The sequence below is a fragment of the Zestomonas ipomoeae genome, assembly GCF_057128665.1.
The window spans coordinates 55,556-108,851 of sequence record NZ_JBSKHQ010000012.1; the positions used below are offsets into that span (position 1 = coordinate 55,556).

Consider the following 53,296-nt stretch of genomic DNA (forward strand, 5'->3'; position numbering starts at 1 on the left):
CCGTTTGCTGCCCAGGAGCTGTCCAGCGGCTACAACCTGGCGGCAGCGGAGAAGACCCAGGAAGGTTCCTGCGGCGAGGGCAAGTGTGGCGGTGAGGTGAAGGCCGAATCCCACGGCAAGAACGCCGAAGGCAAATGCGGTGGCGAAGCCTCGGCCAAGACCGCCCGTGCCGAAGGCAAGTGCGGCGAGGGCAAGTGCGGCGCCGAGAAAACCGAGTAAGCCGGTTAAGGGAGGGCAGGGCATGCAGCGTGTTTCCGGCAACCTGGGTGTCAGTGGGGCGGGCCTTGGCCTGCGCCGCGGCCTGCTCGCCGCGCTCGACGAGAGCGCCGCAGGAAGGGTGGATTTCCTCGAAGTCGCGCCGGAGAACTGGATCGGCGTCGGCGGTCGGCTGGGCAAGCAATTGCGGCGCCTGACCGAGCGCCTGCCGTTTCTCTGCCATGGCCTGTCCCTCAACCTGGGCGGTTTCGCGCCGCTGGATCTGGAGTTGCTCCAGGCGATCAAGGCGTTCCTCGATCTGCACGGCATTCAAGGCTACAGCGAGCATCTGTCCGCCTGCGCCGACGACGGCCAGCTGTATGACCTGATGCCCCTGCCGTTCAGCGACGAGTCGGTGCGGCGTGTCGCCGAGCGGGTGCGCATCGTACAGGACGTGCTGGAACGGCCGTTGATCATCGAGAATGTATCGGCCTATGCCCGTCTGCCCGGCGAGATCGAGGAGCCGGCGTTCGTCCGCGCCGTTCTGGAGGCCGCCGATTGCCGGTTGCTGCTGGACGTCAACAACGTCTACGTCAACAGCATCAACTTCGAGTTCGACCCCTTCGCCCATATCGACGCGATGCCAGGCGAGCGCATCGCCTACTTGCATGTGGCCGGTCACTACGACGAAACCGCGCAGTTGAAAATCGACACCCATGGTGCGGCGGTGACCGATCCGGTCTGGTCGCTGCTGGAGCATGCCTATGCGGTCCATGGGGTGCGGCCGACCTTGCTGGAGCGGGACTTCAATTTCCCGCCGATCGAGGAGCTGTATGCGGAGGTGGCGCTGATCCGCCAGATGCAAAGCGCTACCGACGCGTTGCAGGGGTACGGGACGTGAGCATGCGCGCCGACCAGCGTGCCTTTGCCGCACGCATTCGTGCTCCCGAGCACCATGAGCGGCTACCCGGTATTCCGGCCGAGCGCATGGCGATCTACGAGCAGCTGTTTTTCAACAACATCGAGGGCTTCCTGTCGGGCGGCTTTCCGGTGTTGCGTCGGCTGTTCGACGACGCTCGCTGGAATCGCCTGGTACGGGCCTTCCTGTCGAACCATCGCTGCGCCACGCCGTATTTCCTGGAGATCGCCCAGGAATTTCTGGCCTGGTTGCAGCACGGTCACCAGGCCGAGGAGGGCGATCCGCCGTTCATGCTCGAACTGGCTCACTACGAATGGGTCGAGCTGGCATTGGATGTGGCCGAGGCGGAATTGCCCAGGCCCGCCGGCAGCTGGTCGCCGCTGGCCTGGCCGCTGGCGTACGCGTGGCCGGTGCAGCGGATCGGCCCCGATTGGCGACCCGCGGTCCAGCCGGACGAACCCACTTGCCTGCTGGTCTGGCGCGACCGCGATGACAAGGTGCGCTTCATGCAGGTTTCGCCGTTCGCCTATCGCCTGGCGCTGCGCCTGCAGGCCGGCGAGTCCTGTGGCGAAGCCGTGCGGCAGCTTGCCACGGAAAGCGGCCTGACTGTCGATGCCGGCTATCTACGCCAGGCCCAGGCGTTGCTGGACGACTGGCAGCGTCGGGCCATCTGGTTCCCTCCGCGCCCTGACATTGTCTTGACCTGAATATTTTCACTGGAGAGTTCCCATGTTGACCCTGCTCAACCGCGTCCAGGACGCCCTGGATGTTTCGCGTCGCCTGGATTTCATCGCGCCGCTGCTGCTGCGCCTTTATCTGGTGCCGATCTTCTGGATGGCCGGCACCCACAAGCTGGCCGACATGGATGCGGTCATCGCCTGGTTCGGCAACCCGGACTGGGGACTCGGCCTGCCGTTTCCCGCGCTGCTGGCCTGGGCCGCGGCGCTGACGGAAACCGCGGGGGCCATGCTGCTGCTGTTCGGCTTCGCGGTGCGCTGGATCAGCATCCCCTTGATGGTCACCATGCTGGTGGCGATCTTCAGCGTGCACTGGGAGTTCGGCTGGCAGGCCATTGCCGACGCCTCCGCACCCTTCGCCAACGAGCGGGTCATGGCCTCGGTGGAAAAGCTCGGGCGAGCCCGTTCGATCCTCAAGGAGCACGGTAACTACGGCTGGCTGACCGGCAGCGGCAAGTTCGTCGTGCTGAACAACGGCATCGAGTTCGCCGCCACCTATTTCGTCATGCTGCTGACGCTGTTTTTCATCGGCGCCGGCCGCTGGCTGAGCCTCGATCATTGGCTGGCCTGGGCATTTCGTCGTTCCCATTGAGTCGCGGGCGAAGCGTCGAGCCCTGGCCCGCCGCTTCGCTCTTTATGCGGTCAAGGAATTAAAAGTTCCTCTGTCATCAAACTTTTATCTAAACACAACTGATCTGAAATAACCCCTCGCCAAGATTCCCCCCAACACAAGCGGGCCTATCCGCGTGTTTTCCAACGCAAACATCAAGGGGAATCCATCGATGATCCGTAAGCACTTCGCCGGTTTCGCCGCCAGCGCCCTGGCCCTGGCCGTTTCCGCCCAGGCTTTCGCTGGCACCGTCACCACCGACGGCGCAGACCTCGTTATCAAAACCAAGGGTGGCTTGGAAGTCGCAACCACCGATAAGTCTTTTGGTTTCAAGTTGGGCGGACGTCTGCAGGCTGATTTCGACTCCTTCGATGGCTTCTATACCAGCAACAACGAAAGCAGCAACGAGGCCTATTTCCGTCGCGCCCAACTGGAAATCGGTGGCAACTATCAGGATTGGCGCTACCAGATGAACATCGACTTCGGTGACAACCGCAGCGGTAGCAACAAGTTCGACGAAGCGACCATCACCTACACCGGCTTCGCTCCAGTCAACGTCCGCATCGGTCGTTTCGACCCGGATTTCAGCCTGGAAAAAGCCACCAGCTCCAAGTGGGTTACCGCCATCGAGCGTTCGGCAGTGCTGGATCTAGCCTCCTGGACCACCGATCATGAGACTGGCATGGGCATCCAGGTGAACGGCACCGCCGCTGGCATGTTCTACGGTTCTGCCAGCCTGCAACAGCAGGACTCCGGTGTTTATCTGGAAGACGAAGATGGCAAGGACGTCAACAGCTACTTCCTGCGCGGCGTGTTCGCACCGATCGTCAGCGAAACGCAGGTGCTGCATTTCGGCCTTGACTACGCTACTCGCAGCTACGGCAATGAGGGCGATGGTACTCGCTTCGGCGGCAGCATCACCTCGCGACTGGGCGTGCGGGGCGTGACCGAAGGCAACACCAACTCCGCCGCTCTGTCCCTGGCACCGAACGATGCCGCCGGGTTCGAAGACGACAAGGTCCTGGGCCTGGAATTCGCCTACATGCAGGGCCCGTTCTCCGTGCAGAGCGAATACCTCAAGCGCGACCTGAGCGGCTATAACGGCAACGGCGATCGCGAAGCCACCGGCTATAACGTGCAACTGGCTTACACGCTGACCGGCGAGTCGCGCATCTACAAGCTGGACGGCGCCAAGTTCGACGCCATCAAGCCGAAGGATAAGGTCAACGGTGCCTGGGAAGTGTTCTATCGCTACGACAACCTGAGCGTCGAGGATGACGATGTCATGGCTACCGTCGGTGGCCTGGCGATCGACGAGAGCGAAGCCAAGGTGCATACCCTCGGTGTGAACTGGTACGTCAACGAGGCGGTCAAGCTGTCCGCCAACTACCTGATGACCAAGTCGGATGACGATACCGTGCGTCTGCAGAACGGCCGCTTCGCTGCCGGCAATGATGACGACGATGGCAAGGCCATCTCCCTGCGCGCTCAGTACGTGTTCTAAGTCGTAACGACGCTGCTGTTTGATTGGAAGCCCCGCTCTGCGGGGCTTTTTTTTGTTTGCCTGACGGGACAGACTGCAGCCATGCCTATCGTCACGTTGCGCCTCGCCGATCTCGCTCCTGCTTCCTGGGATGCCCTGTTGCCTGCGGGGCAACCCTTCCTTGCCCATGGATTCCTTTCCAGTCTGGAGGATAGCGGCAGTATCGGCGGGCAGAGCGGTTGGCGGCCGGCGCATCGGGCGTTGCTCGGAGCAAAGGGGGAGTTGCTGGCTGCGGTGCCGTTGTATGAGAAAGCTCATTCCTACGGCGAGTACGTCTTCGACTGGGGTTGGGCGGAGGCCTGCCAGCGTGCGGGTATTCGATACTATCCCAAGTTGCTGTGCGCGGTTCCTTTCACCCCCGTGAGCGGACCCCGCCTATTGGGGCAGGCCACGGAGTTGCTTGTGTCATTGGAGCAAGGACTGGAGGACAGCCGCTATTCGGGCCTGCACATAAACTTCACCGATCCTGCGTCGGATGCGCTGCTGCGGGGGCGCAGCGGGTGGCAGGAACGACTCGGTTGCCAGTTTCATTGGCAGAATCGCGGCTATCGCGATTTCCAGGACTTTCTCGACGCCCTTAGCTCGCGCAAGCGCAAGCAACTGCGCAAGGAGCGCGAGCAGGTATCAAGGCAAGGTATCGATTTTGACTGGCGTGAAGGTCATCAGCTCAGCGAAGTGGAATGGGACTTCGTTTACAACTGCTATGCCAACACTTACTACATTCGAGGCCAGGCTCCCTACCTGACGCGGTCGTTCTTCAGCCTGCTGGCCGAACGCATGCCTCAAGCCATACGGGTTGTCCTGGCTCGTCAGGCTACGCGCCCGGTCGCCATGGCGTTCAGCTTGCAGGGGGACGATTGTCTGTATGGCCGCTATTGGGGCTGCGTGGCGGAATTTGACCGCTTGCACTTCGAAACCTGTTTTTACCAGGGGCTGGAGTACGCCATCGAGCACCGATTGCGGCGCTTCGACGCCGGCGCCCAAGGCGAGCATAAATTGATCCGTGGCTTCGAGCCCGTGCTCACACGATCCTGGCATTACCTGAAACACCCAGGACTACGTGATGCGGTGGCGGATTTCCTGACCGAGGAACGGGTCGGTGTGACCGCATACGCGGAGCAGGCGCGGGGGCTGTTGCCCTACCGGAGAGATGAAAAGCCTGACGCCGAGGCGTCAGGCAAAGGCGGGGAAGACACTTATTTCTTGTAGTGAGCCTGGAATTTTTCGATCAGCTGGACCGGCTTCTTCTCTTCTTTTGCCAGCGAGTACACCACCCGCTCGCCTGCAGGGCCGGAGCCAAGCTCGATATGGCGGAAAATCGGCTCCCCTAGCTTGTTCGCATCCAGCATTTCACCGTAGCGCTGGAACACATAGATGATGCCGTTCTGGCGAATCTCGCCGTAGAACGGATGGGCTGGCGGCAGGCTGACATTGAGGAACTGGTAGGCGGCGATCTTGTTGAGGTCCTTGCCCTGATCCTCCGCGCGTAGCGCCAGGATGATCGACTGGCCAGCGCTGTCCTTCTGGTTCAGGTCTTTCAGATAAGGTGCCTTGCCGGTACTGAGAAAGTCTCGAAACACCTGATAGTCGTCGAACAGGTAGAGCTCGTTCTCGGTGCGAACCTGGTACCAGTCCTCGTTGTTCAGCGCCGCGGTCTGCGAGGGGGCCGGGGGTTGCGTACTGCATGCGCCCAGTGATGCAACCAGCAAGGCGAGTGCGGCGGGTTTGAGCAGAATATTCAGTGGCACGGTGATACTCCTCCCTAGGATTGGGCTGAGAATCTGCCGGAGTGCCATGACGGGTTGATGACGGATTCGTGTGGAAACGGTGACGGGGCCGGACCCTGCGCCAGCCGGCGTCCTTGCCTGCCCTGGAGAGGGTTGCGAGGGCCCCGGCTGCGGGCTAATCCACCCCGACGAACCCGCCCGTCTGGTGCTGCCACAACCGTGCATAGAGCCCGTCGCGCTCGATCAGTTCGGCATGGCTGCCGGTTTCGACGATGCGGCCCTGGTCCAGCACCACCAGGCGATCCATGCGGGCGATGGTGGAGAGGCGATGGGCGATGGCGATCACCGTCTTGCCGCGCATCAGGGTTTCCAGGTTTTCCTGGATCGCCGCTTCCACTTCCGAGTCCAGTGCCGAGGTGGCTTCGTCGAGGATCAGGATCGGCGCGTCCTTGAGCAGCACGCGGGCTACGGCGATACGCTGGCGCTGGCCGCCGGAGAGTTTCACCCCGCGCTCGCCGACGTGGGCGTCGAGGCCGCGGCGGCCCTGGGCGTCGCACAACTGGTCCATGAACTCGGCGGCGCGCGCCTTGCGCAGCGCCTCCAGCAGCTCTTCATCGCTGGCATCGGGCTTGCCGTAGCGCAGGTTGTCGCGGATCGAGCGGTGCAGCAGGGACGTGTCCTGGGTGACCACGCCGATCTGTTCGCGCAGGCTCTCCTGGGTCACCTGGGCGATGTCCTGGCCGTCGATGAGGATGCGCCCGCCCTCGAGGTCGTAGAGGCGCAGCAGCAGGTTGACCAGGGTCGACTTGCCGGCGCCGGAGGGGCCGACCAGACCGATTTTTTCGCCGGGTCGCACACGCAGGTCGAGCCCGGCGAACACCGCTTCCGGCTTGCCGTAGTGGAAGTGCACGTTGTCGAAGCGCACGTCGCCCTGGTCGACCCGGATCGGCACGGCATCCGCCTGGTCCTGCACCAGGCGCGGCTGGACGATGGTCTGCATGCCGTCCTGCACCGTGCCGACGTTCTCGAAGATGCCGTTGACCACCCACATGATCCACTCGGACATGCCGTTGATGCGGATCACCAGGCCGGTGGCCAGGGCAATGGCGCCGACGCTGATCAGTCCCTCGCTCCACAGCCACAGCGCCAGGCCGCTGGTGCCGGCGATCAGCACGCCGTTCATGCAGGTGATGGCGATGTCCATGGCACTGATGGTGCGGGTGATGGCGCGCACCTTGCCGAGCAGCTCGGTCATCGCCTCGCGGGCATAGCTTTCTTCATGGGCAGTGTGGGCGAACAGCTTCAGGGTCATGACATTGGTGTAGCCGTCGACCACCCGCCCCATCACCTTGGAACGCGCCGCCGAGGCATCCGCCGAGCGCTGCTTGATCCGCGGCACGAAGTAGCAGAGCGCACCTATGTAGGCGACGATCCAGGCCAGCAGCGGCAGGGTCAGGCGCGGGTCGGCCTCGGCGAACAGGTAGATCGCGCTGCCGGCGTAGACCACTACGTGCCACAGCGCATCGACCACCTGCACCGTGGATTCGCGCAGCGACGGGCCGGTCTGCATGATGCGGTTGGCGATGCGCCCGGCGAAATCGTTCTGGAAGAAGCCGAGGCTTTGCTTGAGCACGTAGCGATGGTTTTGCCAGCGCACCAGGTTGGTCAGGTTCGGCGCGATGGCCTGGTGCACCAGCAGGTCATGCAAGCCGAACACCAGCGGCCGCAGCAACAGGGCGACGGCGGCCATCCACAGCAGTTCGCCGCCGTGGCGGTCGAAGAGTTCGGCGGCGGGGGTGGCGTTGACCATGTCGACGATACGGCCGAGGAACTCGAACAGCGCCACTTCGATCAGCGCGGCGAACAGCCCCACCAGCAACAGCACGACGAACATCGGCCAGGCCTGGCGAATGTAGTGGCTGTAGAAGCGCAGGATGCCGGTGGGCGGGGCAGCGTCGGGGGCGGGTTTGAAGGGGTCGATCAAAGATTCGAAAAGACGGAACAACATTACGGCCTACTGCCTATGGAGTGGCGCGGGTCAGTCCCTGCCCGCGCCGGGTGGGGTTACAAGCGCTTGGCCTCGATGATCAGCACCGGTTCGCGTGGCACGTTCTGGTACATGCCGCGGTTGCCGGTGGGCACCTGGGCGATCTGGTCGACCACGTCCATGCCGCGCACTACCTTGCCGAACACGGCATAGCCGAAGTCGCGCTCGCCGTGGTCGAGGAAAGCGTTGTCCTTGTGGTTGATGAAGAACTGGCTGGTGGCCGAATCCTTCGCCTGGGTCCGGGCCATGGCCAGGGTGCCGCGCACGTTGTGCAGGCCGTTGTCGGCTTCGTTCTTGATCGGCGCGCGGGTGTCCTTCTGGTTCATGTCGGCATCGAAGCCGCCGCCCTGGATCATGAAGCCGGGGATCACCCGGTGGAACTGGGTGCCGTTGTAGAAGCCGCTGTCCACGTAGGCGAGGAAGTTCTGGGTGCTGATCGGCGCTTTCTGGTCCGCCAGTTCGATCTCGATCTCGCCGAGGCTGGTGGTCAGCAGCACATGGGGCGGCTGTTGGATGGCGGCCTTTTCGGCGGCGGTCAGGTTGGCGGCAAACAGCAGGGCGCAGGCAGCGGCGGCAAGTTTCTTCAGCATGTCTTGGCAGTCCTTGGTTCGAGTTCGTCGAGGAAGTTGAGCAGGATGGCGTTGAAGTGTTCCGGCTGGTCCATCGGCGTGGCGTGGCGGGAATCCTTCACCACGGCCAGTCGTGCGTTGGGCAGCTCTTTTACGTAGGTTTCCTTGACGGAAACCGGGGTGTAATCGCGGTCGCCGGTGACAACCAGCGTAGGACAGGCGATCTTCGCCAATCGTTCCCTCACGCCCCAGCCGATGATGGCGTCCAGCGAGGCGAGATAGGCGCGCTTGTCGTTCTCCGGCCAGCGTTGCTCGATCTTGCGGCGCAGCTCGGCCTGCTCCGGCCTGGGGAACAATAGGTGGCCGAGGCCCTTGGCGATGGTGTCCAGGCTGAGCAGGCGCGACAGTGTCCAGCGCTTGGCCACCTGCCAGTAGTCGGCGGGCGTCCTGGCCTTTACCTCCGGGCCGCTGTTGACGATGGTCAGGCTCTTGAGCAGCTCCGGACGGTCGACCGCCAGCTGGAAGCCGATCATGCCGCCCATGGATATGCCCACGAGGTGCGCCGGGGCCAGCTGCAGGTGCTCGACCAGCGCCGCCACGTCGCGGGCGAAGCCTTCGATGCTGTAGCGTTCGCGGGGTTTGTCGGAGCGACCGTGGCCGCGCACGTCGAGGGCGACGACCCGGTAGTGCGCGGCGAGCGTGGGGATCTGGTATTCCCAGTCGCGGGTGCTCGAGCCCAGGCCGTGTATCAGCAGCAAGGGTGCGCCGTGGCCGTATTCCTCGTAGTGCAGTTGGCAGCCATGGTGGCTGAAGTAGGACATGCAAGTTCCCTGTACACGTTATGACTGGCCCTGACTGAGGGAGGCCAGGCGCCCGGAGAGTGCCTCCATCGCCTCGCTGACCTGGCTCAGGGCCTGGGCATCGCGGGCATTATCCTCGCTGATGGCGTGAATGCGAACCGCCAGTTCGTTGATTTCCTGGGTGACGTGGCTTTGCTGCTGGGCGGCGACGGCAATCTGCTGGGCGCGCTGGGAGATGTCCTCGAAGCTGTGCACGCTGCTGGAGAGCGCGTCGGCGGCGCCCTCGGCCTCGCCCACCGCATGCTCGGTACGTGCCTCGCCGGCCTGCATGGCGTCGACCGCCTGGCGCGAGGCCTGCTGCAGGTTGCTGATCATGCCGCTGATTTCGTTGGCCGAGGCCTGGGTCTTGCCAGCCAGGGTGCGCACCTCGTCGGCCACCACGGCGAATCCGCGGCCCTGTTCGCCGGCCCGCGCCGCCTCGATGGCGGCGTTGAGAGCGAGCAGGTTGGTCTGTTCGGAGATCGCCTTGATCACATCGAGCACGGCACCGACCTGCTGGCTGTCCTGCTCCAGGCGGTTGATGACCTGCACCGCACCGGCCATTTCCGCCGACAGCGCCTGGATCGACTGGCTGTTGGCGGACACCTTGTGCTGCCCCTCGCGGACCACGCCCAGCGAATTCTGGGCGGTATGCGCGCAATCGTTGGTATTGCTCGCCACTTCCTGTGCGCTGGACGACATTTCGGTGATGGCGGCAGCCAACTGGGTATTTTCCTGGCGCTGCTGTTCGGCGCGGTCGGCCAGGGTGTGGCTGAGCCTGGCCAGTTGGGTCGCTTCGCTCTGCAAGTGCTTGGCCTCGCTGGCGATGCTCTGCAGCATGGCGCGCAACTGTCCGGCGTAGCGGTTGACCGCGCCGCGCAGGGCACCGATCTCGTCCGCGCGCTGGATGTGCAGGGCGTCGCCGTGGCCCGCCCGGCCCTGGCCGAGGGCATCGATCTGCGCGGTGGTTTCTTCCAGTTGGGCGATCAATCGCTGGCCGGCCAGCCAGGCGAAGAACAGCAGCAGGGCCAGCAGTGGCAGGAGGAACAGCAGGATTTCCCAGGTCAGCGCTTGAGCCAGGCCGGTGACACGTTCCAGCGGGGTGACCAGGCCGATGGTCCAGCCGGTGTCCGGCATGCGGAACAGGCTGACGCGGCTGGGTTGCTGCAGCCGGCCGTCCTCGCTCAGGTCGACATTGCGTACCTCGCCGGGCGTCAGGTTCGAGGCCACCGCTTCCGCCACCGGAGCAAGCCACGGCTTGTCCAGGCTCAGTTGGCGGAACGCCAGCATGCTGCCGTCGGCTGCCCGGCTGGCGTCCGGGAAATACAGCACGTTGCCGGCCTGGTCGAGGGCGAAGGCGTAGCCGCCGGTGACGTCGCCTTGCTCGCCGAGGAACTGGCCCAGGTCATCCAGGCGCAAGTCGATGGTCGCCACCCCGGCGAAGCGTCCGCCCGCTTGGTAGGGCACGCTGCAGGTCACCATCGGCACGCCGGTCACCGGGTCCTGATAGGCCTCGGACCACAGGCAGCGGCCGGCCGCGCTGCTTCGCGCACCGGTATACCAGGCATCGTTGTGGTAGCCGGGGCCGTCGGGCTTGTTGTAGTCGTCGGAATATTCCAGGGCGCCGCTGCTGGCGCGGGCCCAGAAGAAGCTGCGCCGGGCCACGCCCTCGGCGAAGGCGTTGGGCTCCGGCCAGATGCCGCCGCCGGCGATGGCCGGGTCGCCCTGGTTGTCGATGACGTTGGGCAGGCTGGCGAGGTACAGCGCCTCATCCTTCGGCAGCACCTCGGCCAGGTGTGCCAGGCTGGCGGTCAGCCCCTCGATGCCTGCCAGTTGCAGGGCCAGTTGGCGAACGATGGCGCTGCCGGTGCGCTCGATCAGTTCGGAACTGGCCTGCACCACGCGCGGCTGGCCGCGCAGCGCCATCACGGCGAACACGGCGAGGGCGGTGAGCAGGAGCAGCAGCAGGCTGCCGAGGCTGAGGCGCTGGGAAAGGCGAACGGGGATCAAAGGCATGGTCGTTGCTCCGGTCGGCTGGCGCTGTTGGTTTCGATGACCGCCGTGCGAGCACGCGTGGCGGCGGGCGCAGTGTCCTACCGCTGTTTACCCCAGTATGGGGAAGGATGCCGGGGGCGCATTCAGCGGCGCGGCATCCGAATCCCTGATCAGCTCGACGAGGATCTGCGTGGCTGGCCCGAGCGGCTTGTCCTTGTTCGAGTACAGATAGAAGCGTGGGTTGCGTGTGCTTCCCTGGTCCAAGGGTAGCGGCTTGAGCTGGCCTTCCTTTAGCTCCCGCTCGATCAAGTGCCGAGGCAGCCAGGCGAAACCCAGGCCGCTGCTGACGAAACGGGCTGCGGTGGCCAGGCTGCCCACGGTCCAGCGCTGCTCCGCGCCGAGCCAGCCGACGTCCCGCTGTTGTTGCCGACCGGAGTCGCGAATGACCACCTGCATCTGGGTTTCCAGGTCCTGGAAGCCCAGTTCGCGACCGAGGCGATGCAGCGCGTGCTCGGGGTGGGCGACGGCAATGAACTCCACCGCGTTCAGTTCGGAGCCCAGGTAGCCTGCAATGCTCAGCCCGCTGATAGCCAGGTCGGCGGTGCCTTCCTTGAGCACTTCCTCGACACCGGAGAGGACCTCCTCGCGCAGGCGCACGCGGCAGCCCCGGCTCTGCGGCATGAATGCGGTGAGTGCACGCACCAGGCGGGCGTTCGGGTAGGCCGCATCGACCACCAGGCGTACCTCGGCTTCCCAGCCTTGTTCCATGTGATGGGCGAGTTCCTCCAGTTGGCCGGCTTGCTTGAGCAACTGTCGGGAGCGGCGCAGCAGCACCGCACCGGCTTCGGTGAGCACCGCCTTGCGGCCTTCGATGCGCAGCAGCGGCACGCCAAGCTGTTCCTGCATGCGCGCCACGGTGTAGCTGACCGACGATTGCGAGCGGTGCAGGGCCTCGGCGGCCTGGGCGAAGCCGCCCTGGTCCACCACTGCCTGCAAGGTGCGCCATTGATCCAGCGTCACACGGGGCGCCTTCATTCCTCTCTCCTGTTGCGATTGACGACAGGGCTTAGCCAAAGCCGGCGTCAGCGCCTAAACTGGCGCCCCCCGGATGGAGAGCACCCGATGAAAAAACTCAGTTGTGTCTTGTTCACCCTGCTGCCGACCACGCTGCTGGCAGCCTACCCGATCGACGTGGAGAAGCAGCTCAACGGCACCGAGGTGTCCTATACCACCCAGGACATCGACCACAACCTGGGGGCGATCAATCTGTACAACCTCGGACAGACCAAGGCGCGTTGCGCCGCCACCTTCCGCAATGGCCCGGAAGCGCCACGCACCCGCAAGGCCGTGATCGAGCCGGGGCAGAGCACCCTGCTGACGGCCAAGTTCACCCGCAGCATCATTCGCCTGCGCATCAAGCTCACCTGCGAAGTCGAGCAGTAGGGCGGCCGCCGGAGCGCTTTGTCCAAGGCTAGTGACCGCGTTCCGATAAATCAATGTATTCGATAGATCTTGAGGGCCCGGTGAAAGTTTCCATCGAGTCCATGCAGTCGAGATCAGCCTCGCCTAGCGTGCGCCGATTCTTGCCTGGCTGCCGTCCGGTGCGCCGGCGGGGCGTCGCGCGATTCCGGAGCGTGTGCAAGATCGTTCAAGACAGCGCCGCGTGCCCCGGATAGCCTGGCTGCACAAGGAGTTTTGCCGATGTCCCGCACTCAAGAATTCTGCCATGGCGCCCGCGACACCCTGCCGCTGATCCTCGGTGCCATTCCTTTCGCCATCATCTTCGGCAGTCTGGCTGCCGGCGCCGGGCTCTCTCCTGTGCAGACCCTCGGCATGTCACTGTTGGTCTTCGCCGGATCGGCGCAGTTCATCGCCATCACCCTGCTCAGCGACGGTGCGGGCGTGGCGGTGGTGTTGCTGACGACCTTGGTGGTCAACCTGCGCCACGTTCTCTACAGCGCCACGCTGCAACCCTTCGTCCGCCACCTGCCGACGCTGTGGCGAGCGCCGCTGGGCTTCTGGCTCAACGACGAAACCTTCGCCGTAGTCCAGCAGCGCTATGCCGAGCAGGACGTTTCCGCGCACAAGCACTGGTATTTCCTCGGTTCCGGGGCGGCGATGTATGGCAATTGGCAGCTGTTCACCGCCCTGGGCGTGGTGTTCGGGCAGGCAGTGCCGAACCTCGGCAGGTGGGGGCTGGACTTCGCCATGCTGGCTACCTTCATCGGTATCGTCGTGCCCATGCTGCGCAACCGCCCGCAGGTGGCTGCGGCAGTGGTGGCGGGGGCGGTGGCACTGCTTTGCCATGGATTGCCCTACAAGCTCGGCCTGCTGGCGGCGGCGCTGGCAGGCATCGTTGTCGGGGTCTGGCTGGAGCGACGCCAAGGTCTCGAGCTGCTGGGGGAGGGCGCCTGATGGAACTCTGGCTGTTGATCCTCGGTATGCTGGCGATCACCTTCGCCACTCGCTACAGCTTGTTCGCCATGCCCGGGCTGCGTTTTCCCGGCTGGCTGACCCAGGCGCTGCACTACGTGCCGGTAGCGGTGCTGACTGCCATCGTCGTGCCCGGCATGGTCATGCCCGATGGAGCGCACCTGGCGCTGCGCCTGGACAATGCCTATCTGCTGGCCGGTCTGGTCACCATCGCCATCGCTGCCCTCAGCCGCAACCTGCTGGCCACCATTGGCGGCGGGCTGCTGGTATTTTTCCTGATGCGCTGGGCGCTGGGGCAGTTGCCGCTCTGATCGGCCGACATTCCACGAAGATGTGGCTTTCTACGTACCTGTTGCAGTCCAATTGCGAACGGGCTAAAACGCCCACGAGCTTTCCGGCCGCGTGCGGCCTTCTGCCAGGTACAAGGGACCATGACCACAGAATCGCAGTTCGCTCTGCTCGGTAAGAAGCGCTTCCTGCCGTTTTTCCTCACCCAGGCGCTCGGCGCCTTCAATGACAATATCTTCAAGCAGTCGCTGATCCTGGCGATTCTCTACAAGCTCGGTTCCAGCGCGGACAAGAGCCTGCTGGTCAATCTCTGCGCCTTGCTGTTCATCCTGCCGTTCTTCCTGTTCTCCGCTCTCGGTGGCCAGTTCGGTGAGAAGTTCGCCAAGGACAGCCTGATCCGCGCGATCAAGCTGGCGGAAATCGTCATCATGCTCGTTGGTGCCGTGGGGGTGCTGCTGGGCAGCTTGCCGCTGATGTTGGCCGTGCTGTTCTGCATGGGCACCCAGTCGGCGCTATTCGGTCCGGTGAAGTATTCGATCCTGCCGCAGCACCTCAAGGAAGAAGAGCTGGTCGGCGGCAATGCGCTGGTGGAAATGGGCACCTTCCTGGCAATTCTCGCCGGTACCATCGGCGCGGGGATGATGATGGCCAGCAGCGGCTATGCCAGCCTGGTGGCCGGTTCGGTGGTCACGGTGGCTGTGCTGGGCTACCTTGCCAGCCGCGCCATTCCCCGCGCTCACGCGGCGCTGCCGGAGCTGAAACTGGACTGGAACGTGTTCCGCCAGTCCTGGCTGATCATGCGCCTGGGCCTGGCGGAGCAACGGCCATCGGTGTCTCGCTCGCTGATCGGCAATTCCTGGTTCTGGTTTCTCGGCGCGGTGTACCTGACCCAGATTCCGGCCTTTTCCAAGGAGCTGCTGTACGGCGACGAGAGTGTGGTGACGCTGATTCTCACTGTGTTCTCGGTGGGTATCGCGGCTGGCTCCATGCTGTGCGAGCGCATGTCCGGTCACAAGGTGGAAATCGGCCTGGTGCCCTTCGGCTCCATGGGCCTGACGCTGTTCGGCATCCTGCTCTGGTGGCATTCCGGCGGTTTCCCGGAGGGTGTCCAGCCGCATGACTGGCTGGTACTGCTGGATTATGGCCAGGCGTGGCTGGTGCTCGGCGACATCTTCGGCATCGGCCTGTTCGGCGGTTTCTACATCGTGCCGCTGTATGCGCTGATCCAGTCGCGCACGGCGGAGAACGAGCGGGCACGGGTGATCGCCGCCAACAACATCCTGAATGCGCTGTTCATGGTCATCTCGGCGATTGCCTCGATCCTCTTCCTCACCGTCGCCAAGCTGTCGATTCCGCAGCTGTTCCTGGTGATCTCGCTGATGAACATCGCGGTGAACAGCTACATCTTCAAGATCGTGCCCGAGTTCAGCATGCGCTTCCTGATCTGGCTGCTGGGGCATTCCATGTACCGGGTCGAGCACAAGGGGCTGGATGCGATTCCCGACGAGGGCGCCGCCGTGCTGGTCTGCAATCACGTTTCCTTCGTCGATGCCTTGCTGATCGGCGGGGCGGTGCGCCGGCCGGTGCGCTTCGTCATGTACTACAAGATCTATAAGCTGCCGGTGCTGAATTTCGTGTTCCGCACCGCCGGCACCGTGCCCATCGCCGGCCGCAGCGAAGACCTGCTGATCTACGACGCGGCCTTCAAGAAGATCGCCGAATACCTGCGCAACGGCGAGCTGGTGTGCATCTTCCCCGAGGGCAAGCTGACCACCGACGGCGAGATCAACGAATTCAAGGCCGGGATCGAGCGCATCCTCGCCGAGAACCCGGTGCCGGTGATCCCGATGGCTCTGCAGGGGCTGTGGGGCAGCTTCTTCAGCCGCGATCCGGGCAAGGGGCTGTTCAGGCGCTTCTGGTCGCGCATCAAGCTGGTGGCCGGCGAACCCCTGGCGCCGGAGGCTGCCGACCGGCATACCTTGCAGGCACAGGTGGTGGCGTTGCGCGGCAGCCTGCGCTGACCCGGTCGCCGTAACGAAAAAGCCCACCGATCGGTGGGCTTTTTCGTTACGGCCGGCGCAATCAGATGCCTTGCGGGATTTCTTCGCCACCGAGGGCTTCGAACAATTGCGGGAGAAATTCCACCAGGGTCAGCATCATCAGCGTGAAGCTGGCGTCCTGCTGGCCGAGGGCATCGTCGCCGCCGTCCTGTTCGGCCTGATCCTGCAGCAGGTCTTCGAAACGCAGGCGCTTGATGGTCAGCTTGTCGTCGAGCACGAACGACAGCTTGTCCTGCCAGGCCAGCGACAGCTGGGTGACCAGCTTGCCGGACGAGAGGTGCAACTGGATTTCCTCGCCGGTGAGGTCCTGGCGCTTGCAACGCACCACGCCGCCGTCTTCATGGGTATCGCGCAGTTCGCACTCGTCGAGCACATAGAAGTCGTCGGCGGCCTTCTGGGTCTTCAGCCAGTCGGTGAGGGTGGCGGTCGGCGCGATCTTCACCGACAACGGCCGTACCGGCAGCGAGCCGATGGCCTCCCGCAGGGTGGAGAGCAGGTCTTCGGCACGCTTCGGGCTGGACGCATCCACCAGGATCAGCCCCTGCTCCGGAGCGATGGCGGCGAAGGTGGCGGACTTGCGGATGAACGCGCGCGGCAGGAAGGTCTGCACGATTTCATCCTTGAGCTGGTCGCGCTCCTTCTTGTAGACCTTGCGCATCTGCTCGGCCTCGATCTCGTCGACCTTTTCCTTCAGGGCATCGCGAACCACGCTGCCGGGCAGGATGCGCTCTTCCTTGCGCGCGGCGATCAGCAGGAAGCCCTGGCTGCTATGCACCAGCGGCGCATCGCCGCCTTTGCCGAAGGGGGCGACGAAACCGTAGGTGGTCAGTTCCTGGCTTGCACAGGGGCGGGCCGGCTTGGCGGCCAGCGCAGTTTCCAGCGCCTCGGCGTCGAAAGGAATGTTCTGGGTGAGGCGATAGACGAGCAGGTTGCGGAACCACATGGCGGGGGCATCTCCAGAAACGCAAAGCGCGCATTATTCCCCTCCCGACCCGATTGGCCAACCTCGCGCTAAGCCTTTGGCGCACCAGAAAATTTTTTTTCATTCAGGGCTTGCCAAGGGGAAGATGGCTCTCTAGAATGCGCCCCACTTCGAGAGTGAAGGGTGATTAGCTCAGCTGGGAGAGCATCTGCCTTACAAGCAGAGGGTCGGCGGTTCGATCCCGTCATCACCCACCAAACTCGCTCTTGGGGTTACGCGCAGCGGTAGTTCAGTCGGTTAGAATACCGGCCTGTCACGCCGGGGGTCGCGGGTTCGAGTCCCGTCCGCTGCGCCACTTTTTCTCCTCCTCGCTTTACCTCTCTCCTGCTTCAAGCAAATCCTCAATTCCAAGTTTTTCCTTTCAGTTCCTGAACTTATCCTCATTTCCTGGTTCGTACCACGTAGCCAGTGATCGCAGCGGCCTGCTAAGCTCGCGCCTTCACTCGATTGCCCTCTGGCGCACGAACAAGGAAAAAGCATGAGACAACATCGATTGGCGGCGGCGATGGCCCTGGTGGGCCTGGTTCTGGCGGGTTGCGATTCGCAGACCAGCAGCGTTGAGCTGAAGACCCCCGCCCAGAAAGCCTCCTACGGCATCGGCCTGAACATGGGCAAGAGCCTCTCCCAGGAAGGCATGGACGACCTGGACTCCAAGGCCGTCGCCCAGGGCATCGAAGACGCCATTGGCAAGAAAGAGCAACGCCTGAAGGACGAAGAGCTGATCGAGGCCTTCGCTTTCCTGCAGAAGCGTGCCGAAGAGCGCATGGCCGCGATCAACGACGAAAATGCCAAGGCCGGCAAGAAATTCCTCGAGGAAAACGCCAAGCGCGAAGGCGTGGTCACCACCGAATCCGGCCTGCAGTACGAAGTACTGAAGAAGGCCGATGGTGCACAGCCCAAGCCCACCGACGTGGTGACCGTGCACTATGAGGGCAAGCTGGTCGATGGCAAGGTCTTCGACAGTTCCATCGAGCGTGGCAGCCCGATCGACCTGCCGGTTGGCGGCGTGATCCCGGGTTGGGTTGAAGGCTTGCAACTGATGCACGTGGGCGAGAAGTACAAGCTGTACGTGCCGAGCGAACTGGCCTACGGTGCCCAGAGCCCGAGCCCGATGATTCCGGCCAACTCGGTGCTGGTTTTCGAACTGGAGCTGCTGGACATCAAGAACCAGGAACAAAGCCAGGAGCAGGCCCCGGAGCAAAACCAGGAGCAGGCTCAGGCCGCACCCAAGCAGTAACACAGGTTTACCGGCTGCGCCCCGCTTCGACGGGGCGTTGTCGTTTCTACGGTTCGGAAGCGAACCAGGGACTGACCGGGCAGTCCCAATGAGGGAGGGGAATCGTCAAGGTGTTACGGTTATGCACATTGACAGATGACGAACCGCAAGGCATGCAAGGCCAGTCGACCGGCATTTACCTGTTCATTTAACCTATTGATTTAATAGGAATTTCTTGGGTGGGCAAAAAATGCCCGATCTGAGTTCAGGCCGCGTAAACCGGGCCTTTGCTACGCTCATCCAGAATCTGTTCACAAGGTTATCCACAGCTTTGGTGGATAACCTCGATGAGCCCACTGATGACGCGGGTTACCGAGGAGACTTCATGAAAGCGCCCTGGAAATTCTCCCGTTACTTGCCTCTGGCACAGCGCATGCTCGTGCAGGGACGACTGCCCGCGTTGCTGCTCGCCGTGGCGCGCAAGGGAGCACGCAAGGGCGGCCAGCTTCGTGGGCTCAAGGACAATCTGCGTCTGTTGCAGGCGCTGTGTGTGGCCTGGTGGCGAGGTGAGTATCGCGCGATCAGCACCCAGGCATTGCTTGCCGCGGTGGCGGGCCTGCTCTATTTCCTTTCGCCAATGGACGCTATACCCGACTGGCTGCTGGCGGTCGGCCTGCTCGATGACCTGGCCGTGCTGGCCTGGATAGTGCGCACCTGGGAGGGTGAGCTGGATGCCTTTCGCCATTGGCGCGCCATGCAATCCCCGGAGCGGCTGCGGGTTATCGAGCGCTTGCCGCCCGCCGATCGAGTGGAGTCGGACGATCAGTTGCTGCGCTGAGCCTTCAAGTTGCCGGGTGCCTGGTCCAGCAGGCTGGCGATGAGGCCCTGGTTGCGCAATTGCAGGAGAATTCCATCCAGGCGCTCGGCGCTCACCGGCAAGTGCTGGCCGTAGGCGCAGTGCATGCTGTAGCGCTGCACGATCCAGGGGCTGAACCGCAGCGGCAATTCCGGATTCCGCGCCAGTTCGTAGTCGAGTGCGCGGCGCATGTCGATCAGCGCATCGAGGCGACGTTTGCTGACCAAACGCATGCGGGTATTGAGATCGTGGGCATCGACCCGCAGTACATCGCCACGGGCGAAGGCCTCCATCAGCGGCAGCGAATAGATGAAACCGAGGCTGGTGCCGAGCGACTTGCCGTGCAGCGCGGCCAGGTCCGATATCGGCGTTGTATCGAGTGACTGGAGCAGCACGTCCTCTTCGTCGAACAGCGCCGGTGACCAATGGTAGCGACGGGGATCCGCGACCCATTCGGGATTCGCATTGCAGATCAGATGAATCTGGCCTTGCTGGAGAAAGGCTTCCAGGCGCTTGTTCGGCGTTTCGATGAATTGCGTGGTGACGCCGAGGCGTTCGCCAACCTGCTCCCCAAGGCGGCGGGTGAAGCCGCCGAGCAACTGGTGGTCGCGCACGTCGACGTAAGGCATGCCATCACTCGGGCCGAAGCCCCAGCGCAAGTCGGCGGCATTGACCAGCGTGGCGGCGAAGCCGAATGCGATTGCCAACAGTCTATGCAAACAAGACTCCCCCGGGCCGACCATGCGGTAACGCCTGGCTAGTATAGACCGCCCCCGGCAAGCGCCTGATAAGATGGCGGTCAGCAAGGAAGTGCCGTTGTGGTCGGCACTAGGCTCCACGGAGATTTGCAATGAACGTGCAAGTGATCATGCGCGATGGCGAAGCGGAATATGCAGTCTTGCCTTGGGCCGAATACCAGGCTCTATTGCAGGCCGCCGGTCGTGATACCTCAGCTCCGGCAACCACTCCCGAGGCGTTGCCGGCGCTTGCCCAACTAGGCTCGCTGCGTGAGGCGCAGGGGCTGACCCTCGAACAATTGGCGCGTGCCGTAGGCATCAGCCCGGTATACCTGGGTTTGATCGAGAATGGCGAGCGCCAGCCGGATGCGGCAATCCTGCGGGCCCTGGCCCATGCCTTGGGGGTCGCCGGGTGGGAGTCCGAGTCTTGAGTGCGCGTATCAGCCGCCAGCATTGGCAAGCCTTGCTCGACGAGTTGGACGATGCCCGCCGCCAGCGCCATCTGCTGACCTATCGGGCGCTGATCGAGCGCCTGCAGTTGCCGCCGCCAGCGATGCAGACCCTGACCGCTGCCCTCGAGTACCTGGCGGCGCTGGATGTGCGCGGCGAGCGCCCCTTGCGCAGCTCGTTGGTGATCAGCCAGGGCGCCAGCCGTCTCCCGCGTACCGGTTTCTTCGACTGCGTGATTCGTCTGGGTCGCTTCGACGGTCCTCCCGACGGCATTGCGGCAGCGTCGTGGCATGCCGCCGAGGTCGCGCGGGTGTTCGAATACGATTATCCCGAGGAGCCCTGACGGTGCGCCGCTGGCGTGCCCGTCTGGGCTATCTGATGGCTCGACGGCTGCTGGCCTGGCGCTGGCTGGTGAGCCAGCCGCGTGCCTGGGATTGGATGCAGGGGCAGTTTGCCCGCATGGCCGCCATCGGCGATGTTCCGGCGCAGAGCTTCTACGGCCATCTGCTGCTGTTCCGCGGCCAGGGTATTGGGGCGCGCGCCGAGGGATTACGCTTGTTGCGCCTGGCCGCCGAGGCAGGCGACGCCAAGGCCGCCTACCAATTGGGCGCGGTCAGTCTGGCCGGCGATGTCAGCCTGCCGCCGGACGGCGAGCAGGCCGCGCACTGGTGGCGCCTGGCGACGCGGAACGGTCACCCGCTGGCGGCCCGGCGATTGGCCGACCTCTACCTTCAAGGCGCTGCAGGCGTGCCGGTTGACGAACAGCAGGCGCGTCATTACCAGGCGGTCGCCGAACAACTGGGCTTATAGCGCGCCGGGCTAGGGCAGCGCTTCCATCACATGCAGGCTGTAGCCAGGCACATGCTTGGCGTGGCGCTTGGCCTCCGATGCCAGGCCCGCCAGTCTGCCGGCATCCAGCTGGCCGCCGTCCTCGGCCTTCAGCGTCACCACGCCGATGGACAGCGACAACAGGGGAAACTCTTCGCGCTGACCCTGGCGGTTGTGCGAGACGAAACAACCGGCTTGCAGGTGTTCTTCCCGATAGAAGCGTCGACATTGCCCCTGGAAATCCTCCAGCAGCAAATGCAGGCGCTTGCGCCAATCGGCGGAGCCGAGCACCAGCATGAAATCGTCCCCGCCGATATGGCCGACGAAGTCCCGTGCGGGGTCTACCCGCTCGTTCAGGCACTGCGCCAGGCACAGTAGCACCTCGTCGCCCTTGGCATAGCCGTACAGGTCGTTGAAGGGCTTGAAGCTGTCGATGTCCACATAGCACACCGCCGCGTCGCGGCCTTGCTGCAGGAGGCGGGTCAGGCACTGCTGGATCGGCACGTTGCCAGGCAGCAGCGTCAGCGGGTTGGCATAGCGGGCCTGCTGGATCTTTTGCTCGGTAATCAGCTTGAGCACGTCGATGACCCGGCCCAGCCCCTGGTAGCGCCCGCCCTGGGTGACGATGAAGTCTTCTTCGATGCGCTGCCGGGCGCGGCTGGTGAGCAGGCGGCTGACCTGTTGCAGCGACTGGCCGATCTCCACGGCGAGGAAGTCCGTGCTCATCAGACGGCTGATTGGCTTGCGGGCGAACAGATCGGTGGCGAAGGGGCGGAGCAACGCCTCCGACAGCGAGTGGCGATGCACGATGCCGACCGGCTGGCCAAGGGTATCCAGTACCGCCAGGGAGTTCAGGTTGGCCTGGGCGCTGAATGCCTCCAGGACGTCGGCGATGGCCGTGTCGTCGGTGACCGACGGCTGGGCAATCAACAGGGCGGTGAGGTCGCTGCCTTCTTCGGACATCGCCGAGCCGCTGGCGCCGAGGCGCGGCAGCACAGCGCGCGCATCCCGAGGCGGTTGTTCTTGCGGGCGGCCGAGCAGGTAGCCTTGGACCAGATCGATGCCCATCTCGGCGAGCACTGCCAGTTCTTCGGGTAGCTCTATGCCCTCGGCGATCACCTGGGCTCGCGAGGCCTTGGCCATCTGCAGAATGGAGCCAACGAACTCGCGCTTGACCGAGTCCTGATGAATGCCATCGATGAAATGCCGGTCGATCTTCACATAGTCCGGGCGCAACTCCGACCACAGACGCAGGCTCGAGTAGCCGGCGCCGAGGTCGTCGAGGGCGATGGAGAAGCCCATAGCGCGGTAGTGGTGCAGGGCGGTATCGAGCAGGGTGAAGTCTTCGGTGGGCGACTGCTCGGTGAGTTCGATCACCACCTGGCTCGGCGGTATGCCGAAGCGTTGCAGCAACTGCAGGGTGCGACCTGGCTGGTGGGCGGGATCGAGCAGGGATTCCGGCGAGACATTGAGGAATAGTTTGCCGTCCAGCTGCAGTTCATGGAAACGGGTGCAGGCGCGTTTGCGACAGGCCATTTCCAGTTCGCTCAGGCGCCCTGCGTGGCGAGCCACGGCGAACAGGGTCAACGGCGAATGCAGGGGGCTGTTGGAGGGGCCGCGGGTCAGCGCCTCGTAGCCGAGGATGCGACGTTCGGATAGCGACACGATGGGTTGGAACAGGCTGTTCAGGTCGCCGTGAGCGAGGATCAGACCCAGTGCGCTCAACTGCTCGGTGACGGTCATGGTGGTCTCGACTGCAGGCCAAAAATGCAAAAGGCCACATCGGTGGCCTTTGCATTTCACGACAAGCGCGTGACGGTTTCATGACGGCGTCATGGAGGCCTCAGTGCTTGGCCACCGCGGAGTTGAGCCCCAGGTAGTCGATCAGGATGCGCCCGCTTTCGGTCAGGAAGGCATCGTCCTCCGGCTTGCCCTTGTCCTCGTCATCGAGGGCTACGGCGTCCTCGTCCGGCGCCTTCAGCTCCTTCAGCTGCTCTTCGCCCTTGGCCTTGCGCCGGTTGTTCTCCAGCGCCAGTTGCTTGGCCTCGATGGCGGCCTGCTGTTCACGGCGCTTGGCTTCGTTGAGGCTCACCGTGGTTTCGCCCATCAGTTGCTGGCTGAGCAGCAGGCGTTCGCGGGTGAAGACGAAGTCCGGATTCTGCAGCGTGCGCGAATCGTGGCGTGCCTTGAGTTCGGCGAGGAACGGCTTGAACGGGTCGAGCTCGGGTTTGATCGCCGGGCGGATGCTGTCCCAGGGCATGGCTTCGGGCAGGGCGCTTTCGCCGATCTCGGCGGTGTCCATCGCTGCCGGGTACTCGATGTCCGGGATCACTCCCTGATGCTGGGTGCTCTGCCCCGACACACGATAGAACTTGGCCAGGGTCAGTTTCAGCTCGCCATGATTCAGCGGCTGGATGGTCTGCACGGTGCCCTTGCCGAAGGTCTGGCCGCCGAGGATCAGCGCGCGGTGATAGTCCTGCATGGCGCCGGCGAAGATTTCCGAGGCCGAGGCGGACAGCCGGTTGACCAGCACGGCCAGCGGACCGCTGTAGTAAACGCCGGTGTTCTCGTCGGCCAGCACGTCGACGCGGCCGTCGCTGTTGCGCACCAGTACGGTCGGCCCTTGGTCGATGAACAGTCCGGTCAGGTCGGTGGCTTCCTGCAGGGAGCCGCCGCCGTTGTTGCGCAGGTCGATGACCACGCCGTCGACCTTTTCCTTTTCCAGCTCGGAGAGCAGGCGCTTCACGTCACGGGTGGTGCTCTTGTAGTTCGGATCGCCGGCGCGGAAGGCCTTGAAGTCCAGATAGAACGCCGGGACCTCGATGACGCCGAGTTTGTAGTCGCGGCCATCGTGGGTCAGCGTGAGCACCGATTTCTTCGCGGCCTGGTCTTCCAGCTTCACCGCTTCGCGGGTGATGGAAACGATCTTGCTGCTCTGGTCGTTCGGCGCGTTGCTGGCGGGAATGACTTCCAGCCGCACGCGCGAGCCTTTCGGGCCGCGGATCAGCTTGACCACTTCGTCCAGTCGCCAGCCGATCACGTCGACCATCTCGTCATCGCCCTGGGCCACGCCGACGATCTTGTCCGCCGGGGCGAGCTGCTTGCTTTTCTCCGCCGGGCCGGCCGGAACCAGGCGCACCACCTTGACGTGCTCGCTGTCGGTTTGCAGGACGGCGCCAATGCCCTCGAGGGACAGGCTCATGTTGATGTCGAAGTTCTCCGCGTTGTCCGGGGACAGGTAGTTGGTGTGCGGATCGTAGGTCTGGGCGAAGGCGTTGATATAGGCCTGGAAGATGTCCTCGCCACGGGTCTGCTTGAGGCGCTTGAGCTGGTTTTTGTAGCGCTTGACCAGCAGCTCCTGGATGGCCTTGGGTTCTTTCTTGGCGAGCTTCAGACGGAGCACTTCATCCTTGACGCGCTTGCGCCAGAGGTCGTCCAGCGCGGCTTTGTCCCTGGCCCAGGGAGCGTTCTCGCGGTCGACCAGCAGGTCCTCGTCGACGGTGAAGTCGAACTGATCCACGCCTTTTTCCAGCAAGGCCAGGGCGTAGTCCAGACGTTCTCCCAGGCGCTGCAGATGGCGCTTGTAGATGGCGAAGCCCGGTTCGAGATTGCCGCTCTTGAGGAAGTCGTCGAACTGGGTACGCCACTTGTCGAATTCCGCGATATCGGCGGCGGTGAAGTAGCTGCGCGAGGGGTCGAGCAGCTTCAGGTAGCCTTCGTAGATTTTCACCGAGCGCTCGTCGTTGAGCGGCGGCTTGTTGTAGTGGTGACGCTTGAGCAATTCCACGACGTTCAGGCTGGCGATCACCTGTTCGCGATCGGGCTGCAGGTCGGCGCCGTTGATCGGGGCAGTGGTCTTCGCGGCCAGCGGCAGGGCGCTGAAAGCGACGAAGAAGGCAAGGGTGGTGCTAGAGAGAAAGCGCTTCATACGGGATTCGACGTGCAGAAGGTGATGACGCATAGTAGGCCGTCAGGAGAAGCGTCGGGCAGACGTGGCAACGCTCTTCGGCGGTTTCGGTTCAAATGCACTATGGAGGCAGCGTGAAGGCATTGCAAGGCATAGACGGACGACTGGAATGGGGCGAGCGCCCAGCGCCGCTTTGCGACATCGGGCAGATTCGCGTGCGGGTGGCGGCCGCCGGACTCAATCGTGCCGATCTGTTGCAGCGGGCCGGTCTCTATCCGCCGCCGGCCGGTGCCAGCGATGTGCTCGGCCTGGAGTGCGCCGGGGTGGTCAGCGAGGTCGGGGCCGGTAGCGCCTGGCGGGTTGGCGACCGCGTCTGCTGCCTGCTCGCCGGCGGCGGCATGGCCGAGGAGGTGGTGATCGATGCCCGCCATGCGCTGCCGGTACCCGACGGGCTGTCGCTGGTCGAGGCTGCGGCCCTGCCGGAGGTGTATGCCACTGCCTGGCTCAATCTCTACCACCTCGCCCGGCTGCGGCCCGGGGAAAAGGTGTTGCTGCACGCGGGCGCCAGCGGCGTGGGCTCGGCGGCGATCCAGCTATGCAAGGCTTTCGGCAACCCGTGCTGGGTCAGCGTCGGTTCGCCGGAGCGGCTTGCCTATTGCGAAGCGCTCGGTGCCCAGGGCGGCGTGATCCGCAAGGTGGATCTGGAAAGCCTGCGGGACTTCGCCCCCTTCGACGTGATTCTCGATCCGGTCGGCGGCTCCTATGCGGCGCTCGATCTCGACTTGGTCGGTTTGGATGGCCGCTGGGTGCTGATCGGCCTGATGGGGGGGCGCGAGGCGACGCTGGACTTGGCCAAGGTGTTGGGCAAGCGGGTGCAGTTGATCGGCTCGACGCTGCGCAATCGGGACGACCTGTTCAAGGCCGAGGTACTCGCCGAGTTGCGCCAACAGGTCTGGCCGCTGTTCGCCGAAGGCCGGCTCAAGCCGCAACTGGAGCAGACATTCGCCGCCAAGGACGTCGAGGCTGCGTTCGCCGCGCTGGAAAGCAACCAGGTGGCCGGCAAACTGGTCCTGGTAGTCGATCCCGATCTGGTCTGAACGGGCCCCGTGTAAGGGCTGCGGCCCCGTGCTAGAGCGTTCGATTGAGTCCGCCAATCGAAACCATGCCCTTAATCAATAAGGTTTTTCAGCGATAGGCCAGTAGGATTCCTCGGGTCAACTTTCAACCCACCCGAGGAATCCCAATGTCCTATATCAACAGCGAAGTCAAACCCTTCAAAGCCACCGCCTACCACAACGGCAGCTTCGTCGAAGTCACCGAGGCCGATCTGAAGGGGAAGTGGTCCGTGGTGTTCTTCTACCCGGCCGACTTCACCTTCGTCTGCCCGACCGAGCTGGGCGACCTGGCCGACAACTACGCCGAGTTCCAGAAGCTGGGCGTGGAGATCTATGGTGTGTCCACCGACACCCACTTCACCCACAAGGCCTGGCATGACACTTCCGAGACCATCGGCAAGATCCAGTACCCGTTGATCGGTGACCCGACCGGCACGATCACCCGCAACTTCGGCGTGATGATCGAAGAAGCCGGCCTGGCCGACCGCGGCACCTTCGTCATCGACCCGCAGGGCAAGATCCAGATCGTCGAGATCAACGCCGGCGGCATCGGCCGCGACGCTTCCGAACTGCTGCGCAAGGTCAAGGCTGCCCAGTATGTCGCTGCCCACCCGGGCGAAGTCTGCCCGGCCAAGTGGAAGGAAGGCGAAGCCACCCTGGCACCGTCGCTGGACCTGGTCGGCAAGATCTAAACCGCTCTACGTCCCAGGGCGCTGACCCGGCGCCCCGAGATGCCCGAACGCCCGGGTGCGATCCATCCGGGCGTTCGTCTCTCCGCACTTCGTACAGGAAACCGCAGTCATGTTGGACGCCACTCTGAAAACCCAGTTGAAGGCCTATCTCGAGAAGGTCACCCAGCCGTTCGAGATCGTCGCGTCCCTCGATGACAGCGACAAATCCCGCGAGCTGCTGGGGCTCTTGCAAGACATCGTCGGCCTGACCGACAAGATCACCCTGACGACCGACGGCCAGGACAGCCGCACGCCGTCGTTCTCTCTCAATCGCCCAGGGGCGGATATCGGCCTGCGTTTCGCCGGTATCCCCATGGGCCATGAATTCACCTCCCTGGTGCTGGCGCTGCTGCAGGTCGGCGGGCATCCGTCCAAGCTGGGCGCGGAGGCGATCGAGCAGATCAAACATATCGAAGGCGACTTCCGCTTCGAGACCTATTTCTCGCTGTCTTGCCAGAACTGCCCGGACGTGGTCCAGGCGCTGAACCTGATGGCGGTGCTCAACCCCAATATCCGCCACGTCGCCATTGACGGCGCGCTGTTCCAGGACGAGGTGAGCGAGCGGCAGATCATGTCGGTGCCGAGCATCTACCTGAACGGCCAGCTGTTCGGCCAGGGGCGCATGGGCGTGGAAGAAATCCTCGCCAAGATCGACACCGGAGCCGCTGCTCGCGAGGCCGAGAAGCTCAGCGCCAAGCCGCCGTTCGACGTGCTGGTGGTGGGCGGTGGGCCGGCCGGCGCTTCCGCGGCCATCTACGCTGCGCGCAAGGGCATCCGCACTGGCGTCGCCGCCGAGCGCTTCGGTGGCCAGGTGTTGGACACCATGGCCATCGAGAACTTCATCTCCGTCCAGGAAACCGAAGGCCCCAAGCTGGCCCGCGCCCTGGAAGAACACGTCAAGCAGTACGACGTGGACATCATGAATTTGCAGCGGGCCAGCGCGTTGATTCCAGCCAAGGCCGCCGGCGAGCTGCATGAAGTGCGCTTCGACAGCGGCGCCTCGCTGAAGGCCAAGACCGTCATCCTCGCCACCGGAGCCCGCTGGCGCGAGATGAACGTGCCGGGCGAGCAGGAATACCGCGGCCGTGGCGTCGCCTACTGCCCGCACTGCGACGGCCCGCTGTTCAAGGGCAAGCGCGTGGCGGTGATCGGCGGCGGCAACTCTGGCGTGGAAGCGGCCATCGACCTGGCCGGCATCGTCGCCCAGGTCACGCTGATCGAGTTCGACGACAAGCTGCGGGCCGATGCGGTGCTGCAGAACAAGCTGAACAGCCTGCCGAACGTGCGGGTGATCAAGAGTGCGCTGACCACCGAGGTGAAGGGTGACGGGCAGAAGGTCACCGGCCTGGTCTACAAGGACCGCGCCAGCGACGAGCTGCACACCGTCGAGCTGGAAGGCATCTTCGTGCAGATCGGTCTGCTACCCAACAGCGACTGGTTGAAGGGCGTGGTGGAACTGACCCCGCGTGGCGAGATCGTCGTCGACGCCAAGGGCCAGACCAACATCCCCGGCGTGTTCGCCGCCGGCGACGTGACCACGGTGCCATACAAGCAGATCGTGATCGCCGTGGGCGAGGGGGCCAAGGCTTCGCTTTCAGCCTTCGATCATCTGATCCGCACCCTCTGAATCAGCATCGCGCTGCAAATGAAACGGCTGTCCCGGGACAGCCGTTTTTTTGTTTGCGCCTATGCCTCCGGCGCCTGGTCGTCGCTCGCCGCGGCCAGTGACAGGGTGTGTTCGCGCACATCCCGCGGCCAGTCGCCGACGCACGCTTGCAGGCGCGCCAGGTCTCCGGCGAACAGGGCGCGAGTGGCTTCCTCGTAGCCTGGCAGGTTGCCGGCAATGGCGTTCATGAAGCGATAGGCCGACTCCTGCGCGAGTCGCGCCCGGTCGCTGCCGCGACCGGCCCGCTGGGCTTGCTCGACCAGCTTGCGCAGTGCCACCGAGGCGCCGCCCGGCTGCTCGGCCAACCACTCCCAGTGCCTGGGCAGCAGGGTCACTTCGCGCGCTACTACCCCCAGTCTGGGGCGGCCCCGAGCGCGCGGCGGCTCGGCTCCCGGGCTGTCGGCGGGCAGGCGCGCGAGTACGTCCTCGACGCCGCCGCGCAAGTCCAGCTCCACCGGGCGACTGCTGACCGCATCGAAGACCAGCACGGCCTCGGCGTGGTCATCGGTAAAGCGCTTGACCTGCTCCGCCACCTGCCGCGGCGTTCCCGCGGCGACGCAGGTGGTATGGGCGAAGGCGATCCAGGCGGGAGAATTCATGGCGCAAGCTCCTTGGGTGAGATTGCGATAATTTACCCGGATAAAAATGGCTGTCAATTGAGTCCGGGTAAAAATAATCGACAGGCTTGCCCAATCAGCGCGTAGCACCGAGCAGACCGGCGACCGTCGGATCGAGCCCGGCCATGAAGGCCTCGACCTGCGCCGTATAGGCCGAATCATCGCCCAGGCTCTGGTTGATTTCCCGATGGGAGAGATCCTGTTCCAGGATTTCTGCTTTTGCGCCGAGCGACCTGGCCTTCTCCACGAAGCTGCGGGCTTGCGGGCAGGCGTCGTCGCGGCGGCTGGAGCAGACCGCCAGTATCGGCCGGGCTGTGGCGGACACGGCGCGATAGGGGGAGACGGAACTCCAGAATGCCGGGTCGCTGCCGAAGGCGCGGTCGTGCAGGGACATATGGTCGCCCTGCATGGTCGCTTCGACGTCCAGGGTCGCGCTATCCAGGGCGACGGTGCCCAGCCAGGGCGTGCTTACAATTCCGGTCGAGAGAGATTCATCGGTGGCGAGCAGGGCGACCAGATGGGCGCCGGCCGAATGGCCCATCAGGATGACTTTGGCCGGGTCGGCGCCCCAGGAGCTGGCTTGGCCTTGCACCGCCGCCAGCGCCCGTGCGATATCGCCAGCCTGTTGCAGAGGGTCCGCTTCCGGCAGCAAGCGGTAGTTGGTGGAAACGAGTACGAAGCCTTTGGCGACCCAGCGCGCCGCCTTGTTGTGGATCACCGAGCGCATGCTTTTATCGCCACGGGCCCAACCGCCGCCATGCACCATCAGGATGATCGGTGCGGCTTTGGCGTTGGCCGGCAGGTGGACGTCATAGCGCTGCCGGGCGTCGCTGCCGTAAGCGACGTCGCGCAGCACGCGCATGGACTCGGGCTGCCGGCGCTCCTGCAGGCGTTCGCGCAGAGGGCCGGCAGCGGCGGTTTGCCAGGCCAGGGTGAGGAGCAGGGGTAGAAACAGGTAGCGAGTCCAACGGGTAGTGTCTTTCATCCTGATCTCCTCACGGGGATGGCCGCATGCGGTGCCTTGCCGGTCAGCGTTTGGCGCTCGCCTCGCGAGCCTGCAGAAGTTCCAGGGTATGTGCCAGGGCCTGGGGGCTGCTCAATGGGCCATGACCGGGCACAACCACCTTCATCAGCGGAAAACGCTGCTGGGTGCGTGCCAGCGATTGCGGCCATTGCTGCACCACAGCGTCACCCAGATTGCCGATGGAAGCGGCATGTTCGTCCTTGATGAAACAGCCGCCATAGAGCAGCTTTTCGTCATCCAGCCAGACCACCAGGTTGTCCGGCGTATGGCCGCCGCCGGGGAAGAAGGTGCGTACGCTGCGCTTGCCCACTGTTATCGCCTGGTCCGGCTCCAGCAGCACATCCGGACGGGGCCGCTCCTGCGCGGCTGCCAGGTCGGCGGTCAGCGGTAGCGCGTAGGTGGTGACGCCAGCGCGCTTCAGGGCGGCGATACCGCCGATACGGTCGAAGTGGGCATGGGTGACGATCGCCTGGCGTACCGGCGCCTTGAGCGTGTCGCGGGCCCAGGCGAGCAGGCGCTCCGTGCGCGCGTCATCGCCGGGGGTATCGATCATCAGGGATTCGCCAGCGGACGCGACGATCAGTCCGTTGGATGAGACCAGGCCCCAGCCGTCGATTTCCGCTGTCCAGGTATTCAGCCACACGCCCTCGCTCAGCGGGCGTACCTGGATGTCGGCAGTCAGCTGGATGACGTCCGGGCTGGGCTGGCTGGGTTCGGTTGCGGCGCCGGTCAGGGGCAGAGGCAGTAGCAGGCAGAGCAAGGCGAGTGGTTTGAGCATGGCGAGGACTACTTGTGTATGAAGGGATGCCCGTCGTGGGCGGCACTCAGACCGGAAAACACGCGCCGGGTTCGGCGCGTATTATTCGGCGGGCCCGATATGGATTTTGCCCGAGCTGACGGAGACCGGCAGCCAGGCCTCGATGGCGTTCTCGGCCGAGTCGGTGCCGGTGTCTTGCAGCCATTCGTTGACCAGGCGAACCCGGAAGCCGTTGGCGTCCTGGCGAATGGTCAGACGCTGGGAGCCGTCGCTGTCCTTGATCTCCCGCCGGGTATCCCGGTAGTCGACGAGCGTGCCGTTTCCGATATCCACCAGCGCCAGGCTGAGGGTGTCGAAGGATGGGCGACCGTCCTTGCGCAGCCACAGCAATACTTGCTGGTCGCCGACATGGTGCGCGGTCAGCGCGGCGGAGTAGCCGTCGCCGTCCCCGGCGCACAGGCCGACGGCATTGGAGGCGGCGCCGCTCGCATGGTAGAGCGCCGGGGGAATCGCCAACGCCCGTTCGGAGCCGTTGCTCAGCAGGCTGACCTGCATGTCGTCCTGGAAGGCATCGCCCGAGGCTGACGTGAACGCTACCTGGAACGGCTGCCCGGCGAGTGAACATTGGGCCGTCCAGTCGGGAGACGCGGCGAGGCTGCCGGACACATGGGCCAGGCAGCAGAGCAGCAGGGGCAATGCAGGTTTCATCGCAGGCGACGCTCGGTGGGGAGGTATGGTGGCGCTACTCTAGCCAAACCTCCGGCGGCATGCCGAGCGCCATTTGGCGCTACTTCGCAGCGAGGTCACCGCCATTCGAGGATCGGCCAGCCGGCTTGCTGTGCCTGCTCGCGCAATACCGGGTCGGGATTGACCGCGCGTGGATGCTCGACCTGCCGCAACAGCGGCAGGTCATTGCGCGAGTCGGAGTAGAAGTAGGCCCCGGCGAGCCGCTCGCCGTGCTCGGCAAGCCAGGCTTGCAGGCGCTTCACCTTGCCCTCTCGGTAGGTGAGTACACCGTGCGTGCGACCGCTGAAACAGCCGTGGCTCTGCTCCAGGTCGATGGCCAGCACGTCGTCGATGCCCAGGCGCGCGGCAATGGCGCTGACCAGGAAGTGCGCCGAGGCGGAAATGACCAGGAGGCGGTCGCCGGCGGCGCGATGCTCGGCGAGGCAGCGGGTGGCATCGCTGTAGATCAGCGGTTCGATGACCTCTTCGACGAAGGGCTCGACAACGAAGGCCACCTCTTCGGCCGTGCGGCCCACCAGGGGCTCCAGGCTGAAGGCCATGTAGTCCTCCATCGCCAGCCGGCCGAAGGCGTACTCGGCCATCAGCTCGGCATCCTTGCGCAGGAAGGACTCGGCGTCGACCCAGCCCAGCTTTGCCATTTCCTGGCTCCACAGGCTGGCGCAATCGCCGGCGATCAGGGTTTCGTCGAGATCGAAGATCGCCAGCGCCATCAGGCCACCTCGCGAATGGCGGTGGCGTCGATGCTCAGGCCGATGCACTCGCCTTTGCCGAGCAGGTCCTGTTCGGAGCGATTGAGCACATCCACCAGCAGTTCCACGCCGTTGGCCTCCACGCGATAGCGGATCACGTTGCCGAGCAGGCTGTGGCCGCGCACTTCGGCGGCAATGGCGCCGGCCTGCTCGACGCGAATCGCCTCGGGACGAATGGCGATGCGGCTGTGCACCGGCCGCAGCAGCAGGCGGCTGGCGGCATCGGCATCGAGCAGGTTGTAGTTGCCGATGAAACCGGCGGCGAAGGCGTCCACCGGCGCGGTGTAGAGGGTTTCGGCATCGCCGCTTTGCACGATCTGCCCGGCGTTCATCAGGCAGATGCGGTCGGACAGCACCAGGGCTTCTTCCTGGTCATGGGTGACGAAGATCGTCGTCAGGTTCAACTCCTGCTGAATCTGCCGGATCTGCTCGCGCAGGTGCTTGCGGATGCGCGCATCCAGCGCCGACAGCGGCTCGTCGAGTAGCAGCAGGCGCGGGCGGGTCACCAGGGAGCGTGCCAGGGCCACGCGCTGGCATTGGCCACCGGACAGCTGGCTCGGATAGCGCCCGGCGAACTCGCGCAGTTCCACCAGCTCCAGTGCTTCGTCGACGCGCTTGCTCATTTCCGCCGACGCGACCTTCTGCATGCGCAGCCCGAAGGCGACGTTCTGCTGCACGGTCATGTTGGGGAACAGCGCATAGCTCTGGAATACCATGCCGATGCCGCGCTTCTGCGGGGAGAGCGGCACCAGGTTCTGGCCGTCGAGCAGGATCTGCCCGCCGTCCACTTCGGTCAGGCCGGCGATGCAGCGCAACAGGGTGGATTTGCCGCAACCCGAGGGTCCCAGCAGGGTGACGAACTCGCCTTGTTCGATCTCGCAATGGATGTCGCGGAAGATCGGCGTGCTGCCGTAGCGCTTGTGCAGGCCTTGGATGCTCAGGAAGCTCATGGGATGTCCTTGCGAAAAGTCGGTCCGCTCGCAGGGCAGGTGCCACCCGCCACAAGCAGCGCCGGAAAATATGTGGGTTGGATGTGCTCGGTCATTGGGCCTTGTCCTTGTTCAGGCGATTGGCGGCCCAGGTGAACACCAGCACGAAGAAGAAATAGGAGATGACCAGCGCGCTGTTGAAGTGTCCGCTGCTGTTTTTCATGTTGTTCAGGTAGACCTGCAGGGTCTCGTAGCGTGTGCCCACCAGCAGGTTGGCGAACACGAACTCGCCGAACAGGAAACTGAAGGACAGGAACACGGCCACCATCAGCCCCTTGCGCAGGTTCGGCAGTACCACCAGGAAGGCGGCCTTCCAGGTGCTGGCGCCGAGCAGGTGGGCGGCATCCATCAGGTCGCGCAGGTTGATCGCCTGCAGGTTGTTGGTGATCGCCCGGTACATGAAGGGCAGGGCGATGGTGAAGTAGCAGCCGACCAGGATCCACGGCGTGCCGACCATGGCCAGCGGGCCGGAGCCGTAGACCTGCAGCAGGCCCACCGAGGACACCACCGGCGGCACGGCGAACGGCAGCAGGATGAGGATGTTCATCAGCCCGTCGAGCTTGGGGAAGTGGTAGTGCACCACGAACAACAGCGGCAGGATCAGCACCACCGCCAGTGCCAGGGCACCGACGCACACCAGCAGCGACTGGCCGAAGGCGCGCAGGAAGCGCTCCTCGCTCCACAGCTGCAGGTACCACTTGAAAGTCAGCCCGTCGGGCAGCACGGTGGCCCCCCAACTGGTCGACAATGAATACAGCAGGGTCGCCGCCAGCGGCAGCAGCAGGATGGCGAACAGCAGCCAGACCACCATGCGGTGATAGAGGCCGCCCGGACGGCGTTCAACGCGCGACATGGTAGCTCTTCCTCAGCAGCCACTGGTGGGCCGCGGTGATCACGGCCATCAGGCCCACCAGTACCATGGCCAGAGCGCTGGCCAGGTTCGGGTCGAGGGAAATATCCCCGGACACCAGCCCGGCGATGCGAATCGGCAGCACGTTGAAGTTGCCGGTGGTGAGGTAGTAGACGGTGGCGTAGGCGCCCAGGGCGTTGGCCAGCAGGATGACGAAGGTGCCGAGCAGGGCGGGGGTGAGCACCGGCAGGCCGATATGGCGCCAGAATTGCCAGGTCCCGGCGCCCAGCAGCGCGGCCGACTCGCGCCAGTCCTCGCGCAGGGTGTCGAAGGCCGGATAGAGCAGCAGCACGCCCAGGGGAATCTGGAAGTAGGTGTAGAGCACGATCAGGCCGGTCTTGGAGTAGAGGTTGAAATCCTCGATCACGCCGGCCTGCTTGAGCAGCAGGGTCAGCGCACCGTTGAAGCCGAGCAGGATGATGAAAGCGAAGGCCAGCGGCACGCCGGCGAAGTTGCTGGTCATGTTGGAGAAGGCCATGACGAAATCGCGCAGCTTCGAATCCACCTGGCGCAGCGAGTAGCTGCCGAGGATGGCGATGAGAATGCCGAACAAGCTCGACCAGAAGGCGATCTGCAGGCTGTGCTTGATTGCCTGCAGGTAGAACTTGGAGGCGAAGATCTTCTGGAAGTTGGCCAGCCCCCAGCCATCGGCGACGCTCAGGCTGTTGACCGCCACCCACACCAGCGGGGCGACCTGGAAGGCGATGAAGAATACCGCGAAGGGCACCAGGCAGAGCAGGGCCAGCCCCTTGCCGCGGCGCGGGCGTTTGGTCCGCGCCTTGTCGGGCAGGATATCCAGCTCGCCGGGTATTTTGGGACTTTGCTCGAGCAGAGCGGTCATTTCAGCAACTCCCGGCACAGGGGTTTGTCGTGGGGCACGCCGAGCAGCTCGCACACTGTGCCGCACAGTTCGGTCTGCCGGGGCTGGGCGCCCGGGTCCTGGCTGAACGCCTCGCCGATGACGAACAGCGGCACCTCGCGCTCCTCGGCCAACAGCCCGTTGTGCGAGCGGTCGGCGTTCATGCCGTGGTCGGCGGTGATCAGGATCTGGTAGCCGGCGTCGTGCCAGGTCTGCAGGTAGTCGGCCAGCAGCACGTCGGCCATGCGCGCGCTGTTGCGGTACTGGGCGGAGTCCAGCCCGTGCTTGTGGCCGGCGTCGTCGATGTTCATCGGATGCACCAGCAGGAAGTCCGGTGCGTGCTTCACGCGCAGGCTCTCGGCATCGGCGAACAGGTGCGAATCCGGGTAGTGATCGGCGTAGTAGAAGTGCCCGCGCTGGATCGGCAGGCTGTCGTCGTCGGTGTGGCGGTCGCGGGCGGCGTTGAAGGGCGCGCGGTTGTACAGCTCGCTGATCCAGTGGTAGGCCGCCGCCGCGGTGGAGCGGCCGGCGGCGCGCGCATAATGGAAGACGCTGCGCTGATTGGAGAGACGCCCCACCTCGTTGTGCACGATGCCGCTGTCGATTGGCGGCACGCCGGTAAGGATGCACTCGTACAGCGGGCGCGACAGCGACGGCAGCTCGCACTCCAGTTTATAAAAGGCGCCCCGTCCGGCGGCGCACCAGGCATGCAGGTGGCCCATGGCATGTTCGGCGACGCCATGGCCGAGGCCGTCGAGCACGACGAGAATGACGTTGTGTGGCATGGACGATTCGTTCCTTGGAAAAAGGTCCGCAGAGCCGTTCCGAGGAATCGGCCCTGCGGGTCGCACCCCCGGCCGGAGCCGGGCGTCGTGTCACTCCATCTCGACGATGACGTTTTCCTGCCAGAGTTGCGGCAGGGCCTTCGAGGTGGCTTCCCAGGCGGCGGCGTCCTTGATCGGGCGGACCTTGGCGTACTGCTCGTTGGGCAGCAGCTTGGCCTGGACGTCGGCCGGCAGGGTCAGGTGCTCGGCGCGGATCGGCCGGGCGTTGCCCTTGGCCAGGTTGATCTGGCCGGCATCGGAGAGGATGTATTCCCGGGCCAGCTTGGCGGCGTTGGGGTTCTTGGCGTACTTGTTGATGATGGTGGTGTAGCCGGAGATCACCGAACCGTCGGACGGAATCAGCACTTCGAAGCGGCTCGGGTCGATCTGGTCGCGGTAGGACAGGCCATTGAAGTCCCACACCACGCCCACTTCCACCTCACCTTTCTCCAGGGTCTGGATGGTCGGGTTGGACAACGACAGGCGGCCCTGCTTGGCGATCTCGGCGAAGAAGTCCAGGCCCGGCTGGATGTTCTTCTCGTCGCCGCCATTGGCGATGGCCGCGGCCAGTACGCCGTTGACCGCCTGGGCGGCAGCGCTGACGTCGCCGATGGCGACCTTGTACTTGCCTTGTTTCAGCTCGGCCCAGGAGGTGGGCGCTTCCTTGACCAGGCGCTTGTTGACGATGAAGGCGATGGAGCCGGTGTAGGCCAGCATCCAGTGGCCGTCCTGATCCTTGGCCCAGGCCGGAATCTGCTCCCAGGTGCTCGGCTTGTAGGGCTGGGTCACACCCTGCTGTACGGCGATGGGGCCGAAGGCGGCGCCGACGTCGCCGATATCGGCGGTGGCGTTGTCCTTCTCGGCGGCGAACTTGGCGATTTCCTGGGCCGAACTCATGTCGGTGTCCATGTGCTTGAGGCCGTACTGCTTGTTCAGGTCGACCCAGGTGTCCTTCCAGTTGGCCCAGCTGTCGGGCATGCCGACGCTATTCACCGCGCCTTCGGCGCGTGCGGCTTTTTCCAGGCTCTGCATCTCTACCGAAGCCATGGCCGAGGAGGCGATGGCCGATCCCAACAGTGAAGCCAGCAGCAGGCGTTTCATTCGGAGCTCCTTGTCGCAGTTGTGTTGTGTGGTCTAGATCAGCAAGACCCAGGCCAATGTAAGCCGTTTGCATGACAGTTTTATGGATGCTCCGTCGTTCCCTGGGGTACCTGGCGGAGCTTCTACGCCGCTTGGATTCTTATGTAACTACATGATTTATTGGCATTTTTATTTGCATTATCGAGTCGCTTGGCCAAACTGGCCGTAGCAGCATAGTCATGGAATCGTCATTCCGCTTGCCTAGACTGCCGGGTAGGACGCCGCTGAGAGGGCGTTGAAGACGCCCCGCGTTGGGGCTGGACTAGTCCAGAAAGGAAACCGACATGCGTGACGACACGCCACGTACCGTAACGGCGATCTGCCGGGCCCTGCAGGAGCAGATCGAACACGGGCTGTTGGCGCCGGGCGGTAAGTTGCCGGCGGAGCGCAAGCTCAGCGAGGTGTTCGACACCACGCGCATCACGCTGCGCGAGGCGCTTGGTCAATTGGAGGCGCAGGGGCTGATCTATCGCGAGGAGCGGCGTGGCTGGTTCGTCTCGCCGCCACGCATCGCCTACAACCCGCTGGTGCGCAGCCACTTCCACGCCATGGTTGGCGAGCAGGGGCGGGTGCCGGCTACCGAAGTGCTCTCCGCGCGGCTGGTGCCGGCTCCGGTGGCTATCTGCGGACTGCTGGGGCTGCCGGCGCTGTCCAGCGCGATCCAGATACGCCGCGCGCGGCGTATCGATGGCCGACTGGTACTGTATGTCGAGCACTATCTGAACCCGGTGTATTTCCCCGGCATTCTCGACTTCGACCTGACTCGCTCGCTGACCGAGCTATATGCTCATGAATACGACATTCGCTACGGGCGGGTGCGCTTCGACATGGTGCCCACCGCACTGCACGCCGAAGCGGCCACGGCCTTGCGGGTGTCCGTGGGCAGCCCGGCGCTACGCATTACCCGCCTCAATCGCGACCAGCACGGGCGCATCATCGATTGCGACCTGGAGTTCTGGCGGCACGATGCCATTCATGTGCAGGTGGAAGTGCCGGAGTAGTGCACTCGTGATTCCTGTGTCGCGGCCACGAACTCCAGCGTTTCGCCATCCAGCGGTACTCTCAAGCGATGCTCGAGGCCTCGTTGCCGCGCCGCCTGCCACAAGCCGGCGCGGGTCATCGGGCAGTGGTCGAGGGCTTCGAGATGGTTGGCGATCACCACGCCCTCGCTGATCGCCAGCGCCGTGAGAATGTCCGCCTGGCCCATGATGATCTCGCCGCCGACATCGAACCGCGCCCCGCCCGCCGGCAGCACGCTGACGGCCGGGTGCCTTTCGGCCAGGCATTGGCGCACCTGCGCGGTGAGCAGCGTATCGCCGGCGATATAGAGGCTGGGCTCGCCGGGAAGCTCGATGAAGTAGCCATGACCATGGGCCATCAGGCGGCCGATCCAGCCTTCGCCGTGCAGGCAGGGGATGGCCTGGATGGTGCCGCCGAAGAAGCGGCCATCCAGCACCTCTACCTTCAGCCGCCGCTTGCGCAGGTAGTCCGCATCGTCCTCCATGCACAGCACGGGAATGCCGTGCGCTCGGAGCCAGCGGATGGCGGCGCGATCGAGATGGTCGAAATGGCCTTTCTGGCAGTGCGTGATCAGGCAATGGGTCACGCGCTGCAAGTGCTCGTCGGCGTTTGCCGGCAGCTCCACCAGCGGATTGCGTCGCCGCCGGGCGAGGTACTTGAGCGCGGGCAGTTGGCCTTGGGGAGCTAGCATGGGATCGACCAGCAGACAGACGTCGCCGAACTCGGCGATCAGCGTGGCGTTACGCAGTTGAGTGATTTTCATGGCGCACTCCGGATAGGGAGTAGCCATTGTAAAAATCGCGGCGTGGGGCAAGGATGGCGTGAATTGCCATAAAACGGACATTTCATGCCTATCCAGAAAATCGGCCTGTTGCTGTATCCCGGCTGTATGCCCGCCGGTCTGTTCGCCTTCGCGGACCTATTGATGGCCGCCAATCGGCGTGCCGGGCAACAACACTTCCACCTGTGTTGGGTGGGGTTGGATACCCAGCCTGTCGACTGTGCCCAGGGCATGCGGTTGCAGCCCGACAGCAGGCTGGAGGAGGCAGGCTGTACGGCGCTGCTGGTTCCCGGCCTCTGGGCAGATTCCGACGCCGCGATAGCGCAGGCGCTGACTGCCAGTCGTGAGCTGATCCGGGTGCTAGGACAGTTGCCGCCGTCGACGCAGCTGTTGAGCTACTGCACCGGGGTGTGCCTGCTGGCCCGCAGCGGGCGCCTGGATGGCAAGGGGGCGACGGCCACCTGGTGGCTGGCGCCCAGCCTGCAAACGCAGTTCCCCCGGGTGCACTGGCAGTTCGAGCAGGCCCAGGTGGCCGACGCCGCTACTATCACGGCATCCGGCGTCGGCGGCTATCTCTCGATTGCCCGCACTCTGATCGAGCGGCAGCTGGGCGAGCTGTTCTATCGCGACATCGCCAGGCTGATGGTGTTGCCGCGTCCCGAACCCGTCAACCCGGCCTTTCGCTCCGTCGGCTTGATGGAGAATGCCGACCCGCTATTGCGCAGGTTGCACCTGCTGGTGGAGCGCTTGCCCGCGCGGCAGCTCGGCGTGCAACGGTTGGCTGGCGAACTCGCCGTCTCTGCCCGCACGCTGGCGCGCAAGGTCCATGTCCTGACTGGCCGCGCGGTGTCCGATCAGGTTCGCCTGATCAAGCTCAACCAGGCCGGGGAGCGGCTGATTCTGACCGCCGACCCGGTCGGTCGCATCAGCGATGCACTGGGCTACGCCGATGAGTCCAGCTTTCGCCGGACCTTCAAGCAGGTGACCGGCATGACCCCGGCGGCCTATCGGCAACAGTTCAAGCTCTGAGCGATCAGGGCAGTTCGGGGCTGGCGTAGAACGCCGTCAACACCTTCACCAGATGGGCCAGGTCATGGCTGCCGGCCAGTTCGCGGATCGAGTGCATGGCGAAGGTCGGCAGGCCGATATCCACTGTGCGCACGCCGAGCTGGCTGGCGGTGATCGGGCCGATGGTCGAGCCGCAGCCCATGTCGCTGCGCACCACGAAGCTCTGCACCGGCACCTCCTCGGCCAGACACAGGTGGCGGAAGAAGCCCGCCGTCTCGCTGCTGGTGGCGTAGCGCTGGTTACTGTTCACCTTGATCACCGGGCCGGCGTTGATCTTCGGGCCGTGGTTGGCGTCGTGCTTGTCGGCGTAGTTCGGATGCACACCGTGGGCGTTGTCGGCAGAGACCAGCAGGGATTTCTGCACGATGCGCACGAAGTCCTCGCCCTTGGGCAGCAGGCGACGCAGTACCTGCTCGAGGAACGGGCCGTCGGCACCGCAGGCCGAGCAGGAGCCGACTTCCTCGTGGTCGGTACAGACCAGCACGCCGGTTTCGTCGCCTTCGGCGTTCAGCAGGGCCTGCAGGCCGGCGTAGCAGGAGAGCAGGTTGTCCAGCCGCGCACCGGCGATGAACTCTTCGTTGAGGCCGATCACCGCGGCGTTCTGCGTGTCGTAGAAGCTCAGCTCGTGATCGAGTACCGCGTCGGCGTTGATGCCATGCTCCAGCGCCAACTGGTCAGTGAGCAGGGCGCGGAAGTCGCTACCGTCTTCGCCGGCGAGCTGGGCGAGGATCGGCGGCAGTTCGTTCTGCGCATTGATCGGCCAGCCCTGGTTGGCCTCGCGGTTCAAGTGGATCGCCAGGTTGGGGATGGTGGCGATCGGCTTGCGAAAGTCGATCAATTGGCTTTCCACCTTGCCGGCGCGGCGGAAGGTGACCCGGCCGGCCAGCGACAGGTCGCGGTCGAACCAGGGGGCGAGCAGGGCGCCACCGTAGACTTCCACGCCCAGTTGCCAGAAGCCCTGGCGCTGCAGTTCGGGCTGCGGCTTGACGCGCAGGTTGGGGCTGTCGGTATGGGCGCCGACCAGGCGCACGCCGCCTTCGAGCGGGGCGCGCTTGCCCAGACGGATGGCGATCAGCGAGGAGTCGTTGCGGGTGACGTAGTAGCGACCGCCCGGCTCGACGGTCCAGGGCTCGCGCTCGTCCAGGCATTTGTAGCCGGCGGCTTCGAGGCGCTGGGCAAGGCTGGAGGTGGCGTGGAAGGGGGTGGGCGAGGCCTTGAGGAAGTCGATCAGGCCTTGGTTCAGTTCAGCGCGCATACAAGACTCCGAAAAGCGATAGGCCGGAGTGTAAAGGATTTGCACGGGTGCCTGCAGGCGAGAGTCCGCATGCGTTCCTGGCCGCATAGTCGGAATATGCGCTGGCGCAATCCTGGCTACGTGGAGGGCTCGTTTCTACGGGCTAATTCATTCGCCCGACGAGGCCTGGCTGGGCGAATGAATTTGCCCCTACCGGCTGCAGCGTTGGGCGTGAGGCAATCGGGGAATGCGTCGGTACCGAGGCAGGCCAGCTCCCGCTGCCCGCCTCAGAACGGTGCCGGGCATTCGAAACGGAGTCGCTCGCCGGTCAGCGGATGGGTGAGGGTGAGCATGCTGGCGTGCAGGCACAGGCGTTCATGGGCGGCGAGGGCTTGTTCGTGGGCATAGAGGCGGTCGCCCAGCAGCGGGTGGCCGATGGAGAGCATGTGCACGCGCAGTTGATGGGAGCGGCCGGTGATCGGCGTCAGCTCGACGCGGCTATGGTCGCCGCAGCGTTCCAGCACGCGCCAGAAGGTCAGGGCGTGGCGGCCATGCTCGTAGCAGACCACGTGGCGGGGCTTGGTCGGTGGGTCGTAGCGCAGCGGCAGCTCGATGCGCCCGCTGTCCTGCTGCGGTTCGCCCCAGCACAGGGCGGTGTAGGCCTTTTCGGTCTCGCGATCATGGAACTGGCGGGACAGCTCGCGGTGGCTATCGGCGTCGCGGGCCAGCACGATCAGCCCCGAGGTTTCCCAGTCCAGGCGATGCACGATGCGCGCCTCGGGAAAACCGTTCTCCTGCAGGCGGGTCACCAGGCAATCCTTGTTGTCGTCGGCGCGGCCGGGCACGGAGAGCAGCAGGGTGGGCTTGTTGATCACCAGCAGGGCGTCGTCCTGGTGGATGATTTCGATCTGGCTGAGCGGCATGCGGGGTTCCATGAACGAGAGCGGCGGCCGAAGCCGCCGTCTACCGGTCCTGCTGCTCCCGAAGGAGGCGGTGGATCAACGATCCGGCAGGGTGATGTTGAGTTCCAGGATCGAGCAACTACCCTGGTTTTCCAGCGCCACCTGCACGTCGTCCTGGTCGATGTTGACGTACTTGCGGATCACGTCCACCAGCTCCTTCTGCAGGGCGGGCAGGTAATCGGGCTGGCTGCGCTGGCCGCGCTCGTGGGCGACGATGATTTGCAGACGCTCTTTCGCAATAGACGCAGTGGTTTCCTTCTTACGCTCGCGAAAGAAGTCGAAAATATTCATTCACGTCCTCCAAAAAGGCGTTGCAGCAGTCCTTTCTTCTGCACATCGAGGAAGCGGTGGCTGACTTCCTTGCCCAGCAGGCGGTCGACCGCATCGCTGTAGGCCTGGCCGGCGTCGCTCTGCTCGTCGAGGATGACCGGGACGCCCTGGTTCGAGGCCTTGAGCACCGCCTGGGACTCGGGAATCACGCCGAGCAGGCGAATGGCGAGGATTTCCTCGACGTCCTCGACGCCGAGCATCTCGCCCTTGCTGACGCGCTCGGGGTTGTAGCGGGTCAGCAGCAGGTGTTCCTTGATCGGTTCCTCGCCCTTTTCGGCGCGGCGCGACTTGCTCGCCAGCAGGCCGAGCATGCGGTCGGAGTCGCGTACCGAGGAGACTTCCGGGTTGGTCACGACGATCGCCTCGTCAGCGAAGTACATCGCCAGGTGCGCACCCTTCTCGATGCCGGCAGGGGAGTCGCAGACCACGTATTCGAAGTTCTGCGCCAGCTCGTTGATGACCTTCTCCACGCCTTCGTGGGTCAGCGCGTCCTTGTCGCGGGTCTGGCTGGCGGCCAGTACATAGAGGTTCTCCAGGCGCTTGTCCTTGATCAGGGCCTGGGTCAGCGTGGCTTCGCCGTTGATCACATTGACGAAGTCGTACACCACGCGACGTTCGCAGCCCATGATCAGGTCGAGATTACGCAGGCCGACGTCGAAGTCGACGATGACGGTCTTGTGCCCGCGCAGGGCGAGGCCGGTACCGATGGCGGCGCTGGTGGTGGTTTTACCCACGCCGCCTTTGCCGGAAGTGACTACGACGATCTTGGCCAAGGTGATTCACCCCAAAAGTAAAGAAAAACGGGAGTCGGCGCGCCGTTTCATGCTGGCTGCGCGGCTCCTTTCAGGTGCCTGAAAATTCGCGGCAGTATCCGTTAAAGGCGGGTGATGTTCAACACGTCACCCGACAGGTAGACCTGCACGGGCTCGCCCCACAATGGGTCGCGTCGCAAGTCCTCGGCGACCTTGTAGTGACCGGCCAGGGATACCAGCTCCGCAGCCAGCTGTTGACAGAAGATCCGTGCATTTTCGTCGCCTTTTACCCCGGCCAGCGCACGGCCTCGCATGGGGCCGTACACATGGATGTTGCCATCGGCGAGAAGTTCCGCGCCGGCACTGACCGGGGCCAGCACGATCAGGTCGCCGCCCTGGGCGTAGACCTGCTGACCGCCACGGATCGGCGTGGTGATCACCTTGCTCGGGCGGGCCACCGGCTCGGCGGGCTTCTCTTCCTTTTTCGGTGCACTGCCCGCGGTCGGGTCCACCTGGCGTTCGCGGGCGCCGGAGGGCGGCAGCACCGGCAGGTCGAGGGCGTTGGCGGCGGCAATGTCTTCGTCGCGGCTGGCGCGGATCGCCAGGGTGCGCAGTCCGTGGCGGCGGCATACCTCCATCAGCGTGGCCAGTTCGAGCGTGCCTTCGCCGTCCGGCAGCTTGTCCAGGGCCAGCACCAGCGGGGTGTTGCTGAAGAAGGCGGGTGCTTGGGTGACCTTGGCGGCCAACTGGCGGTCGAGGCGTTCGAGATCGTTGTGGGCCAGCTCCAGCACGGTGATGGCGAGCATGCTGCCCTTGAGCTGGAACACGGGGTCTTGGTCGAGGAGATCGGCTTGGCTCATGGTCGGCCTGCTGGATGAGATGGCGAGGACTTATAGCGAGAACACCGGTGGCTCGCAACCCGGGTTGGGTTCCCGGCGGCGGAACGCTGTAGAATGGCGGGCTTTGTCGTCGTCCGGGATAGTGAATGGACCGTCCGCAGTTTCGCGCCTTTTACCTGCACCCTCGCTTTTGGCCGCTCTGGCTCGGCCTCGGCCTGCTCTGGCTGATCGCCCTGCTGCCTTATGCGGTGCTGCTGCGCCTGGGCCGGGTGCTGGGGGCGGTGATGTTCCGTTTCGCCCGCGGACGACGCTCGATTGCCGCGCGCAACCTGGAGCTGTGCTTTCCCGAGCTTTCGGTCGCCGAGCGCGAACGCCTGCTGAGAGAGAACTTCGCTTCCACCGGTATCACCTTCTTCGAGATGGTCATCGCCTGGTGGTGGCCGGAATGGCGTCTGCGCCGCCTGGGGCGCATCGAGGGGCTGGAGCATCTCCGGCAGGCCAAGGCCGAAGGCCAGGGCGTGATCCTCATGGCGCTGCACTTCACCACCCTGGAGATGGGCGGCGGCCTGCTCGGCATGGCCCACGGCATGTACGGCATGTACCGGCCGCACAAGAATCCGTTGTTCGATTACATCCAGCGGCGGGGCCGCGAGCAGCGACTGACCGGCGCCATCGAGCGCGAAGACGTGCGCGGCATGCTCAAGCTGCTGCGTGCCGGCGAGGCGATCTGGTATGCGCCGGATCAGGACTATGGCCCCAAGCAGAGCGCCTTCGTGCCACTGTTCGGCGTGCCCGCCGCCACCGTTACTGCCACCAGCAAGTTCGCCCGGATGGGCAGGGCCAAGGTGATCCCCATGACGCAGATGCGCCTGGCCGACGGTTCCGGCTACCAAGTGGTAGTGCACGCGCCGCTGGAGGACTTCCCCGGCGAGAGCGAGGAGGCCGATTGCCTGCGGATCAACCAGTGGATCGAGGCGGCGATTCGCCAATGCCCCGAGCAGTACCTCTGGGCCCATCGGCGCTTCAAGACCCGCCCCGAGGGCGAGCCCAAGCTGTATGCGAAGCGGCGCAAGTAGCCGGCCCTATACTGAATAGAAAAAGAACGCGGACCTCAGCCCATGAACCAAGTCGTCGCCACTGCCAAGCCCACCACCGGGCTGATCCTTTCTGGCGGCGGGGCGCGGGCGGCCTACCAGGTGGGCGTGCTGTCGGCCATCGCCGACCTGCTGCCCGATGCCGCGCACAATCCCTTCCCGGTCATCGTCGGCACCTCTGCCGGCGCGATCAACGCTGTCGGACTGGCCTGCGGCGCCTTGCATTTCACCCAGGCGATCCGCCGGCTCACGGCCGTCTGGCAGGGCTTCCATACCCATCAGGTCTATCGCAGCGACTGGCCGGGCGTGCTTCGGCAGGCCGGCCGCTTCGTCGGCCATAGCCTGCTGGGGCTTGGTCGCGATGTGCCGGTGGCGCTGCTGAACAACCAGCCGCTGCGCTCCCTGCTGGAGCGCGAGCTGGACTTCTCCGGCATTGCCGCCGCCGTCGCCCGCCGTCAATTGCGCGCGGTGGCGGTGACGGCCTTCGGCTACGAGTCCGGCCAGGCGGTGACCTTCTATCAAGGTCGCGCGGCCATCGATCCCTGGTTCCGCCATCGTCGCGTCGGCGTACCGACCCGGCTCGGCCTCGAACACCTGCTGGCCAGCGCGGCGATTCCGCTGATCTTCCCGCCGGTGCGGGTCAACCGCGAATACTTCGGCGACGGCGCCATGCGCCAGATGGCCCCGATCAGCCCGGCGCTGCACCTGGGGGCGAGCCGGGTACTGGTGGTCGGGGTCAGCGGCAATCCGATCGGCCTGGACGCGCCGGCTCCGGTGGTGCGTCCGCAGAACCCGCGACCGCCGACCCTGGCGCAGATCGGCGGGCACATGCTCAACAGCACCTTCATCGATAGCCTCGAAGGCGACATCGAATTGCTGGAGCGCATCAACCAAATGAGTCATCTGCTGCCGCCAGGGGTGAATACCCGCGGCCTGGGCATCAAGCCGGTCGATGTGCTGGTGATTTCGCCGAGCCAGCCGCTGGATCAGATCGCCGCCCGCCATCATCACGAGCTGCCGCGCTCGCTGCGTCTGTTCCTGCGCGGGCCGGGTGCCACCCGCGACAACGGTGGCGGAGTGCTCAGCTACCTGCTGTTCGAGGCCGGCTACTGCAACGAGCTCATCGAGCTGGGCTACCAGGATGCGATGAAGCAGAAGGATGCGCTGGTCGGTTTCCTCGGCCTGGTGCATGTGCCGGCGCATATCCAGCCGGCCGGTCAACTGGGCTCGGCGCCGGGCCTGCCGTAGACGAGCCCGCATCGCTCGACGTTGCCCTGCCTGCCCTGATGAAGGCCGGTTGGCAGTAGCGTTTTCGCGGGCAGGGTCCGCCCCTACCAGGCTGTTGTGCCTAGGCCAGGGTGCCGTCGCGATAGTCGCGCAGGGCCTGGTCGATCTCCTCGCGGCTGTTCATCACGAAAGGTCCGTACTGCACGATGGGCTCGCCCAGCGGCCGGCCGGCGATCAGCAGTACGCGGGCACCGTCGCGGCTGGACAGGCGCAGCTCGCCCCGGTCGTTCATGCGTGCCAAGTGGCCGGCGGTCACATCGCCAGTGTATTCGCCGGCAATGGCCAGGCTGCCTTCATAGACGTAGAGCAGCACGCGATGGCCATCGGCCAGGCGCGGGGCGATGTGGCTGCCGGTCGGCAGGCGCAGGTCGAACAGTTGCGGTTCGCTGTGCGGGCGTTGGATGGCGCCGTCCTGGCGGATCTCGCCATCGTCGAAGTGGCCGGCGATCACGCTCACTTCCACACCTTCGCTGCTGCGCAGCCTTGGTATTTCGCTCGGTGCCAGGTCGCGATAGCCGGGCGCGCCGAGCTTGTCCTTGGCCGGCAGGTTGAGCCAAAGCTGGAAGCCGCGCATCACGCCCTGTTGCTGCTCGGGCATCTCGCTGTGGATGATGCCGCGGGCGGCGGTCATCCACTGCACGCCGCCGCTTTCCAGCAGGCCGACGTTGCCCAGGTGGTCCTCGTGGCGCATGCGTCCTTCGAGCATGTAGGTGACGGTCTCGAAGCCGCGGTGCGGATGCGGCGGGAAGCCGGCGATGTAGTCGTCCGGATCGTGCGAGCCGAATTCATCGAGCATCAGGAACGGGTCGAACCGCTCGGCACCCTGGCCGCCGAACACACGGATGAGGCGCACGCCGGCGCCGTCGGAGGCCGGGCGGCCGTTGTGTACGGCGAGTAGCTGGCGGAATGTGGTCATGGACAGGCTCCTGAGATCAGTGAGGATGGGTCCATGCTATTCCGATTTATCAGATTGATTGGTGCTATTTTCGCCTGATTATCATCGATTTGCCCGATATTAATGGGCTGGACAGGGCGTGGCCGGGCGGTTCTGCGCCGGCAGCTCGAAGTCTTCGATCAACCGGCAGATGGCCTGGCCGTCCGGCGCGCATTCCGGCTTGCCGGCCCATTCGGCCAGGGCATCCTGCATCACCTTGGCCAGCCGCTGGCATTCGGCTATGTGCGCCTGCAGGGTGCCGAGGCGTTCGCTGAGCAGGTCGCGCACCTCGCCGCAGGGCGCCTTGCCGCTGTCGGCGCGGCCGAGAATGGCTTGCACGTCCTTCAGGCTGAAGCCCAGGCGCCGCGCCTGGGCGATGAAGCGCAGTCGGCGCAGGTCGTCGCCGCCGTACTCCTGGTAGCCGTTGTGCGGGTTGCGGGTGGGCCTGAGCAGGCCGAGGTCGGTGTAGTGGCGAACGGTCTCGCCGCTGACGGCGGCGGCCTTGGCCAGTTGGGCGACGCGCATGGCAGGTTCTCGCGATAGGGTTCGACGACAGCTTAAAACCCAGGGGCGACCCCGGGGTCAAGCGGCTATTGGGCCACTTGCAGCTCCCGCGCCCGGGTATAGACGTAGCGCACCATCTCGTACTCGAACGGGGAATTGAGCTGGCCATAGCGGAAGTTGGAAGAGTAGCGGGTGTCCACGGCGCGCAGCACCATCAGCTCCGGGTGATCGGCGCTGATTTCGGCGAAGTTCAGGTAGTTCGCCTGGCGCTCCGCGGCGAAATCCACGACCAGCCCGCCGGTGTCGCGCATGTTCGAGGGGCCCAGCAGCGGCAGCACGAAGTAGGGTCCGTTGGGCACGCCATAGAACCCCAGGGTCTGGCCGAAGTCCTCGTTCTGCTTGTTCAGACCCATGCGGGTTGCCGGGTCCCACAAGCCTGCGAGGCCGAGGGTGGTATTGATCAGCAGGCGGCCGGTGGTCTGCATGGCGCGCTTGCCCTTTAACTGCAGCAGACTGTTGAGCAGGTTGGGCACGTCGCCGAGGTTGCCGAAGAAATTGCTCACCCCGCTGCGCACGAAGCGCGGCGTGACGTACTCGTAGCCATGCACCACCGGCATGAAGACCCATTCGTCGAAGCGGTAGTTGAAGTGGTAGACGTGCCGGTTCCAGCGCTCCCAGGGATCGTAGATGTTTAGCGCATCGAGGGAGGCGCGTTCGAATTCCCGCTGGTCCAGGCTGGGGTTGAACTGCAGCTCGTCCAGCGGATTCTTGAAGCCATCCGCGTCGAAGGTCGGGGGCTCGGCCTGGGCCAGGGCGCAGCCGAACAGGAGCGAAAGGGCGCAGAGGGGCAGGCGGTTAACCACGGAAATACTCCAGCATGGCTTGGCTGTTGACTCGGTAGTTCAGGTTGCCGCAGTGCCCGCCATACGGGTAAACCGTCAGGCGCTCGCCGAAGGCGCGACGCAGGAAACCGAGGTCGCCGGGGCCGAGGATGAGGTCGTCGGCATTGTGCATTACGGCAATTTTCGGGCTGTGCTTCAGGTAGTCCTCCAAGGCATAGAGACTGACCTGTTCCACCAAGTGATTCAGGCTGCTGCCGTCATAGCGGTCGCGCCACAGTGGGATCAGTTGCTCGGTCAGGTAGCAGTCGAAATCGCATTGCAGGGCCCGCTTGAAGAATGGCGACAGATCGGTGCCGATGTGGATCGGATAGTTCGGCGGCACGATCAGTCCGCGGCGGTTGATCAGGTCCGAGGTGAAGGCGATGTCGGCGGAAGAAAAGCGAAACGAGGCGCCGATCAGCATGGCCATCTCTTCGTTGGAGAGGCGCTCGGCGGAGTCCTGGAAGTCGTACAGCACGGCTTCGTTGAGGTCGATGTAGCCGCGCTCGCGGAAGTAGCGGGTGAGTTTGGCGAAGATATGGTCGTAGAAGTTGCGTCGGCTGCCGATGCCCTCGACCTGGGTCTGCACCAGGCGGTCCAGATTGCTGACCGAGGTATACAGATTCACCGGCGGGTTGAGCAGCAGCACGCGCTTGAAGTTGAAGCTGCGGCGGGTTTCGTCGAGCTGGCTGACGAAGGCCGCATGCAGGCCGCCGAGGCTGTAGCCGGTGAGGTAGAAGTCGGTGATCGGCAGGTCCGGATGCTGTGCCCGAACTGCCTGCATGACGCGGTAGAGATCGTCCGCATCTTCCGCGGTGACGCCGGGGGTCGCAGTGCGCGAGGCGGCGGCCATGAAGTCGTAGCTGGTCGGCGAGGAGAGCTGCACCACATGGTAGCCGGCACTGTAGAACAGCTGCTTCAGGTACTCGGCGATGCCGCTGGAGTAGCGCGCGCCGGTGCCGGCGATGATGAAGATCAGTGGGGCCGGTTCATCCTGCCGGGCCAGGCGATAGGTGAGCTTCTTCACCGGCCAGAAGTTCTCCGGCAGCACGAACTCGCGCTCCGGACGCAATTTGAGGCTGTAGTCCGCTTCGTCGATGCTGCCGGGGTCGGGCAGTTCCGGGCGCAGCTCTGGCGGCGTGGTGGCGAGTGTCGCCTCGAACGGGTTGTGCAGCGGATAGCCATAGCGGGCGGCTTCGATATCCGCCGCCGCTGCCGCAGCCATCCAGAACAGGCTGCCGAGCACGGCGGCGAAGTGGCGCAGACAGGACATTGGCGACTCCCTTTGGGTACTGGCTTCCGAAGACGGGCTGGGGCCCAGTGGCGCTTGCTCGGGAGCGAATCCCGGCGGGCCTCAGGGTAGGACCGCCGCAAGCGCAACGAGTGCCATCACGCTGCGCCGGTCAGGCGGAGGGTTGCTCGGCCAGTGCGGTGAGCTCGCTGCCGGTCAGGCGGTAGACTGTCCAGTCGTCCAGCGGCGCCGCGCCTAGGCTTTGGTAGAAGCCGATGGCCGGCTCGTTCCAGTCCAGCACCGACCACTCCAGACGTCCGCAGCCGCGGCTGACGGCGAGGCGTGCCAGCTCTACCAGGAACGCCTTGCCCAGGCCCAGGCCGCGGGCGCTGGGGCGCACGTAGAGGTCCTCCAGATAGAGGCCGGGCTTGCCGAGGAAGGTGGAGAAATTGTGGAAGAACAGGGCGAAGCCGGCCGGCTCGCCGTGGGCTTCGCCGATCAGCACCTCGGCGTAGGGGCGCGGGCCGAACAGGTGCTCGGCGAAGACGGCTTCGTCCGCTACCATCTGGTCGCTGAGTTTTTCGTAGTCGGCCAACTCGCGGATAAAGGTGAGGATCAGCGGCACATCTTCACGGCCGGCGGGACGCAATCTGAGGGCGGACATGGGGCTTCCTTTCATGATCAAACGGGCAGCATGCCGCGGGCGGCTGCGCTGGGCAACCGGCGGCAGCCATGCCGCCGCCCTGGGTCGAACTGGGTAATCGTCGTGGAGTCGGTCATGTCACGTTTCTTTCCCCTTATGCTGCTGTTGCTGGCGGCGGCGCTCTGGCTGGCGGCTGCCTTCGGGCTGCGGTTCGCCCTGATGGAAGCGCCGCAGTGGGTCGAGCTGTGCGTCGGGTCGCGGCAGCCGTGGGCCTGCCAGCTACGCGCCGGGCTCGGGCTGCTGGTGCATTTCAAGCTGATCGCCGGACCGGCCCTGGGCTTGGCCAGCGTGGCCTTCCTGCTACCCGGTCGGTCCGGATGGTGGTTGGCGTTGCTGGCGCTGTTCCTCGCGTTGCCGGCGCTGGCGCTGTATGGCGCCGGGCTCGGCGCGTTTGCCCTGGTGGTGGCGGCGCTGAGGCTGGTGCGGCAGGCGGACCAGGCTCGTCCGTTTGCATCGGCCGGAGGCCTGCATCAGGCGGCCTCCCAGGCTCGGCGTTAACCGGCCGGGTCGAGGCGTGCCATGGCGACTTTCGCCGGTGTGCGGCCGGGCAGGGCGGCGAGCCGCAAGCTGCGCCAGAGCGCCGCGACCAGCAGCAGGCTGACCAGCGCCCAGCCCAGCGCCTGCCGGTTGTCCAGGCCTTCGAGGTACAGCTGCGGCAACACGCCGGCGCCGATCAGGCAGGCGAGCAACGCCAGCTCGCGGCGCGGTCCGGGCACCGGTCGGCACAGGTAAACCAGGGCCGGCAACAACAGGGCGGCGCTGGGGAAGCCGCGATAGCGGGCGTCGAAGACCAGCGCCAGCATGCTGACCGCGGCAACGAAACCGGCACCGGCCAGCCATGTGCCGGCTCGGCGCTCCAGCCAGGCGAACAGGCGCAGGCGCCATCCATCGCCGGCACCCAGGGCCAATGCCGCATGGACCAGCACCACCAGGTTCAACCCGGTCAGCAGGAGCGCCCACAGCCACTCGATGACGTTGCGGCTCGACACCAGGACCATCTCTCCCCACAACCCGAGACAGGCGGCCGCCACCGCCGTGAGCGGCGGCAGCAGCCAGGCGGCGCGGCGATCGGCCGGGCGCCCGGCGAGCAGCAGTGTGGCGGCCATCAGCAGCACGCCAGCGCCCAGCCAGAGGCGCCAGCGCGGCAGGTCGGACACTGCCCCGGCGAGGATGTTCTTGTCCTGCCGGTCGGCATCGAACAGCCCCCAGTAGCCACCCGCGGCGCCTTCGTTGTTGCGCTTCCACGGCTGGTCGAACGCTTCGATCAGGTTGTAGCGCCAGCCCTGTCTCTCGGCCAGGGCGACGAACTCGCGCATGAACCGGGCCTGATTGCTGCGCCCGGGCACGGCGGTCTGCCGCTGCCGTCCGGCGCTCGGCCAGCCGGTTTCGCCGATCAGGATGTCCTTGGGCGCGAAGCGTTCGCCGAACAGTCCGCGCACCCGTTCCACCTGAGCCAGGGCACGATCGATGCCGGCCGGCTCGTCTTCCCAGTAGGGCAGCAGGTGAATGGTGAGGAAATCCACCGCCGGCGCGACGTCCTCGTGCTTGAGCCAGAACTCCCAGACATCGGCATAGGTCACCGGCTGGGCGACCTGGCGTTTGACCCGGTCGATCAGCTCCACCAGGCGCGCGCTGGTGACTTCCCTGCGCAGCAGGGTCTCGTTGCCGACGATCACCGCGGTTACCACATCTGGATAGGCATTGGCGGCCCGGATCAGTGCCTTGATCTCCAGGTCGGTGGCCAGCGGATCACGGTCGACCCAGGCACCGAGCATGAGCTTCAGTCCGTGCTTACGGGCCAGGACGGGCAGGTCCTGCATGCCGAGCATTGAATAGGTGCGCAGGCAGTCGAAGCGGCCCGCGAGCAAGGCGAGGTCGGCATCCATGCGTTCCGGACGCAACACGAAGCCGGGTTCCAGCGGCGACTGGTCCTTGTCGAAGGGGCTGTAGGAGACGCATTGCAGTGTTGCCGGCAGCGGCGCGGTGTCCAGCGTCTGCGCACGTCCGAGGATGTACCAGAAACCGGTCAGGCTCAGCAGGGCAAGAAGGGTGACGAGCAGGTAGGGCAGCAGGAAGTTGCGAACGCGTGCGCTCATGACGGGCCGATAAGAGTGGTGATCGGCCTATTATGACTCGCCGCGCTGGCGAATGGTTTCTCCGTGAGCCGTGTCACGCGTGGTGGTGCAACCAGGCATGGGCCGGGCGTTGTTCGCCCGTGGCGCCGTTCCTTTCCAGCCGTTTCCAGAGGCGTTCGTGGAAATAGAAACCCACCGAATTGCACAGCGGTTCGACGGCGGCCACCAGACCGCCGACGGTCATGCTCCCGGTGAGCGCATAGGCGACCGAGAAAGCGATGCAGAAGTGCATGACGGTGAAGGTGATGGTCTTGAGCATGGCGGGCTCCGATGAGAATGATTCGCTGTTTTGTTTAGCGTAGGCAACCAGCCAGCGCGGTGGAAATCGGGCTTGCCGATGAAGCCGATAGCCTTTGCCAATCTGTCGTTCTGCGCTAGCTGGGTGTCGCAGACAGAGCATTCGCCGCTCCGTTCGCGGTCGATTATCGACCGGTCAGTACTCCACTGATGCAGGCCCAAGTTATAGCGGGGCGTG

Annotated in this window: 56 protein-coding genes and 2 tRNA genes (1 of these 58 only partly in view); 25 read left to right on the top strand and 33 right to left on the bottom strand. The window is 64.8% G+C overall.

The annotated features are described in order from the left end of the window. The 6 genes from ACWKV7_RS14185 to ACWKV7_RS14210 form a co-directional block, all read left to right on the top strand. Positions 1 to 219 carry the 3' portion of an HvfA family oxazolone/thioamide-modified RiPP metallophore gene (locus ACWKV7_RS14185; RefSeq protein ID WP_483858333.1) on the top strand. 84 nt of this gene lie to the left of the window's left edge, so only the last 219 of its 303 coding nucleotides appear in the window; its start codon lies off the left edge, out of view; the stop codon is at positions 217 to 219. 22 nt (positions 220 to 241) lie between these two features. Next, positions 242 to 1,096, top strand: a complete 855-nt coding sequence (locus tag ACWKV7_RS14190; RefSeq protein WP_483858334.1) for an HvfB family MNIO-type RiPP peptide maturase — start codon at positions 242 to 244, stop codon at positions 1,094 to 1,096. 2 nt (positions 1,097 to 1,098) lie between these two features. Next, entirely contained in the window at positions 1,099 to 1,821 is a 723-nt protein-coding gene (locus ACWKV7_RS14195; RefSeq protein ID WP_483858335.1) for an HvfC family RiPP maturation protein, read from the top strand. Positions 1,822 to 1,843: 22 nt separating this feature from the next. After that, positions 1,844 to 2,443 (top strand): HvfX family Cu-binding RiPP maturation protein, encoded by a 600-nt coding sequence (locus ACWKV7_RS14200; RefSeq protein WP_483858336.1) that lies wholly within the window; start codon positions 1,844 to 1,846, stop codon positions 2,441 to 2,443. A gap of 190 nt (positions 2,444 to 2,633) precedes the next feature. Further along, complete coding sequence (locus ACWKV7_RS14205) at positions 2,634 to 3,965, top strand: OprO/OprP family phosphate-selective porin (RefSeq protein WP_483858337.1); 1,332 nt, start codon at positions 2,634 to 2,636, stop codon at positions 3,963 to 3,965. 81 nt (positions 3,966 to 4,046) lie between these two features. Next, the gene (locus tag ACWKV7_RS14210) at positions 4,047 to 5,213 is read left to right on the top strand and encodes a GNAT family N-acetyltransferase (RefSeq protein WP_483858338.1); all 1,167 of its coding nucleotides are present in this window, start codon (positions 4,047 to 4,049) and stop codon (positions 5,211 to 5,213) included. Here the strand turns inward: ACWKV7_RS14210 and ACWKV7_RS14215 are convergent. The 6 genes from ACWKV7_RS14215 to ACWKV7_RS14245 form a co-directional block, all read right to left on the bottom strand. Then, entirely contained in the window at positions 5,201 to 5,752 is a 552-nt protein-coding gene (locus ACWKV7_RS14215; protein ID WP_483858339.1) for a hypothetical protein, read from the bottom strand. The two genes, ACWKV7_RS14210 and ACWKV7_RS14215, sit on opposite strands and share 13 nt — an antisense overlap. 154 nt (positions 5,753 to 5,906) lie before the next feature. Next, positions 5,907 to 7,739 carry an ABC transporter ATP-binding protein gene (locus ACWKV7_RS14220; RefSeq protein WP_483858340.1) on the bottom strand — a complete coding sequence of 611 codons (1,833 nt, stop codon included), beginning with the start codon at positions 7,737 to 7,739 and terminating at the stop codon, positions 5,907 to 5,909. Between the two features lie 56 nt (positions 7,740 to 7,795). Next, complete coding sequence (locus ACWKV7_RS14225; protein ID WP_483858341.1) at positions 7,796 to 8,368, bottom strand: peptidylprolyl isomerase; 573 nt, start codon at positions 8,366 to 8,368, stop codon at positions 7,796 to 7,798. Beyond that, positions 8,362 to 9,168 carry an alpha/beta fold hydrolase gene (locus tag ACWKV7_RS14230; protein WP_483858342.1) on the bottom strand — a complete coding sequence of 269 codons (807 nt, stop codon included), beginning with the start codon at positions 9,166 to 9,168 and terminating at the stop codon, positions 8,362 to 8,364. Before ACWKV7_RS14230 ends, ACWKV7_RS14225 begins: the two co-directional genes overlap by 7 nt. 18 nt (positions 9,169 to 9,186) lie before the next feature. Further along, a complete protein-coding gene (locus ACWKV7_RS23740) occupies positions 9,187 to 11,202 on the bottom strand; it encodes a methyl-accepting chemotaxis protein (protein ID WP_487249214.1) in 2,016 nt (671 codons plus the stop codon). An 87-nt stretch (positions 11,203 to 11,289) separates the two neighbouring features. Next, positions 11,290 to 12,216 carry a PA3225 family LysR-type transcriptional regulator gene (locus tag ACWKV7_RS14245; RefSeq protein ID WP_483858343.1) on the bottom strand — a complete coding sequence of 309 codons (927 nt, stop codon included), beginning with the start codon at positions 12,214 to 12,216 and terminating at the stop codon, positions 11,290 to 11,292. An 87-nt stretch (positions 12,217 to 12,303) separates the two neighbouring features. On the opposite strand from ACWKV7_RS14245, the gene ACWKV7_RS14250 reads away from it, so the two are divergent. The 4 genes from ACWKV7_RS14250 (at position 12,304) to ACWKV7_RS14265 (ending at position 15,923) form a co-directional block, all read left to right on the top strand. Further along, positions 12,304 to 12,624 carry a 3-phosphoglycerate kinase gene (locus ACWKV7_RS14250; protein ID WP_483858344.1) on the top strand — a complete coding sequence of 107 codons (321 nt, stop codon included), beginning with the start codon at positions 12,304 to 12,306 and terminating at the stop codon, positions 12,622 to 12,624. Positions 12,625 to 12,882: 258 nt separating this feature from the next. Continuing rightward, positions 12,883 to 13,596, top strand: coding sequence for an AzlC family ABC transporter permease (locus ACWKV7_RS14255; RefSeq protein WP_483858345.1), 714 nt, complete (start codon positions 12,883 to 12,885; stop codon positions 13,594 to 13,596). Then, positions 13,596 to 13,925, top strand: coding sequence for an AzlD domain-containing protein (locus ACWKV7_RS14260; RefSeq protein WP_483858346.1), 330 nt, complete (start codon positions 13,596 to 13,598; stop codon positions 13,923 to 13,925). Before ACWKV7_RS14255 ends, ACWKV7_RS14260 begins: the two co-directional genes overlap by 1 nt. 120 nt (positions 13,926 to 14,045) lie before the next feature. Next, positions 14,046 to 15,923: an MFS transporter gene (locus tag ACWKV7_RS14265; RefSeq protein ID WP_483858347.1), complete on the top strand. Its 1,878-nt coding sequence runs from the start codon at positions 14,046 to 14,048 to the stop codon at positions 15,921 to 15,923. Between the two features lie 61 nt (positions 15,924 to 15,984). On the opposite strand, the gene rdgC is transcribed toward ACWKV7_RS14265, so the two are convergent. After that, positions 15,985 to 16,905: a recombination-associated protein RdgC gene (rdgC, locus tag ACWKV7_RS14270; RefSeq protein ID WP_483858348.1), complete on the bottom strand. Its 921-nt coding sequence runs from the start codon at positions 16,903 to 16,905 to the stop codon at positions 15,985 to 15,987. 160 nt (positions 16,906 to 17,065) lie between these two features. Between rdgC and ACWKV7_RS14275 the strand changes: the two genes are divergently transcribed. The 4 genes from ACWKV7_RS14275 to ACWKV7_RS14290 all read left to right on the top strand — a co-directional run bounded on the left by ACWKV7_RS14275 (position 17,066) and on the right by ACWKV7_RS14290 (position 18,998). Beyond that, a tRNA-Val gene (locus ACWKV7_RS14275) sits at positions 17,066 to 17,141 on the top strand. A 21-nt stretch (positions 17,142 to 17,162) separates the two neighbouring features. Then, a tRNA-Asp gene (locus ACWKV7_RS14280) sits at positions 17,163 to 17,239 on the top strand. 183 nt (positions 17,240 to 17,422) lie between these two features. Next, positions 17,423 to 18,181, top strand: a complete 759-nt coding sequence (gene bamJ, locus ACWKV7_RS14285; protein WP_483858349.1) for a BamJ family beta-barrel-assembly machinery protein — start codon at positions 17,423 to 17,425, stop codon at positions 18,179 to 18,181. Between the two features lie 364 nt (positions 18,182 to 18,545). Then, positions 18,546 to 18,998, top strand: a complete 453-nt coding sequence (locus tag ACWKV7_RS14290) for a YkvA family protein (protein WP_483858350.1) — start codon at positions 18,546 to 18,548, stop codon at positions 18,996 to 18,998. On the opposite strand, the gene ACWKV7_RS14295 is transcribed toward ACWKV7_RS14290, so the two are convergent. Next, positions 18,983 to 19,645, bottom strand: coding sequence for a substrate-binding periplasmic protein (locus ACWKV7_RS14295; protein ID WP_483858433.1), 663 nt, complete (start codon positions 19,643 to 19,645; stop codon positions 18,983 to 18,985). The two genes, ACWKV7_RS14290 and ACWKV7_RS14295, sit on opposite strands and share 16 nt — an antisense overlap. 221 nt (positions 19,646 to 19,866) lie before the next feature. On the opposite strand from ACWKV7_RS14295, the gene ACWKV7_RS14300 reads away from it, so the two are divergent. From ACWKV7_RS14300 to ACWKV7_RS14310, 3 genes are read left to right on the top strand one after another with little or no spacing between them, the layout of a single operon-like run. After that, positions 19,867 to 20,184, top strand: coding sequence for a helix-turn-helix domain-containing protein (locus ACWKV7_RS14300; RefSeq protein ID WP_483858351.1), 318 nt, complete (start codon positions 19,867 to 19,869; stop codon positions 20,182 to 20,184). Continuing rightward, the gene (locus ACWKV7_RS14305) at positions 20,181 to 20,546 is read left to right on the top strand and encodes a hypothetical protein (protein ID WP_483858352.1); all 366 of its coding nucleotides are present in this window, start codon (positions 20,181 to 20,183) and stop codon (positions 20,544 to 20,546) included. The genes ACWKV7_RS14300 and ACWKV7_RS14305 overlap by 4 nt, the downstream gene beginning before the upstream one ends. 35 nt (positions 20,547 to 20,581) lie before the next feature. Beyond that, on the top strand, positions 20,582 to 21,013 hold the full coding sequence (locus ACWKV7_RS14310; RefSeq protein WP_483858434.1) for an SEL1-like repeat protein: 432 nt from the start codon (positions 20,582 to 20,584) through the stop codon (positions 21,011 to 21,013). A 9-nt stretch (positions 21,014 to 21,022) separates the two neighbouring features. Here the strand turns inward: ACWKV7_RS14310 and ACWKV7_RS14315 are convergent, their stop codons facing one another. Both ACWKV7_RS14315 and ACWKV7_RS14320 read right to left on the bottom strand, forming a co-directional pair. Next, the gene (locus ACWKV7_RS14315; RefSeq protein WP_483858353.1) at positions 21,023 to 22,774 is read right to left on the bottom strand and encodes a bifunctional diguanylate cyclase/phosphodiesterase; all 1,752 of its coding nucleotides are present in this window, start codon (positions 22,772 to 22,774) and stop codon (positions 21,023 to 21,025) included. Positions 22,775 to 22,874: 100 nt separating this feature from the next. Continuing rightward, complete coding sequence (locus tag ACWKV7_RS14320) at positions 22,875 to 24,959, bottom strand: carboxy terminal-processing peptidase (RefSeq protein ID WP_483858354.1); 2,085 nt, start codon at positions 24,957 to 24,959, stop codon at positions 22,875 to 22,877. A 113-nt stretch (positions 24,960 to 25,072) separates the two neighbouring features. Between ACWKV7_RS14320 and ACWKV7_RS14325 the strand changes: the two genes are divergently transcribed. The 3 genes from ACWKV7_RS14325 (at position 25,073) to ahpF (ending at position 28,411) form a co-directional block, all read left to right on the top strand. Next, the gene (locus ACWKV7_RS14325; protein WP_483858355.1) at positions 25,073 to 26,035 is read left to right on the top strand and encodes an NAD(P)H-quinone oxidoreductase; all 963 of its coding nucleotides are present in this window, start codon (positions 25,073 to 25,075) and stop codon (positions 26,033 to 26,035) included. Positions 26,036 to 26,181: 146 nt separating this feature from the next. Beyond that, positions 26,182 to 26,745 carry an alkyl hydroperoxide reductase subunit C gene (gene ahpC / locus ACWKV7_RS14330; protein WP_483858356.1) on the top strand — a complete coding sequence of 188 codons (564 nt, stop codon included), beginning with the start codon at positions 26,182 to 26,184 and terminating at the stop codon, positions 26,743 to 26,745. Between the two features lie 109 nt (positions 26,746 to 26,854). Further along, complete coding sequence (gene ahpF / locus ACWKV7_RS14335; RefSeq protein ID WP_483858357.1) at positions 26,855 to 28,411, top strand: alkyl hydroperoxide reductase subunit F; 1,557 nt, start codon at positions 26,855 to 26,857, stop codon at positions 28,409 to 28,411. Positions 28,412 to 28,470: 59 nt separating this feature from the next. Here ahpF and ACWKV7_RS14340 read toward each other — a convergent pair whose 3' ends face one another. From ACWKV7_RS14340 to ACWKV7_RS14385, 10 genes are all read right to left on the bottom strand, one after another. Next, positions 28,471 to 29,049: a DUF2239 family protein gene (locus ACWKV7_RS14340; RefSeq protein WP_483858358.1), complete on the bottom strand. Its 579-nt coding sequence runs from the start codon at positions 29,047 to 29,049 to the stop codon at positions 28,471 to 28,473. Positions 29,050 to 29,143: 94 nt separating this feature from the next. Next, a complete protein-coding gene (locus tag ACWKV7_RS14345; protein ID WP_483858359.1) occupies positions 29,144 to 30,052 on the bottom strand; it encodes an alpha/beta hydrolase in 909 nt (302 codons plus the stop codon). A 43-nt stretch (positions 30,053 to 30,095) separates the two neighbouring features. Further along, a complete protein-coding gene (gene bla / locus ACWKV7_RS14350; RefSeq protein WP_483858360.1) occupies positions 30,096 to 30,869 on the bottom strand; it encodes a subclass B1 metallo-beta-lactamase in 774 nt (257 codons plus the stop codon). An 81-nt stretch (positions 30,870 to 30,950) separates the two neighbouring features. Continuing rightward, complete coding sequence (locus tag ACWKV7_RS14355) at positions 30,951 to 31,556, bottom strand: hypothetical protein (protein ID WP_483858361.1); 606 nt, start codon at positions 31,554 to 31,556, stop codon at positions 30,951 to 30,953. A gap of 95 nt (positions 31,557 to 31,651) precedes the next feature. Continuing rightward, on the bottom strand, positions 31,652 to 32,305 hold the full coding sequence (locus ACWKV7_RS14360) for an HAD family hydrolase (RefSeq protein ID WP_483858362.1): 654 nt from the start codon (positions 32,303 to 32,305) through the stop codon (positions 31,652 to 31,654). Continuing rightward, positions 32,305 to 33,294: an ABC transporter ATP-binding protein gene (locus tag ACWKV7_RS14365; RefSeq protein WP_483858363.1), complete on the bottom strand. Its 990-nt coding sequence runs from the start codon at positions 33,292 to 33,294 to the stop codon at positions 32,305 to 32,307. Before ACWKV7_RS14365 ends, ACWKV7_RS14360 begins: the two co-directional genes overlap by 1 nt. Before the next feature lie 91 nt (positions 33,295 to 33,385). After that, complete coding sequence (locus ACWKV7_RS14370; protein WP_483858364.1) at positions 33,386 to 34,186, bottom strand: ABC transporter permease; 801 nt, start codon at positions 34,184 to 34,186, stop codon at positions 33,386 to 33,388. Continuing rightward, complete coding sequence (locus tag ACWKV7_RS14375) at positions 34,173 to 35,084, bottom strand: ABC transporter permease (RefSeq protein ID WP_483858365.1); 912 nt, start codon at positions 35,082 to 35,084, stop codon at positions 34,173 to 34,175. Before ACWKV7_RS14375 ends, ACWKV7_RS14370 begins: the two co-directional genes overlap by 14 nt. Next, positions 35,081 to 35,887 (bottom strand): alkaline phosphatase family protein, encoded by an 807-nt coding sequence (locus ACWKV7_RS14380; RefSeq protein WP_483858366.1) that lies wholly within the window; start codon positions 35,885 to 35,887, stop codon positions 35,081 to 35,083. The genes ACWKV7_RS14375 and ACWKV7_RS14380 overlap by 4 nt, the downstream gene beginning before the upstream one ends. A gap of 90 nt (positions 35,888 to 35,977) precedes the next feature. Further along, entirely contained in the window at positions 35,978 to 37,027 is a 1,050-nt protein-coding gene (locus tag ACWKV7_RS14385) for an ABC transporter substrate-binding protein (protein ID WP_483858367.1), read from the bottom strand. A gap of 323 nt (positions 37,028 to 37,350) precedes the next feature. Between ACWKV7_RS14385 and ACWKV7_RS14390 the strand changes: the two genes are divergently transcribed. After that, positions 37,351 to 38,067 (top strand): UTRA domain-containing protein, encoded by a 717-nt coding sequence (locus tag ACWKV7_RS14390; RefSeq protein WP_483858368.1) that lies wholly within the window; start codon positions 37,351 to 37,353, stop codon positions 38,065 to 38,067. On the opposite strand, the gene ACWKV7_RS14395 is transcribed toward ACWKV7_RS14390, so the two are convergent. Further along, positions 38,040 to 38,849: an MBL fold metallo-hydrolase gene (locus ACWKV7_RS14395; RefSeq protein ID WP_483858369.1), complete on the bottom strand. Its 810-nt coding sequence runs from the start codon at positions 38,847 to 38,849 to the stop codon at positions 38,040 to 38,042. The genes ACWKV7_RS14390 and ACWKV7_RS14395 overlap by 28 nt on opposite strands. Before the next feature lie 84 nt (positions 38,850 to 38,933). On the opposite strand from ACWKV7_RS14395, the gene ACWKV7_RS14400 reads away from it, so the two are divergent. Further along, on the top strand, positions 38,934 to 39,896 hold the full coding sequence (locus ACWKV7_RS14400; RefSeq protein ID WP_483858370.1) for a GlxA family transcriptional regulator: 963 nt from the start codon (positions 38,934 to 38,936) through the stop codon (positions 39,894 to 39,896). 4 nt (positions 39,897 to 39,900) lie between these two features. Here ACWKV7_RS14400 and ACWKV7_RS14405 read toward each other — a convergent pair whose 3' ends face one another. The 5 genes from ACWKV7_RS14405 to minC form a co-directional block, all read right to left on the bottom strand. Next, the gene (locus ACWKV7_RS14405) at positions 39,901 to 41,190 is read right to left on the bottom strand and encodes a M18 family aminopeptidase (protein ID WP_483858371.1); all 1,290 of its coding nucleotides are present in this window, start codon (positions 41,188 to 41,190) and stop codon (positions 39,901 to 39,903) included. A 266-nt stretch (positions 41,191 to 41,456) separates the two neighbouring features. Then, complete coding sequence (locus tag ACWKV7_RS14410; protein ID WP_483858372.1) at positions 41,457 to 42,092, bottom strand: RluA family pseudouridine synthase; 636 nt, start codon at positions 42,090 to 42,092, stop codon at positions 41,457 to 41,459. A 75-nt stretch (positions 42,093 to 42,167) separates the two neighbouring features. Next, positions 42,168 to 42,422, bottom strand: coding sequence for a cell division topological specificity factor MinE (gene minE, locus ACWKV7_RS14415; RefSeq protein WP_483858373.1), 255 nt, complete (start codon positions 42,420 to 42,422; stop codon positions 42,168 to 42,170). Then, the gene (minD, locus tag ACWKV7_RS14420) at positions 42,419 to 43,234 is read right to left on the bottom strand and encodes a septum site-determining protein MinD (RefSeq protein ID WP_483858374.1); all 816 of its coding nucleotides are present in this window, start codon (positions 43,232 to 43,234) and stop codon (positions 42,419 to 42,421) included. The genes minE and minD overlap by 4 nt, the downstream gene beginning before the upstream one ends. Positions 43,235 to 43,335: 101 nt before the next feature. After that, positions 43,336 to 44,073, bottom strand: a complete 738-nt coding sequence (gene minC, locus ACWKV7_RS14425) for a septum site-determining protein MinC (protein WP_483858375.1) — start codon at positions 44,071 to 44,073, stop codon at positions 43,336 to 43,338. 125 nt (positions 44,074 to 44,198) lie between these two features. Between minC and ACWKV7_RS14430 the strand changes: the two genes are divergently transcribed. Continuing rightward, complete coding sequence (locus ACWKV7_RS14430; protein WP_483858376.1) at positions 44,199 to 45,128, top strand: lipid A biosynthesis lauroyl acyltransferase; 930 nt, start codon at positions 44,199 to 44,201, stop codon at positions 45,126 to 45,128. A gap of 42 nt (positions 45,129 to 45,170) precedes the next feature. After that, complete coding sequence (locus ACWKV7_RS14435) at positions 45,171 to 46,394, top strand: patatin-like phospholipase family protein (protein WP_483858377.1); 1,224 nt, start codon at positions 45,171 to 45,173, stop codon at positions 46,392 to 46,394. Between the two features lie 100 nt (positions 46,395 to 46,494). On the opposite strand, the gene ACWKV7_RS14440 is transcribed toward ACWKV7_RS14435, so the two are convergent. The 5 genes from ACWKV7_RS14440 to ACWKV7_RS14460 form a co-directional block, all read right to left on the bottom strand. Then, positions 46,495 to 47,349, bottom strand: coding sequence for a pirin family protein (locus ACWKV7_RS14440; RefSeq protein ID WP_483858378.1), 855 nt, complete (start codon positions 47,347 to 47,349; stop codon positions 46,495 to 46,497). 99 nt (positions 47,350 to 47,448) lie between these two features. Then, complete coding sequence (locus ACWKV7_RS14445; protein WP_483858379.1) at positions 47,449 to 47,892, bottom strand: MerR family DNA-binding protein; 444 nt, start codon at positions 47,890 to 47,892, stop codon at positions 47,449 to 47,451. Positions 47,893 to 47,957: 65 nt separating this feature from the next. Then, positions 47,958 to 48,698 (bottom strand): MlaA family lipoprotein, encoded by a 741-nt coding sequence (locus ACWKV7_RS14450; protein ID WP_483858435.1) that lies wholly within the window; start codon positions 48,696 to 48,698, stop codon positions 47,958 to 47,960. 28 nt (positions 48,699 to 48,726) lie between these two features. Further along, positions 48,727 to 50,025 carry an alpha/beta fold hydrolase gene (locus ACWKV7_RS14455; protein ID WP_483858380.1) on the bottom strand — a complete coding sequence of 433 codons (1,299 nt, stop codon included), beginning with the start codon at positions 50,023 to 50,025 and terminating at the stop codon, positions 48,727 to 48,729. A gap of 130 nt (positions 50,026 to 50,155) precedes the next feature. Further along, positions 50,156 to 50,647 (bottom strand): N-acetyltransferase family protein, encoded by a 492-nt coding sequence (locus ACWKV7_RS14460; protein WP_483858381.1) that lies wholly within the window; start codon positions 50,645 to 50,647, stop codon positions 50,156 to 50,158. 114 nt (positions 50,648 to 50,761) lie between these two features. Here ACWKV7_RS14460 and ACWKV7_RS14465 point away from each other — a divergent pair, with 114 nt between their 5' ends. Beyond that, complete coding sequence (locus ACWKV7_RS14465) at positions 50,762 to 51,184, top strand: hypothetical protein (protein WP_483858382.1); 423 nt, start codon at positions 50,762 to 50,764, stop codon at positions 51,182 to 51,184. On the opposite strand, the gene ACWKV7_RS14470 is transcribed toward ACWKV7_RS14465, so the two are convergent. Together ACWKV7_RS14470 and ACWKV7_RS14475 are read right to left on the bottom strand one after the other, a co-directional pair. After that, positions 51,181 to 52,782 (bottom strand): glycoside hydrolase family 17 protein, encoded by a 1,602-nt coding sequence (locus tag ACWKV7_RS14470; RefSeq protein WP_483858383.1) that lies wholly within the window; start codon positions 52,780 to 52,782, stop codon positions 51,181 to 51,183. The genes ACWKV7_RS14465 and ACWKV7_RS14470 overlap by 4 nt on opposite strands. 73 nt (positions 52,783 to 52,855) lie before the next feature. Then, positions 52,856 to 53,080, bottom strand: coding sequence for a DUF2061 domain-containing protein (locus tag ACWKV7_RS14475; RefSeq protein ID WP_483858384.1), 225 nt, complete (start codon positions 53,078 to 53,080; stop codon positions 52,856 to 52,858). Between the last annotated feature and the right edge of the window lie 216 nt (positions 53,081 to 53,296).

What these genes read in the sequence shown, in the direction of transcription:
- ACWKV7_RS14190 (WP_483858334.1), top strand. Translation starts at nt 242, where the DNA reads ATGCAGCGTGTTTCCGGCAACCTGGGTGTCAGTGGGGCGGGCCTTGGC.
- ACWKV7_RS14195 (WP_483858335.1), top strand. Translation starts at nt 1,099, where the DNA reads ATGCGCGCCGACCAGCGTGCCTTTGCCGCACGCATTCGTGCTCCCGAG.
- ACWKV7_RS14200 (WP_483858336.1), top strand. Translation starts at nt 1,844, where the DNA reads ATGTTGACCCTGCTCAACCGCGTCCAGGACGCCCTGGATGTTTCGCGT.
- ACWKV7_RS14205 (WP_483858337.1), top strand. Translation starts at nt 2,634, where the DNA reads ATGATCCGTAAGCACTTCGCCGGTTTCGCCGCCAGCGCCCTGGCCCTG.
- ACWKV7_RS14210 (WP_483858338.1), top strand. Translation starts at nt 4,047, where the DNA reads ATGCCTATCGTCACGTTGCGCCTCGCCGATCTCGCTCCTGCTTCCTGG.
- ACWKV7_RS14220 (WP_483858340.1), bottom strand. Translation starts at nt 7,739, where the DNA reads ATGTTGTTCCGTCTTTTCGAATCTTTGATCGACCCCTTCAAACCCGCC.
- ACWKV7_RS14225 (WP_483858341.1), bottom strand. Translation starts at nt 8,368, where the DNA reads ATGCTGAAGAAACTTGCCGCCGCTGCCTGCGCCCTGCTGTTTGCCGCC.
- ACWKV7_RS14230 (WP_483858342.1), bottom strand. Translation starts at nt 9,168, where the DNA reads ATGTCCTACTTCAGCCACCATGGCTGCCAACTGCACTACGAGGAATAC.
- ACWKV7_RS23740 (WP_487249214.1), bottom strand. Translation starts at nt 11,202, where the DNA reads ATGCCTTTGATCCCCGTTCGCCTTTCCCAGCGCCTCAGCCTCGGCAGC.
- ACWKV7_RS14245 (WP_483858343.1), bottom strand. Translation starts at nt 12,216, where the DNA reads ATGAAGGCGCCCCGTGTGACGCTGGATCAATGGCGCACCTTGCAGGCA.
- ACWKV7_RS14250 (WP_483858344.1), top strand. Translation starts at nt 12,304, where the DNA reads ATGAAAAAACTCAGTTGTGTCTTGTTCACCCTGCTGCCGACCACGCTG.
- ACWKV7_RS14255 (WP_483858345.1), top strand. Translation starts at nt 12,883, where the DNA reads ATGTCCCGCACTCAAGAATTCTGCCATGGCGCCCGCGACACCCTGCCG.
- ACWKV7_RS14260 (WP_483858346.1), top strand. Translation starts at nt 13,596, where the DNA reads ATGGAACTCTGGCTGTTGATCCTCGGTATGCTGGCGATCACCTTCGCC.
- ACWKV7_RS14265 (WP_483858347.1), top strand. Translation starts at nt 14,046, where the DNA reads ATGACCACAGAATCGCAGTTCGCTCTGCTCGGTAAGAAGCGCTTCCTG.
- rdgC (WP_483858348.1), bottom strand. Translation starts at nt 16,905, where the DNA reads ATGTGGTTCCGCAACCTGCTCGTCTATCGCCTCACCCAGAACATTCCT.
- bamJ (WP_483858349.1), top strand. Translation starts at nt 17,423, where the DNA reads ATGAGACAACATCGATTGGCGGCGGCGATGGCCCTGGTGGGCCTGGTT.
- ACWKV7_RS14290 (WP_483858350.1), top strand. Translation starts at nt 18,546, where the DNA reads ATGAAAGCGCCCTGGAAATTCTCCCGTTACTTGCCTCTGGCACAGCGC.
- ACWKV7_RS14295 (WP_483858433.1), bottom strand. Translation starts at nt 19,645, where the DNA reads ATGCCTTACGTCGACGTGCGCGACCACCAGTTGCTCGGCGGCTTCACC.
- ACWKV7_RS14300 (WP_483858351.1), top strand. Translation starts at nt 19,867, where the DNA reads ATGAACGTGCAAGTGATCATGCGCGATGGCGAAGCGGAATATGCAGTC.
- ACWKV7_RS14310 (WP_483858434.1), top strand. Translation starts at nt 20,582, where the DNA reads ATGGCTCGACGGCTGCTGGCCTGGCGCTGGCTGGTGAGCCAGCCGCGT.
- ACWKV7_RS14315 (WP_483858353.1), bottom strand. Translation starts at nt 22,774, where the DNA reads ATGACCGTCACCGAGCAGTTGAGCGCACTGGGTCTGATCCTCGCTCAC.
- ACWKV7_RS14320 (WP_483858354.1), bottom strand. Translation starts at nt 24,959, where the DNA reads ATGAAGCGCTTTCTCTCTAGCACCACCCTTGCCTTCTTCGTCGCTTTC.
- ahpC (WP_483858356.1), top strand. Translation starts at nt 26,182, where the DNA reads ATGTCCTATATCAACAGCGAAGTCAAACCCTTCAAAGCCACCGCCTAC.
- ahpF (WP_483858357.1), top strand. Translation starts at nt 26,855, where the DNA reads ATGTTGGACGCCACTCTGAAAACCCAGTTGAAGGCCTATCTCGAGAAG.
- ACWKV7_RS14340 (WP_483858358.1), bottom strand. Translation starts at nt 29,049, where the DNA reads ATGAATTCTCCCGCCTGGATCGCCTTCGCCCATACCACCTGCGTCGCC.
- ACWKV7_RS14345 (WP_483858359.1), bottom strand. Translation starts at nt 30,052, where the DNA reads ATGAAAGACACTACCCGTTGGACTCGCTACCTGTTTCTACCCCTGCTC.
- bla (WP_483858360.1), bottom strand. Translation starts at nt 30,869, where the DNA reads ATGCTCAAACCACTCGCCTTGCTCTGCCTGCTACTGCCTCTGCCCCTG.
- ACWKV7_RS14355 (WP_483858361.1), bottom strand. Translation starts at nt 31,556, where the DNA reads ATGAAACCTGCATTGCCCCTGCTGCTCTGCTGCCTGGCCCATGTGTCC.
- ACWKV7_RS14360 (WP_483858362.1), bottom strand. Translation starts at nt 32,305, where the DNA reads ATGGCGCTGGCGATCTTCGATCTCGACGAAACCCTGATCGCCGGCGAT.
- ACWKV7_RS14365 (WP_483858363.1), bottom strand. Translation starts at nt 33,294, where the DNA reads ATGAGCTTCCTGAGCATCCAAGGCCTGCACAAGCGCTACGGCAGCACG.
- ACWKV7_RS14370 (WP_483858364.1), bottom strand. Translation starts at nt 34,186, where the DNA reads ATGTCGCGCGTTGAACGCCGTCCGGGCGGCCTCTATCACCGCATGGTG.
- ACWKV7_RS14375 (WP_483858365.1), bottom strand. Translation starts at nt 35,084, where the DNA reads ATGACCGCTCTGCTCGAGCAAAGTCCCAAAATACCCGGCGAGCTGGAT.
- ACWKV7_RS14380 (WP_483858366.1), bottom strand. Translation starts at nt 35,887, where the DNA reads ATGCCACACAACGTCATTCTCGTCGTGCTCGACGGCCTCGGCCATGGC.
- ACWKV7_RS14385 (WP_483858367.1), bottom strand. Translation starts at nt 37,027, where the DNA reads ATGAAACGCCTGCTGCTGGCTTCACTGTTGGGATCGGCCATCGCCTCC.
- ACWKV7_RS14390 (WP_483858368.1), top strand. Translation starts at nt 37,351, where the DNA reads ATGCGTGACGACACGCCACGTACCGTAACGGCGATCTGCCGGGCCCTG.
- ACWKV7_RS14395 (WP_483858369.1), bottom strand. Translation starts at nt 38,849, where the DNA reads ATGAAAATCACTCAACTGCGTAACGCCACGCTGATCGCCGAGTTCGGC.
- ACWKV7_RS14400 (WP_483858370.1), top strand. Translation starts at nt 38,934, where the DNA reads ATGCCTATCCAGAAAATCGGCCTGTTGCTGTATCCCGGCTGTATGCCC.
- ACWKV7_RS14405 (WP_483858371.1), bottom strand. Translation starts at nt 41,190, where the DNA reads ATGCGCGCTGAACTGAACCAAGGCCTGATCGACTTCCTCAAGGCCTCG.
- ACWKV7_RS14410 (WP_483858372.1), bottom strand. Translation starts at nt 42,092, where the DNA reads ATGCCGCTCAGCCAGATCGAAATCATCCACCAGGACGACGCCCTGCTG.
- minE (WP_483858373.1), bottom strand. Translation starts at nt 42,422, where the DNA reads ATGAATATTTTCGACTTCTTTCGCGAGCGTAAGAAGGAAACCACTGCG.
- minC (WP_483858375.1), bottom strand. Translation starts at nt 44,073, where the DNA reads ATGAGCCAAGCCGATCTCCTCGACCAAGACCCCGTGTTCCAGCTCAAG.
- ACWKV7_RS14430 (WP_483858376.1), top strand. Translation starts at nt 44,199, where the DNA reads ATGGACCGTCCGCAGTTTCGCGCCTTTTACCTGCACCCTCGCTTTTGG.
- ACWKV7_RS14435 (WP_483858377.1), top strand. Translation starts at nt 45,171, where the DNA reads ATGAACCAAGTCGTCGCCACTGCCAAGCCCACCACCGGGCTGATCCTT.
- ACWKV7_RS14440 (WP_483858378.1), bottom strand. Translation starts at nt 47,349, where the DNA reads ATGACCACATTCCGCCAGCTACTCGCCGTACACAACGGCCGCCCGGCC.
- ACWKV7_RS14445 (WP_483858379.1), bottom strand. Translation starts at nt 47,892, where the DNA reads ATGCGCGTCGCCCAACTGGCCAAGGCCGCCGCCGTCAGCGGCGAGACC.
- ACWKV7_RS14455 (WP_483858380.1), bottom strand. Translation starts at nt 50,025, where the DNA reads ATGTCCTGTCTGCGCCACTTCGCCGCCGTGCTCGGCAGCCTGTTCTGG.
- ACWKV7_RS14460 (WP_483858381.1), bottom strand. Translation starts at nt 50,647, where the DNA reads ATGTCCGCCCTCAGATTGCGTCCCGCCGGCCGTGAAGATGTGCCGCTG.
- ACWKV7_RS14465 (WP_483858382.1), top strand. Translation starts at nt 50,762, where the DNA reads ATGTCACGTTTCTTTCCCCTTATGCTGCTGTTGCTGGCGGCGGCGCTC.
- ACWKV7_RS14470 (WP_483858383.1), bottom strand. Translation starts at nt 52,782, where the DNA reads ATGAGCGCACGCGTTCGCAACTTCCTGCTGCCCTACCTGCTCGTCACC.
- ACWKV7_RS14475 (WP_483858384.1), bottom strand. Translation starts at nt 53,080, where the DNA reads ATGCTCAAGACCATCACCTTCACCGTCATGCACTTCTGCATCGCTTTC.